Annotated in this window: 42 protein-coding genes; 17 read left to right on the top strand and 25 right to left on the bottom strand. The window is 45.3% G+C overall.

Annotated features, from left to right (window positions below; all coding sequences use genetic code 11):
• Positions 1–94 precede the first annotated feature (94 nt).
• From DK187_RS12810 to DK187_RS12795, 4 genes are all read right to left on the bottom strand, one after another.
• Positions 95–259 carry a hypothetical protein gene (locus DK187_RS12810; protein WP_204355631.1) on the bottom strand — a complete coding sequence of 55 codons (165 nt, stop codon included), beginning with the start codon at positions 257–259 and terminating at the stop codon, positions 95–97.
• A gap of 93 nt (positions 260–352) precedes the next feature.
• On the bottom strand, positions 353–886 hold the full coding sequence (locus tag DK187_RS12805) for a hypothetical protein (RefSeq protein WP_111607743.1): 534 nt from the start codon (positions 884–886) through the stop codon (positions 353–355).
• 133 nt (positions 887–1,019) lie between these two features.
• Positions 1,020–1,298: a hypothetical protein gene (locus DK187_RS12800; RefSeq protein ID WP_111607742.1), complete on the bottom strand. Its 279-nt coding sequence runs from the start codon at positions 1,296–1,298 to the stop codon at positions 1,020–1,022.
• Between the two features lie 604 nt (positions 1,299–1,902).
• Entirely contained in the window at positions 1,903–2,796 is an 894-nt protein-coding gene (locus tag DK187_RS12795) for a DMT family transporter (protein ID WP_188322902.1), read from the bottom strand.
• 138 nt (positions 2,797–2,934) lie between these two features.
• Between DK187_RS12795 and DK187_RS12790 the strand changes: the two genes are divergently transcribed.
• The 4 genes from DK187_RS12790 to DK187_RS12775 all read left to right on the top strand — a co-directional run bounded on the left by DK187_RS12790 (position 2,935) and on the right by DK187_RS12775 (position 7,922).
• Positions 2,935–3,756, top strand: a complete 822-nt coding sequence (locus DK187_RS12790; RefSeq protein WP_111607741.1) for an HAD-IIB family hydrolase — start codon at positions 2,935–2,937, stop codon at positions 3,754–3,756.
• A 53-nt stretch (positions 3,757–3,809) separates the two neighbouring features.
• Positions 3,810–5,039 (top strand): glycosyltransferase family protein, encoded by a 1,230-nt coding sequence (locus DK187_RS12785; RefSeq protein ID WP_111607740.1) that lies wholly within the window; start codon positions 3,810–3,812, stop codon positions 5,037–5,039.
• A gap of 125 nt (positions 5,040–5,164) precedes the next feature.
• Positions 5,165–6,922 carry an alpha-amylase family glycosyl hydrolase gene (locus tag DK187_RS12780; protein ID WP_111607739.1) on the top strand — a complete coding sequence of 586 codons (1,758 nt, stop codon included), beginning with the start codon at positions 5,165–5,167 and terminating at the stop codon, positions 6,920–6,922.
• A gap of 133 nt (positions 6,923–7,055) precedes the next feature.
• Positions 7,056–7,922, top strand: coding sequence for an ABC transporter substrate-binding protein (locus tag DK187_RS12775; protein WP_111607738.1), 867 nt, complete (start codon positions 7,056–7,058; stop codon positions 7,920–7,922).
• 129 nt (positions 7,923–8,051) lie between these two features.
• On the opposite strand, the gene DK187_RS12770 is transcribed toward DK187_RS12775, so the two are convergent.
• The 4 genes from DK187_RS12770 to DK187_RS12755 form a co-directional block, all read right to left on the bottom strand.
• Complete coding sequence (locus DK187_RS12770) at positions 8,052–8,381, bottom strand: DMT family transporter (protein WP_111607737.1); 330 nt, start codon at positions 8,379–8,381, stop codon at positions 8,052–8,054.
• A 35-nt stretch (positions 8,382–8,416) separates the two neighbouring features.
• A complete protein-coding gene (locus DK187_RS12765) occupies positions 8,417–10,303 on the bottom strand; it encodes an ABC transporter ATP-binding protein (RefSeq protein WP_111607736.1) in 1,887 nt (628 codons plus the stop codon).
• Positions 10,304–10,489: 186 nt separating this feature from the next.
• On the bottom strand, positions 10,490–11,182 hold the full coding sequence (locus DK187_RS12760) for a response regulator (protein ID WP_111607735.1): 693 nt from the start codon (positions 11,180–11,182) through the stop codon (positions 10,490–10,492).
• A gap of 4 nt (positions 11,183–11,186) precedes the next feature.
• A complete protein-coding gene (locus DK187_RS12755) occupies positions 11,187–12,839 on the bottom strand; it encodes an ATP-binding protein (RefSeq protein ID WP_111607734.1) in 1,653 nt (550 codons plus the stop codon).
• Between the two features lie 183 nt (positions 12,840–13,022).
• Between DK187_RS12755 and DK187_RS12750 the strand changes: the two genes are divergently transcribed.
• The 5 genes from DK187_RS12750 to DK187_RS12730 all read left to right on the top strand — a co-directional run bounded on the left by DK187_RS12750 (position 13,023) and on the right by DK187_RS12730 (position 18,004).
• The gene (locus DK187_RS12750) at positions 13,023–14,006 is read left to right on the top strand and encodes a tripartite tricarboxylate transporter substrate binding protein (protein ID WP_111607733.1); all 984 of its coding nucleotides are present in this window, start codon (positions 13,023–13,025) and stop codon (positions 14,004–14,006) included.
• 119 nt (positions 14,007–14,125) lie between these two features.
• Positions 14,126–14,599, top strand: a complete 474-nt coding sequence (locus tag DK187_RS12745) for a tripartite tricarboxylate transporter TctB family protein (protein ID WP_111607732.1) — start codon at positions 14,126–14,128, stop codon at positions 14,597–14,599.
• Between the two features lie 4 nt (positions 14,600–14,603).
• Complete coding sequence (locus DK187_RS12740; RefSeq protein WP_111607731.1) at positions 14,604–16,118, top strand: tripartite tricarboxylate transporter permease; 1,515 nt, start codon at positions 14,604–14,606, stop codon at positions 16,116–16,118.
• A 259-nt stretch (positions 16,119–16,377) separates the two neighbouring features.
• Entirely contained in the window at positions 16,378–17,571 is a 1,194-nt protein-coding gene (locus tag DK187_RS12735; protein ID WP_111607730.1) for a Bcr/CflA family multidrug efflux MFS transporter, read from the top strand.
• 79 nt (positions 17,572–17,650) lie between these two features.
• Positions 17,651–18,004, top strand: coding sequence for a HopJ type III effector protein (locus DK187_RS12730; RefSeq protein ID WP_111607729.1), 354 nt, complete (start codon positions 17,651–17,653; stop codon positions 18,002–18,004).
• Positions 18,005–18,083: 79 nt separating this feature from the next.
• On the opposite strand, the gene DK187_RS12725 is transcribed toward DK187_RS12730, so the two are convergent.
• Together DK187_RS12725 and DK187_RS12720 are read right to left on the bottom strand one after the other, a co-directional pair.
• Positions 18,084–20,672, bottom strand: coding sequence for a TRAP transporter permease (locus DK187_RS12725; protein ID WP_111607728.1), 2,589 nt, complete (start codon positions 20,670–20,672; stop codon positions 18,084–18,086).
• A gap of 113 nt (positions 20,673–20,785) precedes the next feature.
• Positions 20,786–21,757: a TAXI family TRAP transporter solute-binding subunit gene (locus DK187_RS12720; RefSeq protein ID WP_111607727.1), complete on the bottom strand. Its 972-nt coding sequence runs from the start codon at positions 21,755–21,757 to the stop codon at positions 20,786–20,788.
• Between the two features lie 378 nt (positions 21,758–22,135).
• Between DK187_RS12720 and DK187_RS12715 the strand changes: the two genes are divergently transcribed.
• From DK187_RS12715 to DK187_RS21110, 4 genes are all read left to right on the top strand, one after another.
• Positions 22,136–23,917, top strand: coding sequence for a transporter substrate-binding domain-containing protein (locus DK187_RS12715; RefSeq protein WP_111607726.1), 1,782 nt, complete (start codon positions 22,136–22,138; stop codon positions 23,915–23,917).
• The gene (locus tag DK187_RS12710) at positions 23,914–25,338 is read left to right on the top strand and encodes a sigma-54-dependent transcriptional regulator (RefSeq protein ID WP_111607725.1); all 1,425 of its coding nucleotides are present in this window, start codon (positions 23,914–23,916) and stop codon (positions 25,336–25,338) included. Before DK187_RS12715 ends, DK187_RS12710 begins: the two co-directional genes overlap by 4 nt.
• A 51-nt stretch (positions 25,339–25,389) precedes the next feature.
• Positions 25,390–26,211, top strand: coding sequence for an HAD-IIB family hydrolase (locus DK187_RS12705; RefSeq protein WP_111607724.1), 822 nt, complete (start codon positions 25,390–25,392; stop codon positions 26,209–26,211).
• A gap of 103 nt (positions 26,212–26,314) precedes the next feature.
• Positions 26,315–26,476, top strand: coding sequence for a hypothetical protein (locus DK187_RS21110; RefSeq protein WP_157959137.1), 162 nt, complete (start codon positions 26,315–26,317; stop codon positions 26,474–26,476).
• Positions 26,477–26,542: 66 nt separating this feature from the next.
• Here DK187_RS21110 and DK187_RS12700 read toward each other — a convergent pair whose 3' ends face one another.
• Positions 26,543–28,039 carry a TyrR/PhhR family helix-turn-helix DNA-binding protein gene (locus DK187_RS12700; RefSeq protein WP_111607723.1) on the bottom strand — a complete coding sequence of 499 codons (1,497 nt, stop codon included), beginning with the start codon at positions 28,037–28,039 and terminating at the stop codon, positions 26,543–26,545.
• Positions 28,040–28,116: 77 nt separating this feature from the next.
• Positions 28,117–29,319, bottom strand: a complete 1,203-nt coding sequence (locus DK187_RS12695; protein WP_111607722.1) for an ROK family transcriptional regulator — start codon at positions 29,317–29,319, stop codon at positions 28,117–28,119.
• A 182-nt stretch (positions 29,320–29,501) separates the two neighbouring features.
• Here DK187_RS12695 and DK187_RS12690 point away from each other — a divergent pair, with 182 nt between their 5' ends.
• Together DK187_RS12690 and DK187_RS12685 are read left to right on the top strand one after the other, a co-directional pair.
• Entirely contained in the window at positions 29,502–30,692 is a 1,191-nt protein-coding gene (locus DK187_RS12690; protein ID WP_111607721.1) for an AGE family epimerase/isomerase, read from the top strand.
• A gap of 131 nt (positions 30,693–30,823) precedes the next feature.
• Positions 30,824–31,777 (top strand): LysR family transcriptional regulator, encoded by a 954-nt coding sequence (locus DK187_RS12685; protein WP_111607720.1) that lies wholly within the window; start codon positions 30,824–30,826, stop codon positions 31,775–31,777.
• Between the two features lie 66 nt (positions 31,778–31,843).
• Here DK187_RS12685 and can read toward each other — a convergent pair whose 3' ends face one another.
• The 5 genes from can to DK187_RS12660 all read right to left on the bottom strand — a co-directional run bounded on the left by can (position 31,844) and on the right by DK187_RS12660 (position 36,716).
• Positions 31,844–32,476 (bottom strand): carbonate dehydratase, encoded by a 633-nt coding sequence (gene can, locus DK187_RS12680; RefSeq protein WP_111607719.1) that lies wholly within the window; start codon positions 32,474–32,476, stop codon positions 31,844–31,846.
• Positions 32,469–33,326: a putative RNA methyltransferase gene (locus tag DK187_RS12675; RefSeq protein WP_111607718.1), complete on the bottom strand. Its 858-nt coding sequence runs from the start codon at positions 33,324–33,326 to the stop codon at positions 32,469–32,471. Before DK187_RS12675 ends, can begins: the two co-directional genes overlap by 8 nt.
• A 128-nt stretch (positions 33,327–33,454) precedes the next feature.
• A complete protein-coding gene (locus DK187_RS12670; protein WP_111607717.1) occupies positions 33,455–35,455 on the bottom strand; it encodes a putative bifunctional diguanylate cyclase/phosphodiesterase in 2,001 nt (666 codons plus the stop codon).
• Between the two features lie 62 nt (positions 35,456–35,517).
• The gene (locus DK187_RS12665) at positions 35,518–36,378 is read right to left on the bottom strand and encodes a DUF1853 family protein (RefSeq protein ID WP_111607716.1); all 861 of its coding nucleotides are present in this window, start codon (positions 36,376–36,378) and stop codon (positions 35,518–35,520) included.
• Positions 36,375–36,716: a YqcC family protein gene (locus tag DK187_RS12660; RefSeq protein ID WP_111607715.1), complete on the bottom strand. Its 342-nt coding sequence runs from the start codon at positions 36,714–36,716 to the stop codon at positions 36,375–36,377. The genes DK187_RS12665 and DK187_RS12660 overlap by 4 nt, the downstream gene beginning before the upstream one ends.
• Before the next feature lie 130 nt (positions 36,717–36,846).
• Here DK187_RS12660 and DK187_RS12655 point away from each other — a divergent pair, with 130 nt between their 5' ends.
• Positions 36,847–37,917, top strand: coding sequence for a DUF3549 family protein (locus tag DK187_RS12655; protein ID WP_111607714.1), 1,071 nt, complete (start codon positions 36,847–36,849; stop codon positions 37,915–37,917).
• 132 nt (positions 37,918–38,049) lie between these two features.
• Here the strand turns inward: DK187_RS12655 and DK187_RS12650 are convergent, their stop codons facing one another.
• Positions 38,050–38,658, bottom strand: a complete 609-nt coding sequence (locus DK187_RS12650; RefSeq protein WP_111607713.1) for a TetR/AcrR family transcriptional regulator — start codon at positions 38,656–38,658, stop codon at positions 38,050–38,052.
• A 93-nt stretch (positions 38,659–38,751) separates the two neighbouring features.
• Here DK187_RS12650 and DK187_RS12645 point away from each other — a divergent pair, with 93 nt between their 5' ends.
• The gene (locus DK187_RS12645; RefSeq protein ID WP_111607712.1) at positions 38,752–39,633 is read left to right on the top strand and encodes an SDR family oxidoreductase; all 882 of its coding nucleotides are present in this window, start codon (positions 38,752–38,754) and stop codon (positions 39,631–39,633) included.
• A gap of 237 nt (positions 39,634–39,870) precedes the next feature.
• Here DK187_RS12645 and DK187_RS12640 read toward each other — a convergent pair whose 3' ends face one another.
• The 7 genes from DK187_RS12640 to DK187_RS12610 all read right to left on the bottom strand — a co-directional run bounded on the left by DK187_RS12640 (position 39,871) and on the right by DK187_RS12610 (position 45,031).
• Positions 39,871–40,182 (bottom strand): type II toxin-antitoxin system RelE/ParE family toxin, encoded by a 312-nt coding sequence (locus DK187_RS12640; protein WP_111607711.1) that lies wholly within the window; start codon positions 40,180–40,182, stop codon positions 39,871–39,873.
• On the bottom strand, positions 40,170–40,427 hold the full coding sequence (locus DK187_RS12635) for a type II toxin-antitoxin system Phd/YefM family antitoxin (protein WP_012069454.1): 258 nt from the start codon (positions 40,425–40,427) through the stop codon (positions 40,170–40,172). Before DK187_RS12635 ends, DK187_RS12640 begins: the two co-directional genes overlap by 13 nt.
• 318 nt (positions 40,428–40,745) lie before the next feature.
• The gene (locus tag DK187_RS12630; RefSeq protein WP_111607710.1) at positions 40,746–41,444 is read right to left on the bottom strand and encodes a hypothetical protein; all 699 of its coding nucleotides are present in this window, start codon (positions 41,442–41,444) and stop codon (positions 40,746–40,748) included.
• A gap of 101 nt (positions 41,445–41,545) precedes the next feature.
• Positions 41,546–42,475: a hypothetical protein gene (locus DK187_RS12625; protein ID WP_111607709.1), complete on the bottom strand. Its 930-nt coding sequence runs from the start codon at positions 42,473–42,475 to the stop codon at positions 41,546–41,548.
• A 392-nt stretch (positions 42,476–42,867) separates the two neighbouring features.
• Positions 42,868–43,287 carry a hypothetical protein gene (locus tag DK187_RS12620; protein WP_111607708.1) on the bottom strand — a complete coding sequence of 140 codons (420 nt, stop codon included), beginning with the start codon at positions 43,285–43,287 and terminating at the stop codon, positions 42,868–42,870.
• Positions 43,288–43,359: 72 nt separating this feature from the next.
• A complete protein-coding gene (locus DK187_RS12615) occupies positions 43,360–44,121 on the bottom strand; it encodes a carbon-nitrogen hydrolase family protein (protein WP_204355630.1) in 762 nt (253 codons plus the stop codon).
• A gap of 160 nt (positions 44,122–44,281) precedes the next feature.
• The gene (locus DK187_RS12610) at positions 44,282–45,031 is read right to left on the bottom strand and encodes a hypothetical protein (protein WP_162623515.1); all 750 of its coding nucleotides are present in this window, start codon (positions 45,029–45,031) and stop codon (positions 44,282–44,284) included.
• Between the last annotated feature and the right edge of the window lie 160 nt (positions 45,032–45,191).

Here is a 45,191-nt window from a genome sequence, read left to right as displayed (position 1 = left end):
AAAAAATCGAAGCGCTGTTGCCCTGGAACATGCCGAAAGCAAGCTAGATTAGCAGAACTGACTGTATAGTTTTAGAGGGCTAATATAAGATCGCTTACGTTTTAACGCTATAACTTGGCTCGCCCCATTTTAACGATTCTTCCACTTCGCCCAACGCCAAGTCAGAAGCGACGAGAAGAACCAAACTTCGTAATTCCTCTAATCGAATACGAACGTCTTCTGGATATTCAGCGAAGCGGTCTGTAACTGCCTTATTCATTGGCTTCTCCCATGAAAGTAACACCCACATCAAGCGCCACTTCGGAATGGAGATGAAGCCGCAATGCAGTAGGCGTCACTGTGCCTAGCCTTGTTATGTGTTTAGCTCCCGACAATACAGAGCATATTTCTCGAAGTCATTTCTGCTATAGGCCCCCTCTGCGAGAGTCAAAGGCTCACCATTTAGGAAACGTTTGTGATGAATATAAGACTCTAGTGAATCCCACGCTTTCACAAAAGCGGGCCCCCACATTTTCGCAAAATGCTCTTTACTAATAAGCCCTGACATGGCCATATAAGACAGCCGTTGCATGACAATACTGACGCGATATGCTGCGTCAACTGTTTCTTGAGGCCAAGCAACCGCATGATCTTCACTCCCTAATTCACCGATAGCATAGTCACCCGCATTATGAATCAATGATAGATCTGGCTTAATTTTAGAAATCTCGTCCATTGCCCAAAGTAACAAGCTACTGTCTCTGTTCTTTACCTCTTCCTTAATTGTGCGGTAAGCAAAAATTATTGACACAAGTAAGAAAATGTTTATAAAAAGCATCAATATTGATGTGATTGCTGAAACACCAGACCAATCCAAAGGGTTTAACGCTACTTGAACCGATTCCATTTGACCTCTCAACTAGAAATACACATGACTCCGCGCTCTGCGGAAATTTAGGAGCGCCTTGTAAATCAACAACTCAGTGAGCTTCATTGTAATTTAGGGTCAGATGAAAATTAATGCTACTTTCCTGTGCTTGTCACGTATTTTCATCTGGCTTATAAAAGTGTGGTTCGTGTATTTGAGGATTTACCTCGTAGATTCCATCCATTTCTTTTGGCTTAAGCTCAGGATAACGCGCCCATAAAGGCTGTAGCATCTCTAAGAAAATCTCTCCCATAACTTTCCCTACATTTGATCTATAAGATTCAAAATTTTCTTTTGTATCCTTATCCATAACGAAACGTACGCTTTGGTCAAGCTTTCCTGAAACTTGCATTAGTAGAACACTTAGCTCTTCGGCTTCCTTCTTATTCACTTAGATCTCCATATACATAATAATTAAGGGTTATACAGCAGCGTAGCTGTGGCTATAACCCACGGTTGAAAGGCTACGTCTATATAAGGGATGTGCTTTTTTCATGATATGACTTCCCTGTTATATAACTCGCTAAATACCAACGTCTGTTTGGACTCTGCGGCTTCAGATTGTCTTTGATCACCGATATGCTGGTTCTTTATTTGCCCTTTTGTAGCGCGTTTTAACCCGCGAGACAAGCGATTCCCTTAGACCTTATGAGCTGATCTGTTTTTATACTCTGATCTCACCGTGTGCTAACGCTGACTGCCATTGTCCCATGGCAGCATAATGCGAAGCCGCTTTGTCACCTTACTCTCAGATAAAATAGTGATCTACATCTAAAAGAAAGCTTCGCTTTCGCGGCAGATCACGCTGCGCTCATCTGCCCTACAGGGTGGCTTGGAATGCAAGGCATTTTGTTGATTGATGTAAAAACCCCTCCCTCGCCCTCCCCTTGGAAGACATAAGGGGAGAGAATAAATACATTATCAGACAAACAACGACCAATTTTTAATCGATCAACCTATCGATTATGGCGCGCCGCAGAAAAAACGCACCAAAACTAGGCGTTTCTACGTATTCTGTTTCTGGCAAGGATGACTAATAACACGCCGCCTAGGACGCTTGATGTGGCGATGATGAGGTGTAAGGTGATGGATTCATTGGCGAAGATGATGCCGCCGATGGTGGCGATGATGGGGACTAACAGCTGTAAGACCGCAGCGGCCGAAGCACTAAGATAAGGCAACACAGCGTACCAGATGGCGTAGCCGAGTCCGGACATGATCGCGCCCGATGTAATAGCGAGGATAATGCCTTTAAGCTGGGCGCTTGGCGCAGGTTCAGTGCTGATATACACAATCAGCAAGGTAATCAGCAACATAGGAAGGGTTCGAACAAAGTTTGACGTGGTGGTAAGCAGCGGCTTAGTTGATACCTTGCCTCGCCATGTGTACACACCCCATGCCATGCCCGCTAACGTCATTAAGACAAAGCCCAATACAGAAGGTGACGACAAGGTCGGAAGCACCAAATAAACAAAGCCGCCAAAGGCGATCGTTAGCCCTAACCATTCTAACCAAACCAGCTGTTGCCCTGCCCTGACAGCCAATGAGATCAAAGTCAGTTGCACGGCACCAAAGAGGATCAAAGCGCCCATTCCAGTCGATAAAGTAACGTAGGCATAAGAAAACCCTAACGCGTAAATAAACAACGCAAGCGCCGATAACCAACTACCCTCTAGCCAGGCGGTTTTCAAATCACCACGCGGCTTTGTTAGCGACGACAAGACACAGAGTAAGACCAAGGTCACAGCGCCACTCAGCAGGCGCCAAGCGGTGAATTGCGTCGGATCAATCAGACCGCCGTTGAGCGCAAGACGGCACAATACCGAGTTGGCTGCGAAGGCCAACAAAGCCAGAATCACCAAGACACATAACCGTAGCAAAGTTGTCATATAGTTGTTTATTAGCCCAGTTAGTCTTGGGCATGTACCTCGTAAGTAAAGCGCCACTGTTACGCACTGGCACCAGATTTGCAAGACTATGACTAACGTCCACCAGTGGTATTTTGATGGACCCAAGAAGGAATCGATATGACAACGCTTTTAATTTTTACCGATTTGGATGGCACCTTACTCGATCATCACACCTACAGCTTTCAGCCGGCGCAAGCGGCTATGCAGTCTTTAAAGACCTTTTCTATTCCCTGTGTGATCAATACCAGCAAGACGTTTATGGAGCTTGTAGCGCTGAGAAAAGCACTCAATCACCAAGACCCATTTATCGTAGAAAACGGGTCTGCCGTATACATCCCGAAGCATTTAACGCTCACGGTGAACGAGACGTTAGAAGATTGTGGCGAGTACTGGCGCAAGTCATTTGGGCCAAAGCGCGCCGAGCTCATCGCGTTGACGAACGATAAACAAGATCAATACACCTTTAAACGCTTTAGTGACATGACGTGGCAAGAGCTGGTTGCTCTGACCGGATTAAACGAAACCAACGCCAAACTCGCCATGCAGCGCGAGTTTACTGAGCCGATGGTGTGGACAGATTCCAATCTTGCATTGCGCATTTTCCGTGACGATCTTGCCAAGTTTGATGTTCAAGTGCAAAAAGGTGGCCGTTTTGCGCATTTAATGGGAAAAAACTGCGACAAAGCCAACGCCATGTTATGGCTAAAAGCGGTATACGCCGAGCAAAGCGATGAAGAGATTACAACCATGGCGCTAGGCGATGGCGAGAACGATGTCGGCATGTTGAGTAAAGCCGATATTCCTGTGGTGATTCGCTCGCCCGTGCATGCTCCGCCAGAAATTCCTAACCGCAGCGATGCGTGGTTGAGCGATGCCTACGGTCCTGAAGGATGGGCGCAAGCCATTAATTTAGCGTTAACCAAGCAAGGTATTTTGTAGATCCAGACACAAAAAATAATACCAATAGTCATTTTGAAACTAGGAGAAATAACATGGGCGATTTTCATCAAAACGGTATCATCACCACACTTCACAATCTGGCACACCGCCCGTTAGAAGAAATGGAAAAAGAACTGTGTGAGTTCGCAAAAACGCGGCCCATGTCACTTATCCTGCCTTGTCTGTATTCCGAGCTGGAAACAGACGCCATGCCGAATATTCTCAAGCATTTACAGCAAGTACCTTATTTGTCTGAAATCGTGATCGGATTGGACCGTGCTACGGAAGAACAATACCGACATGCGCTTGAGTTTTTCAGTGTGTTACCACAAAACGTCAAGGTGCTATGGAACGATGGCCCACGTTTACGAGAAATCGATAACGTCTTAAAGGGCGAACACCTTTCACCTTCGGATCCAGGCAAAGGTCGCAATGTTTGGTTTTGCATGGGGTACAACCTAGCGGCTGGCAAAGCCGAATCCATCGCCATGCACGACTGTGATATTGTCACTTACGACAGAGAGCTGCTGGCGCGACTGATTTACCCCGTTGCCAATCCGAATTTTAACTACGAATTCTGTAAGGGTTTTTATGCTCGTGCCGCCAATGGCAAGATGAACGGCCGCGTCAGCCGTTTACTGGTTACACCGCTGCTGTGCTCCCTCAAAAAAGTCTTCGGTCATTTAGATTATCTGGATTACTTAGACAGCTACCGTTATCCATTAGCGGGGGAGTTTTCGTTCCGTCGTGATGTGATGACAGACCTTCGTATTCCGAGTGATTGGGGGCTTGAAATTGGCGTACTCAGTGAAATGTACCGCAACTACTCGACCAACCGTTTGTGTCAGGTCGATATTGCCGACATTTACGATCATAAACACCAAGACCTATCGGCCGACAATGACGATGGCGGTTTGTCAAAAATGTCCATCGACATTACCAAAGCGATTTTTAGAAAACTCGCGACCAATGGCACTATTTTCAATCAAGAAACCTTCCGTACCATTAAGGCCACCTATTATCGCGTTGCACTGGATTTCATTGAAACCTACAAAAACGATGCGGAAATAAATGGTCTAAAATTAGATGTTCATACCGAAGAACAAGCGGTTGAATTGTTTGCCAGTAACATCATGAAAGCGGGCAACCAATATCTAGACAACCCAATGGAAACGCCCTTTATTCCAAGCTGGAACCGTGTCGTCAGCGCTTTCCCAGGTGTGATGAGCCAACTCGCCCAAGCGGTTGAATTGGATATGGCTCAATACGGACCGAAAAAATAACACAGCGTAAAAATAGCCACCCGCAAAACGGTGGCCCTAAACAGAATTCGCCCTGTCAACGTAAAGCGTCGTCCTTGTCGACGTCTTTACGTGGTTTTCACTCAACAAGACATAAGTAGGTAACCATGGAAAATGCGCCTTTATCGCCCTTAGAGCAGCGAATCATTGCTCATTTACACGTCATTTACCCGAACTTAGATCACAAAGAGCTTGCTCAGAAATGCCTAACCACCTTTCAGCTCGATCCTGCGACGGAATCCCCTCGTCCCCATAGAAACCTGTGGGATCAGTCAGACATCATGCTGATTACCTATGCGGATACCTTACGAAGAAAAGAAGAAGCACCATTGGAAACACTGCACCAGTTCGTGAAAAGCACCTTATCGGATTGTATTTCTGCGGTGCATTTATTGCCCTTTTTCCCCTACAGCTCAGACGATGGTTTTAGCGTGATGGATTACACCACCGTTAACCCATCCTGTGGACGCTGGGCTCACATTGTCAATTTATCAAAAGACTTTAAGGTCATGGGGGATCTGGTGATTAACCATTGCTCCAGCCGAAGCATGTGGTTTGAAAATTACAAAGCGGGGGTCGATCCCGGCTCACGCTTTTTTTATGAGGCCGACCCGAATGCGGACTTAAGTGCCGTTGTTCGACCCAGAACTTCGCCACTGCTGCGGGAAGTGCAAACCAAAAATGGCACCAAATACGTTTGGTGTACTTTTAGTCATGACCAAATTGATTTGAACTTCGAAAACCCCGATGTCCTGCTGGAGTTTTTGCGCATTATTCATCTGTATCTGGAGAAAGGCATCCGTTGGTTTCGTTTAGACGCAGTGGCTTTCTTATGGAAGATTCCCGGTACCAGCTGCATCAACTTACCACAGACTCACGAAATGATTCGTCTGTTGCGCTTACTGATTGAACATTATGCACCAGAAGCCGTGATCATCACCGAAACCAACATACCGAATCAGGAAAACTTAACCTACTTCGGCAACGCCAATGAAGCCCATTTGATCTACAACTTTTCTTTACCTCCGCTGTTAATCAATAGCTTGGTGACAGGCAATTGCCGCCATTTAAAACAATGGCTAATGAGCATGACTCCAGCACAACAAGGTACCACGTACCTCAACTTTATTGCTTCCCACGACGGTATCGGCCTGCGCCCCACAGAAGGCTTACTGACTGAATGGGAACTAGAAACGCTGATCAATACCATGAAGCGTTTTGGTGGCAAAATCAGCTCTCGCACCACACCGCAAGGAGAGGCCAAGCCCTATGAAATTAATATCAGCCTATGGAACGCGTTGTCAGGTTCAGCACAACAAGGACCAGATCAATGGCAGTTTGCGCGTTTCCTGTGTGCCGCCGGTGTGATGATGGCGCTAGAAGGCGTACCCGCTTTTTACATTCATAGCTTGTTTGGTACCGAAAACGATGTAGAGCGTGTCGATAATACCGGTCAATTCCGCTCTATTAATCGACATATTTGGGATATGGAAGATTTAGAACACGTTTTAAACACGCCAACGCATCATCAAAAAGTCTTCCAGAGTGTCACTAAATTAACCAAAATTCGCCGTGCTCAACCGGCTTTTCACCCCAATGCCACTCAATATGTATTGCATATGGGAGAAAATCTATTCGCCTTCTGGCGCCAAAGTTTAGACCGAAGACAAAGCCTGTTTGCCGTGTATAACATGACGGATCAGCCGCAAAGCTTTAATTTGTCTGAACTCAATCTTATTGCCACCGATGATTGGACAGATCTCGTCTCAGAACAAGTATACGAAGATCATCTAGGCAAGGTGACACTCATGCCTTACCAATTCGTGTGGCTTGCCAATAAAAAGGGAAAAATCAAAGACAATTAATTTTGTTTCACATTGAGCAACACATCGTGCCAACTTATGGTCAAGAAACTCACCGCTAAAAATGAGACAATGATAACCATTATCAAAAGTTGATAATGGTTATTTTTATTTCAGGACATAGGTAATTGTGAACATGATGAATTTACGGAAAATACTCGCCGTTGGCACCTTGGTTGCTTTCAGCCAACTCAGCACAGCCGCAACGTCTTCACCAACGGCAGCCATCTTCGATCTTGGCAGCTTAGACACCATGGCGGCGCTTGGATTAGAGGCTCATGTGGTTGGCATCCCGAAACAAACGCTGCCGGATTATTTAACGCAATTTAAAGACGCACGTTATACCGATGTTGGTGGCTTAAAGACGCCAGACATTGAGACCCTAAAAGCCTTAAACCCAGATATTGTTGTGATCACCGGTCGCCAAGCCGCCAGCAAAGCCGAACTGGAAGCCGTTAGTACGGTGAAACAAGTTGACGCTTCTGGTGATGATTACTGGCAAAGCTTGCATAACAACGTGACCTCACTGGCTGCTTTATTTGATGCTAAAGCCTCAGCAGACACGGCCCTTACTGCGTTGAACACAAACATAGAAACCAGCAAAATGGCGATAGAAGGGGCCCCCACTGTTCTGTTTGTTACCCATAACAATGGTTCTTTTGGATTACGCGATGAACCCATTGCAACCCAGCTATTGGGTTTAGCAACGTCCCCTCTTCCTGACCATGTGAAGCCTCAACAACGTGGCACTCGAACCTTTACCTCGCTTACCATAAAGGACATGGCGGAGATGACACCCACCACTTTATTCATCATTGATCGCAGTGCCGCCATTGGCAACACAAAAGAGGCACTCGATATTGAAAAGCTCAAAGCCGATTTAGCCGCTCAAGGTGGTCAATCCATCAAGGTCGCGTATTTATCACCTAAACTTTGGTACTTGTCAGGCAATGGCTTGCAAAGCCTTAACATGCAAATCAAAGAAATCACTGACGCATTGTAATTACGCGTTTAACCGCCTCAAAAGATGTAAAAAAATCCCTCGCTGACCAAGATCAACGAGGGATTTTTTTGCTTTCCTACTTGCCGTGCACGATTGTCTTTATAAACACAGCAACGGCTTGGCTGTATTTTAATGGCTTACCGTTTTAGAGAAGACATTAATCACTACCACACCAGCGACAATCAGGGACATGCCAAGGCAAGCCGCCAAGTCGAGTTTTTCATGATTAAACAAATAACCAAATACCGAAATCAACACAATCCCTAAACCGGACCAAATCGCGTACGTCACGCCCGTGGGCATAGAGCGCATCACAATGGTTAACAGATAAAAGGACACACCATAACCAACAACCAGCACGATACTAGGGCCCAATTTAGTAAAAGAATCAGACGCCTTTAACGCCGTGGTGGCAATGACTTCCGCCAATATCGCCAGAAACAAAATTAAATACGTCATGATCTTTCTCTGCCTTAGATTTTCAACGAATACGGTTATTTGATTGGCTCTTCTTGCTTAATCGCATCCAGATCAACCTCGTCTAAATCAATATCCTCTGCTAAGAAGCCGCCGGTCTGATGCGCCCACAGTGACGCGTAAATCCCCGCATGCTGAATCAACTCTTCATGACTGCCCTGTTCTACAATGTTGCCTTTGTCCAACACAATCAAACGATCCATGGCCGCAATAGTCGACAAGCGATGAGCAATGGCGATAACCGTTTTGCCCTGCATCAATTTGTACAAACTGTCCTGAATAGCGGCTTCCACTTCCGAATCCAATGCCGACGTCGCTTCGTCTAAAATCAACAAAGGCGCGTCTTTTAGCAAGACACGAGCAATGGCAATACGCTGACGCTGACCACCAGACAACTTGATCCCACGCTCGCCTACCATGGCATCGTAGCCAGAATTACCAAACGGGTCGGTTAGCTCCTGAATGAACTCGTGAGCTTCGGCTTTTTTCGCTGCCGCAATCATCTCTTCTTCGGTGGCATCGGGACGACCATACAGTAGATTTTCCCGCACCGTTCTGTGCAACAAGGAAGTATCTTGCGTCACCATACCAATTTGCGCTCGCAAAGAGTCTTGCTTAACCGCACTGATGTCTTGCCCGTCAATGCGAATTTGACCGGATTCGATGTCATGAAAGCGCATTAACAAGTTCACAATGGTCGATTTACCCGCACCAGAGCGCCCTACAAGACCAACCTTTTCACCTGCTTTAATAGACAATTTCAGGTTTTCAATGACCTTGCTATCTTGTTTGCCATAATGAAAATTCACCGCATCGTACTCAATCATACCGTTTGGCACAGATAAAGCCGGCGCGTTGGGCTTGTCCTCTATCTCAATGGCTCGAGACAAGGTTTTCATGCCGTCGTTAACCATGCCGATGTTTTCAAACAGGGCACTGATTTCCCACATAATCCATTGCGACATACCATTCAATCTCAGTGCTAAACTGACCGCAATGGCAATCGCGCCAACACTGATAATGCTGCCCGTCCACAACCAAATAGACAACGCCGCCACGGAAAATGCCAACACATAGTTACAGGTTTGCACGCCTACGCTGAGCATGGTAACCAAGCGCATTTGCTTATAAACCGTTTGTAAAAAACCATCCATGCCTTCTTTGGCATAGTCTGCTTCACGTTGGTGATGAGAAAACAGTTTTACCGTCGAAATATTACTGTAGCTGTCTACCACTCGCCCTGTCATGGTAGAACGAGCATCCGCCTGCTCGGCAGAAACCTTTTTCAGCTTAGGCACAAAATACAGTTGCAACAGCACATAACAGACTAACCATCCCAACATGGGAATCATCAGGCGGTAATCGGCCTTCGCGATCAACACCACCATGGAGATGAAATAGACCCCAATGTAAACCAAGACATCCAACAACTTCATCACGGTTTCACGAACCGCAAGGGAGGTTTGCATCACCTTAGTGGAGATACGCCCAGCAAATTCGTCCTGAAAGAAAGACATGCTTTGACGCAAAATATAATGGTGCGACAACCAACGAATACGCATTGGGTAATTACCCAATAAGGTTTGATGAATAATGGTCGAGTGCAAAAAAGCCACTAACGGCATCACCACTAAAATCATCAAGGACATCCACAATAAATGCGTACCCTCTTCGGCAAAAAAGGTCTCTGGATCTTTGTTGATCAACCAGTCCACCAATTGCCCCATAAAGCTGAACAAGGTCACTTCTAAAATGGCAATAGTCGCGGTTAATAACGACATAATCAAAAGCGGAATCTCTACTCCTTTTGAGTAGTAGCGGCAGAACGCAAATAAGGTTTTAGGCGCTTTTATCGCATCTGTGTCTGGGTAAGCAGACACCCACTTTTCAAAAAAACGTAACATGGATATTCCTTAGTAAACCTAACTTTGGCCGACAAAAAAGCAGCACCTTATAAAAAAGTGCTTGGCGGGACATAAAAGCAATGTGATTATCGAGGTGAAATAGAGACGAAATTGAACCACGTTCCATTATATAAAACCAGAAAAGATAATCCTTTTCATTATACCTGTTTAGACTGAGCCTGACAGTTATCTTATTTTTTGATAGCGCCTTTCTGGGCGACCAACCGTGCCGTAACTGACTTCTGCGGTCAGCTCCCCACGGCTCACCAAGTGCTCTAAATAGCGTCTTGCAGTGGTTCGACTGGCGTTGATTTGTTTGCCCACTTCCTCGGCATTAAGAGGCGTATTTGTCTCATGAATCACCTCAATAACCTTGGCTAAGGTAAGCGCATCGACGCCTTTTGGTAATGGCGAAGCCACTGGCGCCGAGGAAGGGTGTTGACCTCGTGGCAGCAAACGGTCTACCTCGGTTTGCACCAGAGTGCTCATCCCATGAAGTTTTTCCAGATGCAGCGCATAATTCGCAAGGGCTTCTTTGAGTCGCTCGAATACTAAGGGCTTTAAAATATAATCAAATATACCGCCATGCAAAGCCGCTCGAAGGGTATCAATCTCGCGCGCAGCGGTAATCAAAATCACATCCGTCGCACAGTGATTAGCGCGAAGATCGCGCAGCAATTCCAGCCCATTGCCTTTGGGAAACTGAACATCTAAAAGCAAAAGCTCAGGTTTTAATATGTCGACTAGATCTCGAGCCTCTTCAAGACCATGAGCCAAACCAACCAATTCGAAGCCCTCTATGCGCTCTAAAAAGCGTTTCTGAATTTCCGCAATCTGCAAATCATCTTCGGCAATTACGACACGTATATTGGTACTCATAACGTCACTCCTGAGTCGATTTCGGATCAATAGAAGGTTTCTTTTTGGGGATATAAACAGTAAAGCGACTGCCGCATAAATCGGCTGGCTCAATAATAATGGTCGCCCCCATGCGTGTCAGCAGTTGATTCACCAAGTGTAGGCCGATGCCTCGATTTGGCTCTCCCTTTGTGGAGACACCACGTTCAAAAATACGTGCCTGCTCTTCAAGCGGAATACCAGCTCCTTGGTCTTCTATCTCAAAAATCAGATCGTTGCCTAAGTCTGTCATGGTCAAGCTGACCTCACCTCCGGCCCCCGTATGAGACAGTGTGGCTTCAAACGCATTGTCTAATAGATTTCCAATCACACTGACTAATAACTCACGGGGAATGTGTGCAGGAATATCCGTCATATGGCTTTCTGAGTCGATGATGAGACGCAAACCAAGTTCACGCGCTCGGTTGTATTTGCCCAATAGACACCCGGCTAATACAGGATCAGGAATGGCCGCCACCAGCAGATCAATTAACGCTTGATGATTCTCCGTTTCCTGACCGATCAAAGCCAACGCTTCTTTAGCGGCGCCGATTTGGATTAAACCCGCAATGGTGTGCAATTTATTGGAATACTCATGGGTTTGGCTGCGCAAACTATCCGCATACTGGCGAATACGCGTCAGCTTGCGACTGACCATGTCCAGCTCATCTTTTGGTCGAAAACTGGACACCACACCAATAATGCGATCATCTTGACGCACTGGCAGGCGGTTTGTAATAAAACACGCCTCCCCCAACCACACTTCTTGATCGAATTGCGGCTGTCCGTTTTCCAGTACGCTGATCATCTGACTATCAGGCAGTACTTTTTGAATAGGCTGCCCCAACAAACCGTCCTTGTTTGACAAATTCAAGGTGTTTAACGCCGCACGGTTAAAGGTCGTAATAACCCCTTCTGCGTTAATCGCAATAATACCCTCACGAATCGACTCTAAGGTGGCATTACGCTCTTCAAACAACAGCCCTATTTGCTCGGGTTCAAGCCCAAAAATGGCTTTCTTAAAATGACGGGCAAACCAGAGTGCAATCAACACACTGAGCATAAAAGCCGATAAAATCGCGATTAACAAGGTAGTGCGATAACGCGCCAGAATGCTTTCTACCGTATCTAAAATAAAGCCAACCGAAACAATGCCAACAATGTCACCACCTTGATCAACAATGGGCGTTTTGCCTCGGATGGAAACACCTAAGCTCCCGGTGGCTTTTTGCACATACGCTTTGCCATCCAATAAGGCGGGATTGTTGTACTCACCGCCCACGCCATCTTCATCATCATCGTTCATCGGTTTGCCGATTCGCTCTGGGGTAGGATGAGATAAGCGTAGGCCATGTTTATCGCCAATAACCACAAAACGGGCGTGGGTCACCTCTGCCAGCTGTAAACTTAAAGGCTGTAAAAATGCGGTATCCGACGCCTTAACCGCGGCAATAATTTCTGGCATGACAGCAATGGTTTTAGCAACCTGCAGCGCACGTTCCGCCACCTGCTCTTCCAGCGACTCATTAAGATGATTAAGAGCAAATAGGCCTAAAAAGCCCGTTTGCAATAGGGCCATCAGCCCCAAAACTAAGGTCATGCGAGTCTTGAGTTTAAGGTTACGTAAAGGGTTTGTCATAGGATGTGTGGCTCTTTTTTTATTCTATGGTACCGAAGATCGGATCAATTCGCCTGTGAACAAAATGCACAAAATGATTTTAAAGGATGATATAGCCTTTAAGTGCAATATATTTTTAAAAACAAAATGTCCGAATATAGTAAAGAAATCACTAAAAATATAAAAACAACTGAGGATACTTCTATGTTATCTCGATTTCTTACTCGTCAACGTTCAACTCTATTGGCAGCCGCTTTCGCCTCTACATTGACTGCAGGCATGGCACAAGCCGCGAACGATCAAATTCATTTCTTGGTTCCAGGCGGCGCAGGCGGTGGCTGGGACAGTACCGCCCGCGGTGTCGGTGAAGCACTGACTAAGTCAGGCTTAATAGAAAGAGCGTCTTTTGAAAACCTATCGGGTGGCGGCGGCGGCAAAGCCATCGCAAACCTCATTGAAAAAGCCGATCAGAGCCATGGCACCTTGATGGTGAACTCTACGCCTATTGTTATTAGCTCTTTGTCTAAAGTGTTTCCACAATCTTTCCGTGACTTAAAACCCATTGCCGCCGTGGTCGGTGACTATGGTGCTTTTGTCGTACCTACCAGCTCAAAATACATGACGTTTACCGAAGTAGTAAGCGATTTTAACAATGACCCTCGCTCGGTCTCAATCGCTGGCGGTTCAGCCCGTGGCAGCATGGATCACCTAGTTGCCGCCATGGCATTCAAAGCCGCGGGTGGTGATGCTCGTCGTCTAAAATACGTGGCTTATGATGCCGGTGGTACCGCTATGGCGGGTATTTTGTCTGGTGAAGCCAACATATTGTCGACTGGTTTCAGTGAAGCCTTGGTGTTAGCCAATGCGGGTGAAGTGCGCATCCTAGCCATTACTGGGGATGAACGCTCAGCTACGGCACCGGATGTACCTACACTAAAAGAACTAGGCTATGACGCCAGTTTTCTAAACTGGCGCGGCTTCTTCGGCGCACCAACGCTATCCGATGCTGAAGCCGATGAATACGCGAATGTACTGTCTAAAATGTACGACACAGCCGAATGGGAAGTCGTTCGTGACCGCAACGGTTGGACAGAAGTATTCAAACCTCGTGCAGACTTTGTTGCCTTCTTAGAAAATCAAGAAACCGTGATTGGTGACCTGATGCGTGAGCTAGGCTTCTTAAGATAACGGCACTGGTACCCCAACGCTCTTAGAGCTTCAACGGCAATCCATGCCCTTGAAGCTCTTTCTTATCCTACCCTTTTATTATGAGATGGACGGCATTTGTACCGTCAAAGGTGAACCCTATGGTGATTACGAAAGATCATATTGGTGGTTTGGCGTTCCTGTGCCTTTCCGCCGCTTATGGCTACTACACAGGCGACATACCTATGTTGCCAGGTGATGAATACGAACCCTTCAACGCACAAACCTTGCCGACTGTACTGGCTTTTATGGGCGGAATCTTATCCATCGCCCTCATCGTCAATGCCAGTAAAAATGGTGGCGAGCGCCTTTCTTTGCAAGGCTATGATTTCGGTATTGTGATTAAGCTCTTAGTACTGGTGATACTGTTTGGTTTGGCATTAGAGTGGGTCGGATTTTTGCTTTCTACCATGTTATTTCTCATTGGTGGCTATTGGGTGTTAGGAGAACGTCGCTGGAAAATGCTGATCATCGCCTCGCTTCCTTTTAGCGTCTTTATTTGGTTCTCTCTGTCCCAACTGCTGGATATTTATCTTGCTCCTGGGCGCTTAATAACCATGCTGTTTGGAGGTTAAGAACATGTTAGACGGAATATTTGTTGGTCTTAGCACCGCGATCATGCCTTTCAACATCATGATGGTTGTCGTGGGTTGTTTTGCGGGTACCTTCATCGGTATGCTGCCAGGCCTTGGGCCAATATCGGCAGTGGCCTTGATGATTCCTATCACTTACGGCCTCGACCCTTCTTCTGGCATTATTTTAATGGCCGGCGTCTATTATGGCGCAGTATTTGGTGGCTCCACCTCTTCTATTTTGATTAATGCGCCGGGCTGTTCTAGTACCGTGGTGACCTCGTTTGATGGTTATCCTATCGCGCAACGCGGCCAAGCCGGTAAAGCACTAGCCTTAGCGGCTTATTGCTCCTTTACTGGCGGTACAGTGGGCGCGATTATCTTATTGTTTGCGGCGCCCGCGCTGGCGACCGTTTCATTAAGCTTTCAGTCTGGTGACTATTTTGCCTTGATGGTACTGGGCCTCACTGCGGTGGCAGCGTTTTCTGGTAAGGGACAAGTCATTAAAGCCATGATCATGACGGTTTTTGGTCTGATGATTGCTACGATGGGCGCCGATGTCATGACAGGCGTACCACGCTTTACCTTTGGCAGTCTCGATTTGCTAGATGGCGTTAGCTTCCTGTTATTGGCGATGGCGACGTTTGCGCTAACCGAAGTCATCATGTCCGTCATGAAGGGACAGCATCTTGAAAAAGACCCTGAAATCAACATGGCCGCATTGGGCAGCATGAAGCTTAGCAAAGAAGAAGTAAAAGAAGTGGCGCCTACGGTTGCACGTTCTTCTGTATTTGGTTTTATCATTGGTGTCTTGCCAGGTGCAGGGGCTACCATCGCGTCCTTCTTGGCCTACGGCATGGAGCGTAACTTTGCTTCGGCAAAAGAAAAACTTAAATTTGGTAAAGGTTCATTGCGTGGTCTTGCCGCTCCTGAAACGGCTAACAATGCGGCGTCTACAGGGTCTTTTGTACCGCTTTTAACCTTGGGGATTCCAGGGTCAGGTACCACCGCCATCATGCTGGGCGCACTGATTGCCGCTGGTGTGCAACCTGGTCCACGTTTGTTTGTCGACAATCCTGATGTATTTTGGTCGGTGATCATTTCAATGTACTTTGGTAACTTAGTACTGTTGATTTTGAATCTACCCTTGATTCCCTATATTTCACGTTTGTTAGCCATTCCTCGTCCCATACTGATTCCGCTGATTTTGTTCTTCTCAGTCACGGGCGTGTATTTGGTCAGCTTCAATACGTTTGATATTCAGATGATGGTGTTCATTACTGTCATTGCGATCTTTCTTAAGATGTTGGACTTCCCTATGGCGCCGATGCTGTTGGGCTACATTCTTGGTGACATTATGGAACAAAACCTCAGCCGTTCCATGGTATTGTCGGATGGCAGTTTGTCTTTCCTTTGGGAGCGTCCGCTAACGTTAACCATCATGATCATTGCAGTAATATTGTTGCTTATGCCATTGATTAGCAAATTGCTAGGCAAAAGAAACAAAACCGCAGCGTCATGAAATAGTCGTGTGTGACACGATACTGCAATAGATGTTATTAGATAGGGTATTATTTGGAGACAATTCCGTCATTGGGTTGTCTCTTTTTTTATTTGACCAAACCTATCAGACAACCCCTCTTCCCTTATGATCACCCAGCTTTACTTATTGATTGCACAATTAGCCTGCTCCATTGTGCCTAAACCGATTATAATTTAGCCCGTTATGTTATTGGCTATGCCCTCTGTCGATTAGCGACCAACCTATATTGAGTCACCCTATGAAACTCACCTTCCCAATTATTCTTGTACTTGGTCTTTTGTCTGGACTAACGCCCTTGGCCATTGATGCGTATTTACCCAGTATTCCGACGATTTCAAAAAGCTTAAACACGGAGATCGGTCTCGTTCAGATGACACTCAGTATCTACTTACTGGTGTTTGCGTTTATGCAGATTTTGTTTGGTCCTATTTCTGATGCGATTGGCCGTCGTAAGGTTGTGGTGGGTGGATTAGCCGTTTTTGCCGTAGGCAGTTTTCTCTGCGCACTGGCGCAAAGCTATGAAATGCTATTGGTCGGACGAGCCATTCAGGCCTTTGGTGGCGCAGCGGTAGCGGTGTGCGTTCCGGCGTTGGTGAAAGATGGCCTGTCGATTAATCAGTTTGCCAAAGCCATGTCGATGATCATGTTGGTCATGGCGTTGGCCCCTTTGGCCGCGCCCATTATCGGTGGTGCTATCCTGACGGTATTAAGTTGGCATTATATTTTTGTCCTGTTGGGCGTTTTAGCCATCATTGCCATCGCACTATTCTTGCGCACTATTCCAGAAACACTGCCTAAGGCAAAACGATCACCTTTCTCATTCGGCAACGCCATTCGCAATTATATAATATTGCTGAAAAATCGTTCTGTTATGGGTTACATAGTCGCTTCCGCTTTTTATTTTGCTGGCATGATGAGTTTTATCACTGGTTGTTCTTTTGTTTATATTGAAATTTATGCGGTTGACCCAGCTCACTTTGGTTTTTTAGTCGGTCTGAACGTGATTTCCATGATGCTTGCGTCCACCATTAACGGTCGTTATGTAGAGAAGCTGGGCACCGAAGTCTTGTCTAAATACGCTATTTACGTACCGCTAGCCGCCTCTGCTCTCATGATCACTCTTAGCTTTTTTAACCACCCTCCACTTTGGCTTATTATAGTATCCAGTATGTTATTCATGGGCCCGATGGGCATTTTAGGCAGTGGCTTTATGGCTGGGGCGTTGAAACATGCAGGCAATCACAATGGCAGCGTCACCGCTCTTGCAGGCACATCACGGTTCGCAATGGGGGCATTGGGCGGCGCGGTCGTCAGTATTCTTCATAACGGCACCTTTGTGCCTATGCTAGGGACAATAGCAACGTGCGGTATTATTGCGTTTATCTGCTTTAAAATAACCGTAAAGCATGCAAAACCAACCACAACACAGTAGCAAGTAGTACTCCATATCACGAGTACAAGGGTGCTGAATGCCACTTTCATTTTACCAAAAACCAAGATAGGACGATCCAATGCTAAGCACACAAACGCTCATTGAGAAAATCAAAGCCACACCGGAACAAGTTCAGTTCAAAGAAGTCATTGAAGTGATTGAGCAAGAGTACGATTTCACTCCGATGGCCTTCAGCAACGGCAAACAAAATAACGGCATCAATGAAAACAACGGCTCTTGCAAAGTTTTCTCCTTTGCATCGATCCATCAGCTTAACGAAGTGGAAACCTTGCATTTATTTGGCGACTTCTATCGAGTAGACGTTTTAGATAATCCAGCAGGAAGCGACCACCAAAACATTCGCCAGTTTATTGAGAATGGCTGGTCTGGTATACGCTTAGAAACCCCAGCTTTGGTGAAAAAAAGCGCTTAAACAAAAAGGCCGGAAGCATCCTCGCAACCGGCCAAAACGACTTATCCAGCAAAGTCGTGAACAAAGAATAAGGGGATTATTACTCTAAACCCGCTTTACGTTTACGCTGACGCCAAACCACAAGCACGGCTAACAAAAAGGCAGGGATGAAGAACCATTCTTTTGCCGGTCTGTCTGCCGCCACTTCAAATTGCGTAATTTCCCAGTCAAAATCCAACTTCTGCTGTTCTGCATAACTACCAAACGATAAATTGTCGATCAGATATTTACCCCCTTCTTCACGCAATTCAATGCCAGCACCTTTGAGCAATCGATCAACCGCATCACCTTGACCTAATAACGGCATATGTACCGTTTTCGAGATCCAGCGACCATCTAAACTCTCACCTTCCACCGACATTCTTAGCGTGTCTAAATTAGGGTGCTGATCAATGTAGCGGTACATTTCTTCGGTTGACCGCTCTTGATATGGAGCATCGACCATATCCAGCCAAAAACCGGGACGGAAAAGCGTAAAGGCGATCAATAACAATGCTGCACTTTCATACCATTTACTGCGTGCTATAAAGTAGCCTTGCGTACCAGCCGCAAAAACCAACATGGCCGCCAAAGACACAATGAAAACCACCACCCCTTCGATAAAGGTCACATCAATCAAGAGCAAATCGGTATTAAAGATAAATAAGAACGGCAACAAAGCGGTGCGCATCGAGTAAAAAAATGCGGTAAAGCCCGTTTTAATCGGATCCCCGCCCGACACAGCGGCAGCGGCAAAAGAAGCCAAGCCGACAGGGGGTGTCACATCGGCCATAATGCCAAAATAGAACACAAACATATGGATGGCGATCAAAGGAACAATCAAGCCTGACTGAGCACCCAGCTCCACCACAACGCTTGCCATCAGAGAAGAGACAACAATGTAGTTCGCTGTCGTTGGCAATCCCATTCCAAGCACGAGGGAGATCAACGCCACCATCAGCAGCATAACGATCAAAACACCGCCAGACACCAGCTCGACGAACTCGGCCATAACTTGACCAATCCCCGTCAAGGTAACCGTGCCGACGATAATCCCCGCCGTTGCGGTTGCCACACCAATACCGATCATATTACGAGCGCCAGTATTGAGCCCGTCGATCAAATCAACAACCCCCGACTTTGCCTGCTGCACAATATGCTTTTGTTGACGAAACCACGCTTTTAATGGCTTCTGAGTTAACAAAATGAACGCCATCAGCATACAAGCCCAAAAAGCCGATAACCCTGGAGACTTGCGCTCAACCATTAGAAACCATACTAAAACAAGAAGTGGTACAAGGTAATACAGGCCAGCTTTGTAAACTTCCGAGAAAATAGGCAGCTTAAGAATCTCTTCATCACTGGCCTCTATCTCTAAATCGTCGGATTTTGAAGACACATACAACAAACCAAAATAACCCAGCACCACCAGAGCCAATAACCCCGCGTTGGCATAGTCACCAAGTAACCACTTTACCGCCACCACGATGTAATACAAAAGGCCCGCGAGTATCAACATACTGGTGACAACAATACCGGTGCGAATCAACTGCGCCGTCCAAGTGCGCGCAGGCGTAGAGCGAGGCAAACCTTTCATATCCGCTTTAAGCGCCTCTAAATGCACAATATAGAGCAAGGCTATATAGGAAATCGTAGCGGGTAAAAATGCATGCTTGACCACCTCAATGTATGAAATACCAACGTATTCCACCATCAAAAACGCCACAGCACCCATCACAGGTGGCATGATGACACCGTTCACCGATGACGACACTTCTACCGCACCCGCTTTCTCGGCGCTAAACCCCACCTTCTTCATAAGTGGAATAGTAAAGGTTCCCGTCGTCACCACATTGGCAATAGAAGACCCAGAAATCAAACCGGTCATGGCAGAAGAAAGCACCGCGGCTTTTGCTGGACCACCACGCATGTGACCCAATAAAGCAAACGCCACTTTAATAAAATAATTGCCCGCGCCCGCTTGGTTTAACAAGGCGCCGAACAAAACAAATAGAAAAACAAAGCCAGAAGACACACCCAAAGCAATGCCGAATACCCCTTCGGTCGTAAGCCACATATGATTCATGGCTTTTTCGAAAGAAGCGCCTTTCCAGCGCAATATCTCAGGCAGAATGGCGCTGTCACCAAAAAAGACATACACCAAGAAAAATAAGGCAATCAGCATCAAGGCAGGGCCAAGAGAACGTCTTGCCGCCTCTAGAGTCAACGCCAAGCCAATCGCTGAAACCACAAGGTCCATGGTCGTTGGCAAACCAGGACGTGTCGCTAACTGATCATTAAAGAGAAACAAATAGGAAGCACAGGCCGCTGCCAAAATAGCCAAAACATAATCTACCCAAGGAATATAACCTGTAGGACTTTTGCTAAAGGCAGGAAAGGCTAAAAATGCCAAAAACACAGCAAAAGCCAAATGAACAGCACGGGACTGTGTATCGTTTAAAAAACCGATGCCAAATTGTGAAGGCAAAGGAGAACCTGTCCATAATTGAAACAAGGACCACAAAAGTGGTACCAAAAAAAGTAGACCAATAGAGATCTTACCCGTTGGACTGCGCTTACCGACATCGGCTTCTGCGACAAGTTCATCTAACTTATCGGGGGAAACTGTGGTGCTTGTGTTGATCGACATACCGACTCCTAACCCACTACTTTACAGTGGCAGCGTATTGCAAAACTCAAAAAGCACCCATCGCAAGATAGGTGCTTCATTCAAACCGCATGAAATGTCATGCAACAGAATATTTACTTGATATAACCTTTTTCTCGGTAGTAACGCACAGCACCTGGGTGCAATGGCGCCACAAGGGAAGTGTGAACCATTTCAAGTGGCTCAAGGCGATCGAAGGCGGGGTGTAAACGCTTAAACGAATCTAAGTTTTCAAAAACAGATTTCGTCAGTTGATAAACCACTTCATCAGAAACGTTAGCGGACGTCACTATGGTCGCTTTGGGTCCAAATGTCGCAATATCTTGGTCGTTTCCTGTGTACATTCCGGCTGGAATAATCGCTTGTGAGAAAGCGCTATTTTTTTGCATAACGGCAAGAGAAGCAGGCCCGTTCATTGGAATTAATTTGATATCACAAGTCGTGGCTGCTTCTTGAGCAACGCCATTTGGCAGACCGGAGACATAAATGGTCACATCAAACTTATCATCACAAATACCTTGCGCTTGCTCAGACGCTTTTAACTCGGCGGCAATGGAAAAATCCGCTGTCGTCCAGCCTTTTTCTGCCATTAACAATTCCATCATAGAGCGGTTACCTGAGCCAGGGTTGCCAATATTAACGCGCTTGCCAGCAAGGTCATCAAATGTCTTAATACCGGAATCTGCACGCGCCATTAGATGAATCGGTTCTGGATGCAAAGAGAATACAGAACGCAACTCTGGAAAAGGATTCCCCTCAAACTGCCCAGTACCTTCTAGCGCGGCCGTTTGAACATCAGACTGAGCAACACCAAACTCCAATTCACCAGCGCGGATGCTGTTAACGTTGTAACCCGAACCACCCGTCGATTCGGCAGAACAACGAATGCCATGCTCTTCACGATCTTTGTTCAACATACGGCAAATTGAACCGCCTGCTGGGTAATAGACCCCTGTTACACCACCCGTGCCAATCGAAACAAACTGCGTGTCGGCCATAGACAACATAGAAGCGCCCGCTATCGCAGGTACAAACAAAGCTTTAAATAGTGTTTTTTTAATTATCATAGAATCCTCAAGCATTCCGGTATTTAAAATAATGTCATGTGACGGATGCTGTATGGCAAGTTAAATGCCAACTCCATAAAAAACTCTAACCAATTGATATTTATGAAAATAATAAGATAAAAACACATATTTACTTGCGTTCAAAACTATAACTTAAGTTATAGAAAAAAGACGTTTGAAAAGAAACTGTCAACTAGAGCCTACGAAATATGCACACTCCATACACTTAATAACAAAAGCTATGGCTATAACTTTTGTTATATTGCAAAAAAATTTAAGCTCATTACGTATTCCTATTTTCCTTTCCCATGCTTTTTTTATTCTGTCCATACCGTTAGTATTCGCTTCAATAACATTAATAAAAAAGACATTTCACCCATGCTAAGCTCATTAACAATACGTACTTTGGCCTCTTTATTGTGTTTATTTTTAGGCTTGGCGTCCTTATCCAGTCCGCTCTCTGCAAGAGACAGCAATGCGGCAGTACTGGCTGGAAAAAGGGTGATTTCCGTAGGGGCAGATTATAATTTTCCGCCTTACGAATTTGCGGGAGAGGACGGTGAGCCAACGGGCTACACAGTTGAACTCACACAAGCCATTGCAGAAGTGATGGGGGTTCATATCGAAATAGAAATGGCCGATTGGCAAACCATATTTGAAGACCTACATTCTGGTCGTTTAGATGTTCTTCAAGGCATTGCTTATTCCGATGAACGAGCTCGGAGCATTCGTTTTTCATCTGCACATTCCATCGTAAATTACTCAATATTTGCTCGCAAAGACTCCCCCGTTATCAACGATGTAACGCAGCTCAAAAATAAAGAAGTGATGATCCAAAACGCCAGCATCATGCACGAATACCTAATTGATAATAATATTCAGGCCATCATCATCCCCGTTCAAACTCACGCTGAAGCACTGCGTTTATTGGCATCAGGAAAACACGACTACGCATTAACGGCAAACTCTCCTAGCCTTTATCTAAGCAAAGAAATGCAGCTCAATAATATCCATGCCATCGCCAGCCCAATATCGGGCCAACGCTTAAGTTATGGTGCATTGCCCAAAAACGAAGACATTATCGCTCTGTTTAACGAAGGCCTAGCCATCCTCAAAAATACCGGTAAGCAACAACAAATTTACGAAAAATGGTTTGGAGCCTTAGAGCCAGCGCCTTTTCCATGGAAAAAATTAGGGCTGTACGCGGCTTCTATCATTATCGCTTTGTTGCTCGCCATCGGTGCCATAAGCATATGGAACGCGATGCTGAGAAAAGAAGTAGAAAAGCGCTCTAATCAGCTAAAATCACAGCAAGAACAACTTATTCAAGCGGATAAAATGGCCTCTTTAGGCATACTTGTGTCAGGGGTGGCTCACGAAATAAACAATCCGACGGGCTTATTGATGCTCAACCTTCCCATCCTAAAAGCCGCTTGGATAGATGCGCTACCCTATTTAGCAAAACACGCCCAAAATGACCCTAGTTTTTCACTCGCGGGCCTTAAGTTTGAGCGTTTACGTCAGGAGTTACCGTATTTACTAGACGAAATGGATCAAAGCACATTGCGCATTCGCAACATAGTAAACGACTTAAAAGATTTTGCCCGCGAAGAACCCAATGAAATCACTCAAGAAGTTAACATAAACGACGTGGTGTCCACGGCCATTCGGTTGGTAGACACCAGCATTCGAAACGCCACCGATGACTTTGAACTTTATGTAGACAAACGCGATCCAATCATCATCGGCAGCGCTCAACGAGTAGAACAAGTAATGATTAACTTAATTATCAACGCTTGTGACGCCATAGAAAAACGCCAAGATAGCATTCGTGTCACAACGACTTTAAGCTTGGATGAGAAAGAGGTCCTTATTGTCATTGAGGATCAAGGAAAAGGCATTGATCCTGCCAATCTTATTCGCTTAACCGACCCCTTCTTTACCACCAAGAGAGAACAAGGTGGAACTGGATTAGGGCTGTCTGTTTCTGCCGCGATTATTAACACCCATCAAGGGAAATTAGCCTTTGATTCGGAAGTAGGTAAAGGGACTTGTGTGACGGTGTCTTTCCCCGTTTATCAGCCAAATACAGCAATGGAAGGCGCCTTCAGCAACACTGATATTTTTGAATTACCTAAAAAAAATAAGAGCCTTTCATGAAACATAATCTCTACCCTCAGTTTAAGATTTTATTGGTTGATGATGAAATCGCCTTTCTTAGAAGCATGTCATTAACCCTAGAAATACAAGGCTTTAACCATTTAATAACCTGCTCCGATCCAAGCCAGATTCCTTCACTCATGGAAACGGAAGACATCGGGCTCGTTTTGCTCGACCTCACCATGCCCAAAGTGTCGGGCCAAAAGGTGTTGGCCTGGCTAAAAGAAGAATACCCCAATGTGTGTGTCATCATTATCAGCGGCGTCAATCAAGTGAATACCGCTGTCGAGTGCGTCAAACAAGGCGCCTTTGACTATTTTGTGAAAACGTCAGACCAAAACCAAATCCTAGACGGTTTAAAACGCGCCATTCGCACCCAAGAGCTCACTTTAGAAAACCAAGCACTGCGAGCACAAATCTTATCGAACGAATTGGAAAAGCCGGATGCCTTTGCCAACATTATTACCTCAGATCAAACCATGTGGTCTGCTTTTCGTTATATCGAATCAATCGCTAAAACGCGCCAACCGGTTTTAATTTCTGGTGAAAGTGGTGTGGGCAAAGAGCTCATTGCCAACGTCATTCATGACCTAAGCCGTTGTCCTGGTCCACTGGTAAGCGTCAACGTGGCAGGGGTCGATGACAATGTTTTCGCAGACACCCTATTTGGACACGCTCGTGGTGCCTTTACAGGCGCCGACAAAACACGGCTAGGCCTAGTAGAAAAAGCGGCTGGAGGCACATTATTTCTGGACGAAATTGGTGATCTCAGTCTAGCCTCTCAAGTAAAACTGTTACGCCTTTTGCAAGAAGGTGAGTACTACCCTGTTGGAAGTGACAAGCCTAAAAGAATGGAAGCCAGAATCGTCGTTGCCACACATCAACAATTATCGCAGCTACAAGCGGAAGGAAAATTTCGTAAAGATTTATTTTTTCGCTTAAAAACCCATATGGTGACGATTCCACCGCTACGAGAACGGTTGGCTGACCTTCCTTTATTGATTGATCACTTTATGACATTAGCTTGCAAAGAAATGAACAAGCCAAGCTTAACGGTGCCAAAAAGCCTATCAGTTAACTTGTCTCAGTACTCTTTTCCAGGCAATGCTCGAGAGTTAAAAGCCCTGATTTACGATGCCGTAAGCCAAAGCACAACGGATGAACTAAACTGCGCGCCTTTTGAACCCTTATTCAACCGAGAAAAAGCCGTCGACCTCTCGGAAAACACTCTCCTCTTTCCCCCTCATAGCCCATTACCGACACTGAGTAATATGGCGGACTTATTGGTTGAGGAAGCCATGAAAAGAGCCAACAGTAATCAATCACTCGCAGCAAGAATGCTAGGCATTTCACAACCAGCGCTCAGTAAGCGGCTAAAAAACATGAAGGAAAACCACGGCAAAAACGAAAAAGACACTTGAATACCTCGCTGAATCAGTGCGATAGTCGGTGTCCTAGAGTATGAGGTGATTATGGAATTAGTGGCATTTGATCTAGACGGCACCCTATTAAATCGGCATCAGCGCCTTTCTGAATACACACTTGAGACGCTTGAGCGTTTAAAATCGGCGGGGGTTTTCTACACGATAGCGACGGGCCGAACTCGTTTTGCCGCGCTGCCATGTATCCAAGGGCATGACTTTCCTAACTGGCAAATTTTTAAAAACGGTGTCGAATGGTGGGACCCTCAACAAAACCTTTATCGTCATCGTCACCTTCTGTCTCAAAGTCATATTTCAGAACTGCTGAGCTCTTTTGAAGAAAACCAAGTTACGCCCTTTGTTTTTTGTCTAGAAGACGATGGATCCCATCGTGTTTACCACTCCCCCCTGAGCGGCCATCTGAGCGATCACATTGCTAATGAGTTAGGGAATCACAAAAACATGAGCCTCCATCCTTTAGCTGAACTCTCACACAACGCAAAAATCACCAATATCAGCGCCATGGGACGACCAGAGTTTATTGAAAACATTGTGCAAGATACCCAAAAACACAGCCATTTAACGGCGTATTCTGGCGGTGGCATCTATAATCCAGAGGCATTCTGGTTAGATATTCATCACAGCAATGTGTGTAAAGGTTCGGCATTAATGGAACTAAAGGCAGAAATCGGTGCCCAAACAATGCTAGTCTTTGGAGATGGAGACAATGATCTCTCGATGTTTTCAGTCTCTGATGAGGCGTTTGCTACCGAGAACGCCTTGCTTCATATCAAAGATGCGGCCACGGATGTTATCGGTCATCATGACGAAGACGGTGTTGCACGTTATTTAAGAAAAAGGTATGACTTGTAGCATATCTGTTGTTTAAAGTTACCAAAAGACAACATAAATGCCTTTACCCAACGATCATTTTGAACCATGATTGTTAAAAGAATAATTAGTTTGGAGAAATGCCATGTTTGAATTTTTGTTATTCATCGTTGCCTGCGCAGCAATTGCTTTCTTGGTCGCCAATATCCAGAAACAGACAACACAGCCGAAAACAAAGCTGCAACCGATTAAAATCGAGCGTGAAGAACAACGTCGTCCAGTACCGCGCCACAGACGTCCATACTAAGTTTTTTATTCTCCATACTAACCGAGCACTCCTCAAGCCAGCCTGGGTAAAACCAGTCTGGCTTTTCTATGTGCTAATACCGTATTCCTTTAATTTGTTCGCTATCGCACTGTGGCTCATTCCAACGGCTTTCGCTAATCTTCTTGTGCTTGGAAAGCGAGGATAGAGTTGTTTGAGCAAATCCGCTTCCCATTGTTTTACCGTGACTTCCAATGAGTCGGCAATCAATGTGCGATTGATCAAGTCATGACATTCCGGCAGACAAATATCATCCACTTGCCATTCCCTGTCCTTGACGGTCAAAAATGTCTGCAAACACGTATTTTGTAACTCTTTTAAATTTCCAGGCCATGCATAAAGTGCCAACTTAACAAAAGCACTTTTTGAAATAGTGGGCACGGGCTGGCGATAACGTTCCGATAAGGCCGCGACAATGTGTTGTACCAAGCCTTCCAGATCGTCCTTACGCTCTCGTAAAGAAGGCACAGATAACACCAGCGTTGCCAAAGAAAAATACAGCGATTTCTGTATTCTAGTACCATCGGCTAACTGAACTGGTGTCAAAGAGCTCAGACACACAACCCGCATACGCGCACCAAAGCTCGTACTCTCACTCGGTTGACGTGCAAGCCAATTCGCTAACGCTATTTGAACCTCATCATTCAAATACTCAACGTCCTCGATCACAAACCACCCCGAGCTTTTTTCCAACGTCGGAAGGTGATCCCTTGTCATGTCTCTAGCAGGACAAATAACCAGCTGCGCCTCAGAATCAGCTTGGCCTTTATGCCAATACTGAAACAAAGCATTGATCAAATCGCGCTTGCCTGTTCCCATTTCCCCTTGCACAAACAAAGGCTGTGGCACATCAGCAAAAGCCTTTGCTTGCCGAAGCGTTCGTCGCATGGCTTCACTTTTTGTCACCACTGGCAAAAAATAGCTTTCTAGGCGATTTTCAGCATCAGGCGCTTGTTTTAGGCTGTCCGCTTGACGGTCTAAACGTGCTTTCGATTTTACGTAAATCACCGTTCCTGCAGGGTTGGCCATACCATCGTCATCACAGACAAAGATCGGCTTCATTTCCAGCAATAGGGTTTTATTGCGAATGCGTATTCGCTTGCTCGTGCCTTCTTTCGGATTCGCCCAAGTCTCTTTAGAAAAATACATACCTTTTATAAAGTGCTGCAGCGGTTTATGCAGCAACTGCGCAATAGGCACCTGAAGATCTTCCGCCGCCAACTCTGTCACCATGGTGATATGACCTTTTAAATCAACCGATATCACGCCATCTGGCAAGGCCTCAAGCAAGGTATAAAGGGCGTTGTGCTCTCTTTCAGAGGGCGTAAACATAACGATTTTAACGTCTTCTACGCTGTCTAAACGACGAATATCCGCCAATAACCGCTGTAACTTTGCAAAAGGGATATCGGAAAAACCACAATAAATACAGCGGCGCTTGGTATCCACTTCAACCAAACGCATGTCAATTTGATGAGGGATAAACAGGTCAAGGGCTTCACGCACCATACCAATTCTGTCTTCACACTGAATTTCTAATCTCATGGTATTGCTAATCTCATGGTCATTTTCTTGCTTCAGAGCGAAGCATTACTTTTCCTTTGAACTACTTTTCTTTTGAACTACTTTTCTTTTGAACTTAAAAGCAACAAATTTTGCTGCGGCGCAAAGGTTTCATACAGGGGCAATACCGCCGCCCCCAACACTCCCGCCGTATGGCCTGTTTGGGCGATGCGTATTATGGGTAATGGCAGCATACTATGAGCCATCAATGAGCGCTCCATGCTTGCTATTAAAGCGTTCAATACGCAAGTCGGTAAACGCCCACCAATGAGAATCGCTTCCGGATCATACAAGGCAATCACCGAAGCCAAAGCTGGTGTGACTTCGAATGCCACCTCTTCTGCCCATTGATCAATAAGACAAGTGTATTGCGAATCTTGCCAGGCCACTGGCGTAGCTGGCCATAAGGCTTGCTGTTCCATAAAAAAACGTCGCAATGACGACAAAGATAAGGCTTCAAGAATCCACTTGCCATGCTTTCCCGTGGCGGACGGAATCAAACCAAAACTGCCAGCTTTGCCATGCGCACCAAAATAACACTCGCCATTGGCAACAAAACTGCCACCACAGGCCGTACTCACAAACAGGTAAAAGAAATGCCGTTGTGGCACCTCTGATGCCAATAATAATTCACTGGTTGCGGCGGCCACGGCATCGTTCTCACAAAAACATGGCAACCCCGTTAACTGCATTAGCCAAAATTCAAATGCATCAGACTGCCAGTAAGCTAACGCTTCTTTTAGCCTGTCTAAGTCCGCCCGCTGGTCGGTATCCGTTACTAAAGTCTCCAGCCACGAATCCATATAATCGGGTCTGGCCAGCCCAACGCCCTGCACCTTACTCCAATTTGCCCCTAAGGTCGCCTTGACCTCTTCAATCAAGTCTTCAGCGATTTTTTTCGCAAGCATTTCTGTCGGAAAAGACACCACGCGCTCTAACAACAAAATACAGCGACCACTAAAATCCAACAGCGCCGCACTGATATGGTCTCGGTCAACGTTAATGCCCAATCCATAAGCGCCTTGTTTGTTGATGCTTAATTTGACCGAAGGCTGCCCACGACGGCCTTTTACCTTGCCGTCAATCTGTAATAGCTGCCGCTCAAGCAAAGACGAGGTAATCACCGAGATCGTTTGAGCGCTTAAGCCAGTTCGCTCTGCAATAGTGACTCGGGATATCTCAGGATGCTGACGCACCAAATGCAAAATAATTCGCTCGTTGTATATACGGCTTTGTTCTGAGGTACTACCAGACGATTTCATATAATCCACTCTCATTTTGAGCTCGCAAACGAACACCTTCTCAGCTCATCGCTGGGATTTAATAAATCTAATTGATTTAATCACATAACTCATTAAGATGAGAAGTCAGCAATCGCTCTTATAAATAACTTAAACAACAATAAAAAGGCTAGCATTATACAGCCAAAGCAAAGGACAACGTCATGCCTTCTTTTCCAGAGTTTAGCTCAATTGCTTTTTTACAAGACCACATCCAGTCGACAATGGGTTTCTATCAACCAAACTGCATTGATCCTAAGGGTGGTTTTTTTCATTTTTTCAAAGACAATGGTGACATTTACGATGCCGATACCCGTCATCTCGTCAGCAGTACACGTTTTGTCTTTAACTACGCCAAAGCCTATCAAGCTGAAGGTAAGCCGGCTTATTTAGACGCCACTCGTCATGGACTTGAATATTTGCGTGGGCGCCATCGTCGTGAAAATGGCGGCTACGTTTGGCTGCTCAGCAAAGACCAAAACCTCGACGAAACCAACCACTGTTACGGTTTTGCATTTGTGATGCTGGCTTATGCGACCGCTTACAAAGCCGGCGTAAAAGAAGCCAAACCGTGGATTGAAGAAACCTTTCATACCATGGAAGAACATTTCTGGGATGCTCAATTCGGTTTATACAAAGATGAAATATCCAGCGATTGGCAGAACGTTTCCCCTTACCGTGGCCAAAACGCCAACATGCACAGCTGCGAAGCACTGCTTGCCGCCTATGATGCAACACATGAACATCGTTATTTAGAACGCGCTACCCTAATCGCGAAACACATTTGCCAACGCCAAGCGGCGTTAGCAGGTGGTGAAATTTGGGAACACTACACGCCAGATTGGCAAGTGGACTGGGATTACAACAAAGACAACCCAAAACATTTATTCCGCCCATGGGGATTTCAACCCGGCCACCAAACAGAATGGGCCAAACTGCTGTTATTGATTCATCAACGCTCACCACTTGATTGGCTGATTCCAACGGCTCAGACACTGTTTGACTCAGCTTGGCAAAAATCTTGGGATCACGACAACGGTGGCCTTTGTTATGGCTATGACCCAGAGGGCAATATTTGTGACGGTGATAAGTATTTCTGGGTTCAAGCCGAATCGTTTGCCGCCGCCGCCATGCTTGCGATCCTAACCAAAGAAACACACTACTGGGACAAATATCAGCAACTGTGGCAATACAGTTGGTCCCACATGATTGATCACCAATACGGCGCTTGGTTTCGCATTCTCACCCAAGACAACCAAGCCTACGATGACTGCAAAAGTCCAGCCGGAAAAACCGACTACCACACCATGGGCGCGTGTTATGAGGTGATAGACCAGCTAACCAAGGCCAAATAATCCCCTCGCTCACTCGTGGGCGACCTTTGTAAGACCTTTGCACGATGCTACGAGCAAAGGTCTCATTCTATTTAGTGGCAAAATACAGTATCATGCAGCCCCAACGTCAGTGGACATGAGCCTCTTTCCTTATGCAGTTAGACAAAATAGATCTCAACTTACTTCGATATTTGGACTCCTTACTTCGCGAGCAGAATGTCACCCACGCCGCCAATCAGTTGGGCATCACTCAGCCAGCGATGAGTAACGGACTAAGACGTTTAAGAGATCTATTCCACGACCCACTTCTAGTTAGAACCAGCGACGGCATGATGCCAACCGCACTCGCCATACAGCTGCAACCTCGTGTGCAAAGCATTTTACAAGCGGTCGATGAAGTACTGCACCTAGGCCAAAACTTTGAAGCGGAATCAAGCTCCCGAGTGTTTCGCATTATGGCCAGCGACTACGCAGAAGCCACGCTCATTCCGCCGCTGATGAAAAAGCTACAGGATGAAGCGCCCAATGTCATACTCGATGTCATGAACCCAAGCGATGTCAGCTTTCATGATGTGGAAAAAGGTAAAGTAGATTTGGTGATCAATCGCTTTGACACCCTGCCACAATCTTTCCACCAAAAGTCCGTTTGGGTAGATCATTTCTCCTGTCTAGTACCTGCCAATTCTGACATTGCCAACAATTTCTCTTTAGAAACCTACCTTGCTTCCCCACACGTTTGGGTCAGTAAAACAGGCTTCGGTGTTGGTGTTGGCATTCAGCCAGAAGAAGTGCAAAAACTGGGCTGGGTCGATGGCACCTTGGCGGACTTAGGCTTTAAACGCAATATCCGCCTGTTTACACGCAATTATAATGTCGCCATGCGTGCTACGGAACAATTGGGGTTGATTGCTACGTTACCGTCATTGGCCACCCGCCTGATGAAAGGCAATCAAAGTGTTGTTGTACTGCCGCCCCCGTTTGACATTCCACCAGTAGAATTAAAAATGCTGTGGAGCCCATTGTTACAACATGATCCCGGTCATATCTGGCTGCGCTCGACCATTGCGGGCTGCGCTCGAACCATCGCAGAAAACAATAATTTATAAAACAACACGCAGAAACCAAAAAACGAGCCTGATGCTCGTTTTTTGTTTATGACCACCAGCATCTCACTACATATTATTCAACTGCTGTAGCGATTCCTCTGCATTAGATACGGTTCTTTTCAAATCCGTAATATGTCCATTTTCTATGCTGTAGCACCAACCATGCACGTGCAACTCTTGACCCATTTTCCAAGCGTTTTGCACGATACTGCTCTGGCAAACGTTCGCCACCTGCTCCACCACATTTAACTCGCACATACGATCAAAACGCGCATGCTCATCTTCAATGCCATCCAACTCTTCACGGTGCAAACGATAAACATCTTTGATATGGCGCAACCAGTTGTCTATCATGCCGTGCTCTTCCGTTCCCATGGCCGCTTTAATACCACCGCAACCATAATGCCCCACCACCATAATGTGTTTTACTTTTAACACGTCCACAGCGAACTGAATAACAGACAGGCAATTTAAATCTGTATGCACCACTACATTGGCAATATTACGATGAACAAACACTTCACCAGGTAAAAGATCCACAATCTGGTTTGCGGGCACACGACTGTCTGCACAGCCAATCCATAGATATTCCGGCTTTTGTTGTTTCGATAAGGTAGAAAAAAACTCTGGGTCCTCTGCCGTCACCTTGGCCGCCCATTCTCTATTTTTATTAAACAGCTCATCTAAATGACTAGACATAATTTACTTCCTTAATTTCTTTTTGATACCAACGCAGCTTAATGTCCGCCGTCAGTGTAATAGAGTTAAGCTGCTTTACCGCCTCGCGGCCATCATAGGAAGCCTTATGGATATGAGGTGTCATGCTCAACAATTGTTGAATGTGTAACTGGGAATCCAGAGTAAAAGTAAAGCGTTCGGCCTGCTCATGTAGCAACTCAAAGCCAGGCACACCCGCCGCAAATGTGGCTTTATACTCATGAATGGATGGATAGAGTAATGTACGCAACTCAATCAAATGATCGGCACCAGACTCCACCAGCAATAACACGCCATGATCGCTCAATACTCGAGAAAACTCAGTAAATACGGGAAAGCCAAACAAGCACAGCACCGCATCAAAGCGTTCCTTTGGCATCGGCAAACTGGCATTACTGGCCACCAGCCAACTGATATCTTTATCGCGCTTACTGGCGGCCGTGACCGCCCATTTGGAAATATCCAATCCCATACGTTCAGCATTGATACCTTGGTCAGACAAGACACGGCCGATTTCACTGAGGTAATAGCCCTCTCCGCACCCAGCGTCAAGAATACGAACCCCGTTGTGCAAATTTTCTTTTGGCCAAGATGAGAGAATTGCTTGAACGATAGGCTGATAGTGATGTTGATTAAGAAAAGCATGGCGCGAAGTCACCATTTCCTTGCTATCGCCGGGATCTTTAGAGCGTTTGTTTTGCACTGGAAGAAGATTGACATAGCCCGTTTTGGCCAAATCATAAGTGTGTCCGTGTTGACAAATTAGGCTGCGTTCGCATCTTTGCAAGGGCGCAGAGTCTATCGGACAAGAAAGATTTTCAAGCGTCGACACAATGTATCCATAGTTGATTAATAAGCACTATTAACGATAAGGATAACCTATTAGTAAGATACTGAACACGAAAAAAAGCCCTGCCATAATGCTTTCTTATTTCAACCGTTCACGCCAGCGAATCGTGACTAAACGACGGCTCTATGACTATCAAGATAGACAAGAAAATCACCGCTATTCAAAGGTTTAGAAAACAAATACCCCTGCACTTCTTGGCAATGATATTTATTCAACACATCCACTTGGGCACGGTTTTCGACGCCTTCTGCAATCACTTTTAGATTCAGGCTATTAGCCATCGCAATGGTGGCTTTGACAATGGCGTCATTATCACTGTCCAAACCCAAATCATGAATAAAAGAACGATCGATTTTTAACGTTTGAATAGGGAATTTTTTCAAATAAGCCAATGAGGAATAGCCCGTGCCAAAATCGTCAATCGATAAGGTTAAGCCAAGCTTACGAAAGCTGTGCAGTTTTTCAATAGACTGCTGTGCGTCGACCATCAACATACTTTCAGTAAGCTCAAGTTCGAAATATTTCGAATCGACGCCCGTTTCTTCAAGCACTTTCTCAACCATATCGACCAAATCTGCCTGCATAAATTGCCGACTGGACAAATTGACCGATAATTTGATATCCGGATAACCTGCTTTGCGCCATTCCTGTAACTGACGGCACGCCCTGCGAATGACCCACTCCCCTAAAGGCAGAATAAGACCGCTCTCTTCTGCTAAAGGAATAAATTGGTCTGGGCTGATCATGCCAAGCTCAGGATGAATCCAGCGAATAAGGGCCTCAGCGCCCACAACCGTCTCATCAGGAAGGCGAATTTTAGGCTGATAGTGCAAAATAAATTGCTCTTCTTCTATCGCTTTTCGCAACCCACCGCCCAATGTTAGATAAGCATCAATGTTATCCGCCATGCTACTTTGATAAACAAAGCACATATTATGACCCATGGATTTTGCACGATACATGGCCGCATCGGCATTTTTCAGTAGATTATCCACGTTATCAGCATGTTGAGGGTAACTGGCAATGCCGATGCTGGCGGTGATCATCATTTCCATTTTGGCGACAGGATAAGTGTTGCTGGCATTCTGCATAATGCTTTCGGCAATGCTTTCTAATTCTGAGATGGAATGCGTGTTCTCTAACACCACAACAAATTCATCACCGCCCAAACGATACAGGCAGGCCCCAGAAGGAATACTCTCTTTGATACGTTCCGCGACTCGTTGAATCAGCTCGTCACCGACTCGATGACCAAAATTATCATTGATAACTTTAAAACCATCTAAATCCAAATACAAAAGACCAAACTGTCGACGACGCTTACGGGCATTAATCAGCGCACTTTCTAGCTGATGATAAAGCAAATTACGATTAGGCAAATTGGTTAAACCATCGTAATTATTAAGACGATAAAGCGCCACCTCATGATCTCGCTCTTCTTGGATATCGTGAGTTAGCAGATAAATCATGTTAGTTAAGGGATGATAAGACACTTCTATCTTATGCCAACGTATTCCGTTTTGTGTCGCCAGCCGAATTTCTTGGAATAAATTTTCTTGATGAGCCAAACGACGAATAAAACTATTCGCCGCGCCAGACACAGCAAACAATTCACGGACGTGTTTAATCCCCCCAAAATGGGTAATAAAATAGTCACTGGCCTCTACAAAAGCACCATGCCGATCAAAAATAGCGAAAGACAAACTTCGAAATTGCGCCAACAAACCAGCATGATGATCAAGGAGGGAATCGACCTGAGAAACAGCAACAACATCCACTTGGGAAGCGGGGTGAGCTTCAATAAACAACCCTTTACGCGCGTTATCTAGAGCAATGACCGAGCCACGAACCTGATACTCAACCCCATCTTTGGACGTAAATGGCCACTTAAAGGGCAAGCTTTCACCAATATCAAGCGACGCCAAATGGAGAGACAAACGCTCTCTTAATTCACTCGGAATAGCACGTTGCCCCGATTTAATGTCGTTCAAAGAGCCTATTAACAAGGCTTCAGCCGCTTGATTACAGCACGGTACACTTGATTGCTCTACGTCTATAATCCACGCGGCTAATGGCATTTTAGCCTGCAGTAACTTTGATAAATCGGTCATCTACTTTTTAATACTACTAGTTTGTAAAGCAACTAAAGTGCATCTTAATATTGGATTCTGTTTCACCAAGAATCTGGCACAATAAATACGTTTCTATTATGTTCAGCATTACGCACAGCTCGCCATAAAAGTACATGTATGGGGCGGCTGTCATGTAGGAATTCGCTTACAAGATTGTAGGCAGATTGTAGAGAATTGAAAGCGAAATTATCAGTTATATTTTGATTCGCCAACCAGTGAGGCTTTTGTAAGATAGAAAAATACGAAAAATGTGGCATGAGCAAGGCTATTTGAGATACCCGTATCCAGCCACCATGCTCTGTTTGTGCTAACCAAGCCGTCACATCGTCAGCATCATTCAAAGCAAGGTATAAACGCCCAAATATCAACAAACTGGTCTGCGGCACACGATCTTTAGCAAACTCCGCAATGGCAGAAAACCCTTCTTGCATTTGTAAAATCTGTAACTGATGCTCTCTGGCTCTGGTCACTTTTTTTAATAAACTATCATTTTTATTTGGCCCAATCCAATCATGGGGAAAAAGATCAGGACGCTCTAAATAAAATTTAACGGCGATTTCAAATTGATGAAGCGCTCCGTCCGGTGTTTCCACCAGCATATCCACTTCGCCCAGCGTCTTTCCTGACCCCGTTATTTGAAAATGTTCGCGAATAACCGTTAAACAAGACAAATGCTCTATCGCAAACGAAAACAGACTTTCAAAGTAGCTGCCCAAAAAATGTGACTTACATTCAGCAAGGGCATTAATCAATGGCGCAGGCACCTGATCCAGTGCCAATAACCGCGCTTCAACATCGGCCACCCAATAGGCTTCAAGGTAAAAATCTCGCTCGATATAATGCCCTTCCACCAACCAAGCAAGGTCTTTCACCAAAGGATGATGAAGCTGATCAGAAATCACAATGCGCCACTTAAATGTTGATCGATGCGATTCAAACAATTGACAAGATGCGCGACGTTGGCTGAAGGCTTATGTTTAAACGCCTCTTCCGCCATGGGAGAAATATGACAGCGCACAGGCAAATCACTCCCAGTGGCTAACAAGGTTTTAAAACGCTCTATCATCACAAATCGCAACCACTGCTCAAACCGCATCGTATCAATACAAAAAGGCTCTGTACTCTGTAAGGCCTCGTTACTTGGCGCACCACATTCCCAAACACCACAATCTTGCATCGCCATTTGCAAGTCCATCAATAAATCCGCCAACACATGATGGTTAGAAAAGGCTTTTTTCAACCTGATTTCTCCTCTAAAAAACGGTAAGATAACGCATCTTTTTATGTAACTTTCTCTTTATACAACTGTCTTTTATTCAACAAAGGGCGCCCACTGCGCCCTTACTTGCAAAACGAGCCCATACTTTATCATGAACAAAATAGAATCGCTTTCTGACTTATTTGATATGGTCGGATGTGATGTGAGCTACTACGACCTAGGACGCAACATCACCAAAATCACTCCGCAGCAAGCCATACAGTTCGATCGCAAACAGCAAGCCTACCCTTTTCCCTTTCGCCAACACGCTTGGCTAGCTTGCCTGTTAACATCAAAAGACACGGCAAAAAAAGACAGTGCCAATGCGGGCGTCATTTGGTTTGTTAAACTGCCGCTCGACGAAGCGGGTTGCCTAAATCTTGGTACGCGAGATCACTTCATCAAAAGTATTGTCGATAAAATACTGCACAAAGGCGAAGAAGCAGGCTTATCAGAAGCTCTTGAAGACAATCCTTATGTCTTCAAGCCAGATCAAGAACGCATGGCCAGTTTTCACGCTATTCTTGGCAAGAATCTTCACAAAGCCCCTTCGCATTACTTTGACGACGTGGTTAAGCACTTGTCATCAGACGTAAACAAACAAGACGACAGCTGGCAAACACTCGGGCTGCAAGGCATTGCCGAACTCGCCGCCAGAGTAGACGAAGACACATACCAAGCGCTCATACAAAAAGCCATTCAACACGCCGCCAAGCCCGTTGTCAGCGCCCTATGCCATGCTCTTGAGCACGAAACACTGTCAAGTCAGCTACAAGAAACGCTGATTGCGCAACTGCAAACAGAGCAAGACGCACTCATGCAAGCAAGCTACCTACGCGCCTTATCCAGAGCCGAGTTAAACAATACATTGTTATTGCCACTGTTTGGTTTGCTTGGCAGTCTAACAGAATGCCAAGACAACGACCTTCACCCCATTGCTGCTCTCGCCGCAAAATGCCCCCATTGGCTTGGTCAAAACCCACAGCTACTGCGTATTATCATGGAAAAACTGGCGCACCGAGAAGACGGCTACATCGCTTTCAGACAAATCGCTGCCGAACTGAGCCAACACCCTGAAGCCAAACAACCCCTTTGGAGCTTGTTACGCTGCGGCCACGTCAGCCCGAAACTGGCCCAAGCGGTAAGTTATTTATTCACACAGACGCCCACATCTGTCCAGTGATTGATTGAGCGTCGTTGGAAATAACAAGAATGGAGTCTGGAGCGTCTGAAATAGCAAGACGCTACCGACTCTAGTTTCTCAATTATGTCTAAATGACCAACACAACATTCATCTTACTAAGCTCGCAGATACTTACTTCAAGATAGAAAGGGCCGCCATCAGTATGCGCTTAACCAACTGCGGATCTTCACCTCGTGCAAGCTGTGACGAAGCATGACTTAGCTGTGCATCGATATAACTGGCAGCAAACTCTGCTGACATATCGGCAGTAAATTCACCTTTGGCCTTTGAACGCTCTATCCATTTCTTATAAGTCGCTATTGCTTGCTCTTGAATCAAATCAATTTGTGCTCGTGTCGCTTCACCTAAATGCATCTGCGCTTCACGCATTTTTATCAACAGACATCCTTTCGGAGCCCCTTGACTATCATTTATCGAAGCGGCAAATAATACTAGATTATCAAGCGTCTCTCGAAACGCTGCATCCGCGCTCAACATCTGCTGAACAGGACTTAGCACCTCTTGGTGATACTTAAGAATGACGGCTTTCATCAAACCATCTTCGTTCAAAAATTCACGATAAAGGCCAGGCTTCGATATATCACATCGCCTACAGATTTCATTAAGAGACAAATTACCGATGTCCTCTTTCCAATAAGACGCCATTGCCACATCCAAAACGTGTTCACGATCTAGAGTCTTTGGTCGCCCTCTTGAAGGCTTACTTGGATTCAAACTCATTTTATACCACCTGGTATTTTAATTTGACAGACTGTACATTTCCGCTTATTGTACCGACTGGTATTTAATTAGCAAACCGAATAGGAAAGAAACATGAGCAACACAAAAAAAAGCATCGTTATTACAGGAAGCAGCAGTGGCTTTGGTCAAAAATCAGTAAAAGATTTTGCCGATAAAGGCTACCAAGTGTTCGCCACCATGCGAGGCCCAGAAGGTAAAAATTCTGCAGTTAAAGCAGAGCTGGAAGCGTATAGCGATTCAATTCAAGTTGTTGATATGGATGTGACCAACGACGAATCAGTCAAAAACGCCATTGCGAGCATACTAAATAAAGCCGGAAAAATTGATGTTTTGCTAAACAATGCGGGCGTAATGTATCTTGGTATTACCGAAGCATTTAGTATTGACCAAGCTCGGGAGCAAATGGAAACCAACTACTATGGCGCTATGCGCACTATTCTGGCCGTTTTACCTGCGATGCGTGAAGCTAAGTCTGGCCTTATCATCAACACCTCATCCATGGTTGGCCAAATTTCGGCACCGTATTTCTCTACCTACGCCGCAACCAAACACGCATTAGAAGGTTACCTTCAAGGCTTACGCTACGAAGTAGCACCATTCGGTATCGATGTCGCCATCGTACAACCTGGCCCCTTCCCAACAGGCCTAAGTGCGTCAGGACAACAACCGTCACGCACAGACATTTTGGACAGCTACGGTGAATTGGCAAACATCCCTGCCGCCATGTTCGAAGAATTCGGTAAATTTATGCAGAGCGATCAAGCACCTAATCCACAAATGGTCGTAGATGCTTATTTAGCCCTAGCAGACATGCCTACCGGTAAACGCCCAACACGCACACCTGTTGGCTTAGTTTGGGGAGTTGATGAAATTAACGCAGCTAAACAACCTATCCAAGACCGTGTTTTAACAGAAATGCAACTAGACAAGGTTCTAGGCGGCGCTGACGTATAAGTTCCGTCATTAGGGGCAAAGGAGGCGGCGCCCCTTTTCAGACAGACGTCAGGCTAGCGTTGAGAATGAATAAGGTCAGATAAGGAACATGAATCATTTTTCGTCTGACCCTTTATTCCCCGCTTTATTCCCGTATCTTCATCAAGCCTTAATCGTGACTTGCTTCTTGAGCTTTTTAGCGTAAGGGTTTTTGACTGAATTTGAAAAATCATAATGATCACGCATAGCGATAATCCTCTAGTTTTCATCCGTAGTAGACAGTAAATACTTGCGTAAATCTCTTTCTTGCCTCAATAGATGAAGGATATAGACTGAATCGCTATCGACTTTGTAGAAAACACGGCAAGGATTCACTACCACCTCTCGATAATTTAGAGTCGAAATTTCTTCAGGGATTCTACCGGAGTCAGGAAATTGTTCGAGTCTCTGCACCTTACTGAAAACATTTTCTACTAATTGCTTCGCAGCGTACGGATTACTCACTGCAATATACTCAGCAATATCGTTCAGATTATTCAGTGCTGGCTCAGTCCAAATTATTTGAGCCATTTACTCATTTTCTCTTTGGCTTGCGACATATCCATTGTTCGACCTTCACGGATGGCCTGCTCGCCCTTCGCAATACCTTCCAAGATCTTCATCCGTTCCACCATCAACTCGTAATCAGCAACATCAAGCAAATAAGCTGATGGCTGACCATGCTCGGTTATGAGAATAGGCTCTTTTGACTCACGCAAGTCAGCAAGCAGCTTCGTTGCCTGCCTCTTTAATGTAGTAACGACTTCGGTTCTCATAGCGACACCTCAGATTAAAATGTATCACTATAGTATCACTCCAATTTAAAAAGAACTAATACTTGCCATCACCAGCTTATAATTATCTCTAGTCTCAATAATTGGCAAACATTCGCTCAACCGATCACGTAGGTCAGATGAGACGAGGAACGAGGCGTGATCTGACGGGACATCCCCCCTCGACGCCGCAGTTCAATTTAAAAGTGAACACCTTGATCAGACAGGCTTCTAAAAAGTAATGTTTATGCTCATAAGGCTAACGCCAACCATCAGCGACGTACGCATTTGGTACATCCGCTGGATGGTTTTGTTAGCTCTTTATAGCTCTCTACCCTGGTCAATGCTTCTAAGTAAAAGGCGACCTAACGGAGTAATTTCATAGCCTTGAGCCTTGATCATCCCTGTTTTTTCATCGAATTCGGGAGACTCACCACGTTTAGGCTTTTTAAATTTCTGACGAAGAAGGCCAATATTTGCAAGGTGGATTCTATGTGTTTGAAATAGTGTATGCCTATCAATCTCTTCTTGGGCGGAGCCCAAGTGTGCGATAGGAGCCGTCAGTGCATCTTCGTGCTTTTCCCAGAACTCATTATGCTCTTCCATGCCTCTGTAAATGGCATGAGACTTCAAAATTAATACTTCAAGATCATTCATCTCGCCCAATATTGTAAGAAGCCTTTTATGCTCAATGTGTTCTAACTCATCGCTCGTTAGGCTGTTTTTGAGTAATGAGGCAATATAATCTTTACGTTCTTCAGATAATGCCCTCGAAGCCTGAATGAAGCCATCCTCCATCAAATCCACTGATTCTTGAGACGTAATTCTTTCTTTGACCTTTTCTTGATCTTCTTCTGATATCTTGGATTCCAATAGTTGAAGAAGAGATTCAAGCCTATCGATTCGTTGATTTGGAATTATTGCACCAACAATTTCCGCAGCCAGTGGACCTACAAAAGGAATTGCACCAACAAGCCCTTTGCCAAGAATCGTTGCAATATCAGTTCTCTTTGTGCTCATAGTGTCTCCCTCTTAGAGCTAACGCCAACAGCACGCACGGCTGCAGAATGGAGGCGAAGCCGCAATGTAGTAGCCGTCGCCGTGCCTGTGATTGTTAGGCATTAGTCAAACTTGATCTCTATAGATTCAGTTACTGTGACCGCCATGTTGTCTCTGGTATGTCCAACAAGACAGCAAAACATATATCTGACCGCTTCGGTGATAAGTTTATGCAGTTTCTGCTTGTCATGCACGACTGGCACCACCCAGTCGCCGTTAAACTCCCGCAAACTTTCCTCACTGATGTTTCCATTGTGTGCGGCCGAATTTCTCAATTTGACCAGCAAATCAATGACATCTCGCCCTTCTGGCAATTGCACGCCGCATTCAGTAGCTAACAATGCCAAGTCGCCAGAAAAACCAATTTTCTCACTGAAGCTTCTCAGTCTTTCAGCAAATGACGAGGCGTTTTCATTATCAGATGCTTCTTCAAATAAAATGAGCTGGAACAATATCTGATTGTCGATTTCCGACTCTCGAAGGGAGGCCCTAAACAAGCGAAGCAATAGCGAAAACTTTGCATCAGTCTGCGCCCTATGCTCAATATTGGGAAGAGCATCAAAATATCCGGGAATATTAGTTCCGTGCCGGATAACACGATCAGAGGGTATATAGAATTTGACACCAGGATTTTTCGATGATTCAGCAAAGGCACAAAGTGGAGTCGCAGGGTTAGCGGAAATTACAGACAAAGCACCAACAATGTTTTCCGCTTCACTCTCTTTACTTTCTATCGCTTCAACAAAGCTATCGCTCTCAACAGCCTCAAACTCTACAAGCGTGCAATGCCCAGTGCTCGCGTAGTTCCTCAGTGTGTTTTCGAGATCTCTTCGTATAAAACTAAAACGTATTGATTCAAGCTTCTTCTTGGCGTCATGGATCTCACCGGCAAAACCAGTAGGTGACAGCGGCTTTACGGTCGCGGAAGGGAGCCTGATTTCTTTTTGAACAAAAGATCTGCTGAAAACGAATCCGACTCTGTATGTTTCCATGGCTCCCTCTTGCCTAACAATTAAGGGTTATACAGCAGCGTAGCTGCGGCTATAACCCACTGTTGAACGGCTGCGATGTCTATATAGGGGATTTGCTTTTTTCATGGTAGGACTTCCCTGTTATATAACTCGCTAGATACCAAAATCTGTTTGGACGTTGCCGCTTCAGATGGTCTTTGATCGCCGCTATGTTGATTCTTTATTTGCTCTTTTGTAGCGCGATTTGGCCAAAGAGGCAAGCGATTCCCTCAGACCTTATGACCTGATCTGTTTTTATACTCTGATCTCACCATGTGCTAACGCAGAATTCTATCAGGACACACATGTTAAAAACCTTGTAAATACTGACTTTCTAAAGTACATGTTTTATGAACGGTCCTTCTTAACGGTCTTTAAGGTTTGGTTTTAAGTCCAATATACCACTTGGGCTCCATTTCGTTAAAATCGGTTCGAACATTAGAAGCCAAATAACTAGCAGAATCGAGAACAAGGTCTCGCCCATCCACACGTTTAAAAACAACCCAGTGCCAAAAATCTCTCCCCTCTTCCTGATGATGCTTGATAGCCAACAACGCCAGATCAGGCAATCCGCCCCAAGATTCAAATAGGATTTCATTCTCAGTAGCCTCAACACCAACACGAGACAGCATATGTCGAACATATTGCGTATCCGACCACAGCGATGTATCAGAAGCATAAATACCCATTGAATTCGCTAACGCCTTCATCTCAGCGTAACTTTTACCAACAACATTAGCCACAGAAGCAATCCCGCATCCTGTGGTTTCTTCTTGTATAATGGGACTAATCACAGCCGCTCCTTTTGTGCACAACGCCAGTATGCAAATATTTACCAACTACATACTGGTCTTTTTGTCTCAATATCATATTTTGATAGCGTCTATCTTGTGGTCGGCCATTGTACATAAAACGAGGCAAGGCTCTTTCGACTCCGAACTGAAAACACGCTCTCCACTTGCATTCCAAATTGAGTTATTACCGCATGAGGACCAACCGCCCGTTGTAGATATATGGTTGCTCAAAAGCACAGGAAAACCATGTGTTGCAGCAATAGAAGACAACATTTTGGCGTCTGCTTCAAAGCCACGTTCAGATATTAAAGCGCTGGCAATGTATATATCAGCACCCAGTTCGCGTGCTTTTTGAGCGTGTTCTGGTGATGCAAAATCTGCGCATATCGCCAACGCAATTCGATAACCATTTACAGTGAAAACGTAGTCAACCACACCGCTTGAACAATGCTTAGCCTCACCTTCATGCAAATACTGCTTAGCATAGAACTCTCGTGTCCCATCAGGAAAACAAATAACCGCTCCGATGGTTGGTTTGGCGTCCCTTCCCGATGTAAGAGTGACTTTAAGAGGACACCCTGCGAGAACAATAATGTTGTGATCTACTGACGCTTGAGATAACGCTTCGAACACATGTGATGTTTCAGATAAAGCCAGTTCTTGAGCAAGTTCAAGCTCATAGCCCGTCAAAGATAACTCAGGAAACACCACCACATCAGCTTTGCATGATGAAGACTGCTCAATCATCCTAATATGCTGTGCGAGATTTTCTGTCACATCACCTTTAACAACAGGAACCTGAGCCAAACTGACACTGATACTTGTTTTCAACATCTCTCCTTAACGCACTTCAATTGATAACAGATTTTTGACAAATTAATTTGATAAGCACAAGCATGTTAAAAACCTTGTAAATGCTGGCTTTCTAGGGTGCGTGTGTTATTAACTGGTATAAAATATTAATGATGACATGCTTACTCCGAAAACTAACGCCTCAATCAGCCGACACTCCTGCAGTCGGCTGTATTGGCTTGTTAGATTCGTCCTGTCGTACTTGTTGAAATGATTTCACCGAATTCTTCGAGACAAATTCAATACGTTTTGAGTCAGGATTCCAGACCATGAAATATTGGTCGTAACTTCTTGCTAGGACTCTTTGCTCGACATCATCACCTATATTGAACTCATACAATTTTCCGTTTGGTACTTTTTCTGCCGCTATAGCGCCGAAAAACACAACGAGTAGCAATGCTGCAGGAAGCCAGCGCGATGTTAAGTAAAACGAGCGACTTGTTCGTTCCATTATTCGTTGATGATTGAAAAAGAAGTTATGGAGAATAAACCACCATATGATGGAGCCAAACATCCACGCTTGAAGAGGTAGTTTTACCCCCAAAAAAGGTGTAATCGGAAGAAATATAACAAATGCATAAACTGGGTATTTCAGTGAATATCTGAACCAAGCAGTGAACTTCGGTATTGGGGAGGTGGCAATCAACTCCTCCTCGGTCATACCTTGCTCGATTCGGCGATTGAATAGCTCCATTACAGTTACGCCGAAAACCATTAAGAGTATTGTTGGCGCCCATATAAGAGAGCTTCGAATGTGGTCTGATAAAGACGTTGGAGCTTCCGCCAATGAAACGCCCAACCACAGCAGGAAACCATAGTCATATGACACCGAAACAACCAATATAGCAGCACTGAATGTAGCAATCAGTGCTGGAAGTTTTTCTACTGACATCACTTGTTTCACCATTATGCTTTCTGAATCTAACGCCCGCAGCACGCGTGGCTTTGTAGTGAAGGCGAAGCCGCAACGGAAAAGCCGTCGCTGTGCCTGCGTTTGTTAACTGTATATTGCACGTTCGCTTGCATCTCTTTCCTTATTGGGATCTTCTCGG

The sequence above is a fragment of the Marinomonas arctica genome (assembly GCF_003259225.1).
GTDB classification, from domain to species: domain Bacteria; phylum Pseudomonadota; class Gammaproteobacteria; order Pseudomonadales; family Marinomonadaceae; genus Marinomonas; species Marinomonas arctica.
This window is presented reverse-complemented; position numbering and strand designations above follow the sequence as displayed.

Coding starts and splice junctions, on each gene's coding strand:
- DK187_RS12745 (WP_111607732.1), top strand. CDS start 14,126: ATGGTGATTACGAAAGATCATATTGGTGGTTTGGCGTTCCTGTGCCTT.
- DK187_RS12625 (WP_111607709.1), bottom strand. CDS start 42,475: ATGGAAACATACAGAGTCGGATTCGTTTTCAGCAGATCTTTTGTTCAA.
- DK187_RS12740 (WP_111607731.1), top strand. CDS start 14,604: ATGTTAGACGGAATATTTGTTGGTCTTAGCACCGCGATCATGCCTTTC.
- DK187_RS12685 (WP_111607720.1), top strand. CDS start 30,824: ATGCAGTTAGACAAAATAGATCTCAACTTACTTCGATATTTGGACTCC.
- DK187_RS12755 (WP_111607734.1), bottom strand. CDS start 12,839: ATGACAAACCCTTTACGTAACCTTAAACTCAAGACTCGCATGACCTTA.
- DK187_RS12795 (WP_188322902.1), bottom strand. CDS start 2,796: ATGACAACTTTGCTACGGTTATGTGTCTTGGTGATTCTGGCTTTGTTG.
- DK187_RS12700 (WP_111607723.1), bottom strand. CDS start 28,039: ATGAGATTAGAAATTCAGTGTGAAGACAGAATTGGTATGGTGCGTGAA.
- DK187_RS12790 (WP_111607741.1), top strand. CDS start 2,935: ATGACAACGCTTTTAATTTTTACCGATTTGGATGGCACCTTACTCGAT.
- DK187_RS12805 (WP_111607743.1), bottom strand. CDS start 886: ATGGAATCGGTTCAAGTAGCGTTAAACCCTTTGGATTGGTCTGGTGTT.
- DK187_RS12810 (WP_204355631.1), bottom strand. CDS start 259: ATGAATAAGGCAGTTACAGACCGCTTCGCTGAATATCCAGAAGACGTT.
- DK187_RS12645 (WP_111607712.1), top strand. CDS start 38,752: ATGAGCAACACAAAAAAAAGCATCGTTATTACAGGAAGCAGCAGTGGC.
- DK187_RS12785 (WP_111607740.1), top strand. CDS start 3,810: ATGGGCGATTTTCATCAAAACGGTATCATCACCACACTTCACAATCTG.
- DK187_RS12735 (WP_111607730.1), top strand. CDS start 16,378: ATGAAACTCACCTTCCCAATTATTCTTGTACTTGGTCTTTTGTCTGGA.
- DK187_RS12670 (WP_111607717.1), bottom strand. CDS start 35,455: ATGACCGATTTATCAAAGTTACTGCAGGCTAAAATGCCATTAGCCGCG.
- DK187_RS12635 (WP_012069454.1), bottom strand. CDS start 40,427: ATGAGAACCGAAGTCGTTACTACATTAAAGAGGCAGGCAACGAAGCTG.
- DK187_RS12690 (WP_111607721.1), top strand. CDS start 29,502: ATGCCTTCTTTTCCAGAGTTTAGCTCAATTGCTTTTTTACAAGACCAC.
- DK187_RS12780 (WP_111607739.1), top strand. CDS start 5,165: ATGGAAAATGCGCCTTTATCGCCCTTAGAGCAGCGAATCATTGCTCAT.
- DK187_RS12765 (WP_111607736.1), bottom strand. CDS start 10,303: ATGTTACGTTTTTTTGAAAAGTGGGTGTCTGCTTACCCAGACACAGAT.
- DK187_RS12710 (WP_111607725.1), top strand. CDS start 23,914: ATGAAACATAATCTCTACCCTCAGTTTAAGATTTTATTGGTTGATGAT.
- DK187_RS12630 (WP_111607710.1), bottom strand. CDS start 41,444: ATGAGCACAAAGAGAACTGATATTGCAACGATTCTTGGCAAAGGGCTT.
- DK187_RS12720 (WP_111607727.1), bottom strand. CDS start 21,757: ATGATAATTAAAAAAACACTATTTAAAGCTTTGTTTGTACCTGCGATA.
- DK187_RS12715 (WP_111607726.1), top strand. CDS start 22,136: ATGCTAAGCTCATTAACAATACGTACTTTGGCCTCTTTATTGTGTTTA.
- DK187_RS12640 (WP_111607711.1), bottom strand. CDS start 40,182: ATGGCTCAAATAATTTGGACTGAGCCAGCACTGAATAATCTGAACGAT.
- DK187_RS12775 (WP_111607738.1), top strand. CDS start 7,056: ATGATGAATTTACGGAAAATACTCGCCGTTGGCACCTTGGTTGCTTTC.
- DK187_RS12725 (WP_111607728.1), bottom strand. CDS start 20,672: ATGTCGATCAACACAAGCACCACAGTTTCCCCCGATAAGTTAGATGAA.
- DK187_RS12770 (WP_111607737.1), bottom strand. CDS start 8,381: ATGACGTATTTAATTTTGTTTCTGGCGATATTGGCGGAAGTCATTGCC.
- DK187_RS21110 (WP_157959137.1), top strand. CDS start 26,315: ATGTTTGAATTTTTGTTATTCATCGTTGCCTGCGCAGCAATTGCTTTC.
- DK187_RS12705 (WP_111607724.1), top strand. CDS start 25,390: ATGGAATTAGTGGCATTTGATCTAGACGGCACCCTATTAAATCGGCAT.
- DK187_RS12655 (WP_111607714.1), top strand. CDS start 36,847: ATGAACAAAATAGAATCGCTTTCTGACTTATTTGATATGGTCGGATGT.
- DK187_RS12695 (WP_111607722.1), bottom strand. CDS start 29,319: ATGAAATCGTCTGGTAGTACCTCAGAACAAAGCCGTATATACAACGAG.
- DK187_RS12610 (WP_162623515.1), bottom strand. CDS start 45,031: ATGTCAGTAGAAAAACTTCCAGCACTGATTGCTACATTCAGTGCTGCT.
- DK187_RS12750 (WP_111607733.1), top strand. CDS start 13,023: ATGTTATCTCGATTTCTTACTCGTCAACGTTCAACTCTATTGGCAGCC.
- DK187_RS12730 (WP_111607729.1), top strand. CDS start 17,651: ATGCTAAGCACACAAACGCTCATTGAGAAAATCAAAGCCACACCGGAA.
- DK187_RS12760 (WP_111607735.1), bottom strand. CDS start 11,182: ATGAGTACCAATATACGTGTCGTAATTGCCGAAGATGATTTGCAGATT.
- DK187_RS12650 (WP_111607713.1), bottom strand. CDS start 38,658: ATGAGTTTGAATCCAAGTAAGCCTTCAAGAGGGCGACCAAAGACTCTA.
- DK187_RS12615 (WP_204355630.1), bottom strand. CDS start 44,121: ATGTTGAAAACAAGTATCAGTGTCAGTTTGGCTCAGGTTCCTGTTGTT.
- can (WP_111607719.1), bottom strand. CDS start 32,476: ATGTCTAGTCATTTAGATGAGCTGTTTAATAAAAATAGAGAATGGGCG.